This is a genomic window from Plantactinospora sp. ZYX-F-223, from assembly GCF_039649625.1.
Classification (GTDB): Bacteria; Actinomycetota; Actinomycetes; order Mycobacteriales; family Micromonosporaceae; genus Plantactinospora.
On record NZ_JBDJAV010000004.1, the window covers coordinates 57,672 to 115,342 of the forward strand.

The 57,671-nt window shown below is 74.1% G+C and carries 42 protein-coding genes (2 of these 42 cut by a window edge); 14 read left to right on the top strand and 28 right to left on the bottom strand.

What is annotated here, in order from left to right:
• From AAH979_RS05365 to AAH979_RS05375, 3 genes are all read right to left on the bottom strand, one after another.
• On the bottom strand, positions 1-1,028 hold the start of the coding sequence (locus AAH979_RS05365; protein WP_346256896.1) for an amino acid adenylation domain-containing protein. 2,170 nt of this gene lie to the left of the window's left edge; the window shows 1,028 of its 3,198 coding nt (coding positions 1-1,028); the start codon lies at positions 1,026-1,028; the stop codon falls past the left edge of the window.
• 66 nt (positions 1,029-1,094) lie between these two features.
• Complete coding sequence (locus AAH979_RS05370; protein ID WP_346256897.1) at positions 1,095-2,252, bottom strand: winged helix DNA-binding domain-containing protein; 1,158 nt, start codon at positions 2,250-2,252, stop codon at positions 1,095-1,097.
• The gene (locus AAH979_RS05375) at positions 2,249-2,464 is read right to left on the bottom strand and encodes an MbtH family NRPS accessory protein (protein WP_346256898.1); all 216 of its coding nucleotides are present in this window, start codon (positions 2,462-2,464) and stop codon (positions 2,249-2,251) included. The genes AAH979_RS05370 and AAH979_RS05375 overlap by 4 nt, the downstream gene beginning before the upstream one ends.
• Before the next feature lie 137 nt (positions 2,465-2,601).
• On the opposite strand from AAH979_RS05375, the gene AAH979_RS05380 reads away from it, so the two are divergent.
• From AAH979_RS05380 to AAH979_RS05400, 5 genes are read left to right on the top strand one after another with little or no spacing between them, the layout of a single operon-like run.
• Positions 2,602-4,374 (top strand): non-ribosomal peptide synthetase, encoded by a 1,773-nt coding sequence (locus tag AAH979_RS05380; protein ID WP_346256899.1) that lies wholly within the window; start codon positions 2,602-2,604, stop codon positions 4,372-4,374.
• Positions 4,371-5,633, top strand: coding sequence for a cytochrome P450 (locus tag AAH979_RS05385; RefSeq protein WP_346256900.1), 1,263 nt, complete (start codon positions 4,371-4,373; stop codon positions 5,631-5,633). The genes AAH979_RS05380 and AAH979_RS05385 overlap by 4 nt, the downstream gene beginning before the upstream one ends.
• Positions 5,630-6,376, top strand: coding sequence for a thioesterase domain-containing protein (locus tag AAH979_RS05390; RefSeq protein ID WP_346256901.1), 747 nt, complete (start codon positions 5,630-5,632; stop codon positions 6,374-6,376). Before AAH979_RS05385 ends, AAH979_RS05390 begins: the two co-directional genes overlap by 4 nt.
• Positions 6,373-8,205, top strand: a complete 1,833-nt coding sequence (locus AAH979_RS05395; protein ID WP_346256902.1) for an amino acid adenylation domain-containing protein — start codon at positions 6,373-6,375, stop codon at positions 8,203-8,205. Before AAH979_RS05390 ends, AAH979_RS05395 begins: the two co-directional genes overlap by 4 nt.
• Positions 8,206-8,209: 4 nt before the next feature.
• Positions 8,210-9,238: a hypothetical protein gene (locus tag AAH979_RS05400; protein ID WP_346256903.1), complete on the top strand. Its 1,029-nt coding sequence runs from the start codon at positions 8,210-8,212 to the stop codon at positions 9,236-9,238.
• Between the two features lie 57 nt (positions 9,239-9,295).
• On the opposite strand, the gene AAH979_RS05405 is transcribed toward AAH979_RS05400, so the two are convergent.
• The 8 genes from AAH979_RS05405 to AAH979_RS05440 are packed head-to-tail and all read right to left on the bottom strand — an operon-like array spanning position 9,296 to position 19,680.
• Positions 9,296-12,598 (bottom strand): condensation domain-containing protein, encoded by a 3,303-nt coding sequence (locus AAH979_RS05405; protein WP_346256904.1) that lies wholly within the window; start codon positions 12,596-12,598, stop codon positions 9,296-9,298.
• A gap of 16 nt (positions 12,599-12,614) precedes the next feature.
• Complete coding sequence (locus AAH979_RS05410; RefSeq protein ID WP_346256905.1) at positions 12,615-13,253, bottom strand: class I SAM-dependent methyltransferase; 639 nt, start codon at positions 13,251-13,253, stop codon at positions 12,615-12,617.
• The gene (locus tag AAH979_RS05415) at positions 13,250-14,560 is read right to left on the bottom strand and encodes an MFS transporter (RefSeq protein ID WP_346256906.1); all 1,311 of its coding nucleotides are present in this window, start codon (positions 14,558-14,560) and stop codon (positions 13,250-13,252) included. The genes AAH979_RS05410 and AAH979_RS05415 overlap by 4 nt, the downstream gene beginning before the upstream one ends.
• A 23-nt stretch (positions 14,561-14,583) precedes the next feature.
• Positions 14,584-15,609 carry a hypothetical protein gene (locus AAH979_RS05420; protein WP_346256907.1) on the bottom strand — a complete coding sequence of 342 codons (1,026 nt, stop codon included), beginning with the start codon at positions 15,607-15,609 and terminating at the stop codon, positions 14,584-14,586.
• Positions 15,606-16,916 (bottom strand): DegT/DnrJ/EryC1/StrS family aminotransferase, encoded by a 1,311-nt coding sequence (locus AAH979_RS05425; protein WP_346256908.1) that lies wholly within the window; start codon positions 16,914-16,916, stop codon positions 15,606-15,608. The genes AAH979_RS05420 and AAH979_RS05425 overlap by 4 nt, the downstream gene beginning before the upstream one ends.
• A 9-nt stretch (positions 16,917-16,925) precedes the next feature.
• Positions 16,926-17,696, bottom strand: coding sequence for a thioesterase domain-containing protein (locus AAH979_RS05430; protein ID WP_346256909.1), 771 nt, complete (start codon positions 17,694-17,696; stop codon positions 16,926-16,928).
• Positions 17,693-18,556, bottom strand: a complete 864-nt coding sequence (locus tag AAH979_RS05435; protein ID WP_346256910.1) for an acyl-CoA dehydrogenase family protein — start codon at positions 18,554-18,556, stop codon at positions 17,693-17,695. The genes AAH979_RS05430 and AAH979_RS05435 overlap by 4 nt, the downstream gene beginning before the upstream one ends.
• A complete protein-coding gene (locus AAH979_RS05440) occupies positions 18,553-19,680 on the bottom strand; it encodes an acyl-CoA dehydrogenase family protein (protein ID WP_346256911.1) in 1,128 nt (375 codons plus the stop codon). The genes AAH979_RS05435 and AAH979_RS05440 overlap by 4 nt, the downstream gene beginning before the upstream one ends.
• Before the next feature lie 88 nt (positions 19,681-19,768).
• Here AAH979_RS05440 and AAH979_RS05445 point away from each other — a divergent pair, with 88 nt between their 5' ends.
• Positions 19,769-21,733 (top strand): non-ribosomal peptide synthetase, encoded by a 1,965-nt coding sequence (locus AAH979_RS05445; RefSeq protein WP_346256912.1) that lies wholly within the window; start codon positions 19,769-19,771, stop codon positions 21,731-21,733.
• Positions 21,734-21,924: 191 nt separating this feature from the next.
• Here the strand turns inward: AAH979_RS05445 and AAH979_RS05450 are convergent, their stop codons facing one another.
• The 13 genes from AAH979_RS05450 to AAH979_RS05510 are packed head-to-tail and all read right to left on the bottom strand — an operon-like array spanning position 21,925 to position 34,271.
• Positions 21,925-22,968: a M20/M25/M40 family metallo-hydrolase gene (locus tag AAH979_RS05450; protein ID WP_346256913.1), complete on the bottom strand. Its 1,044-nt coding sequence runs from the start codon at positions 22,966-22,968 to the stop codon at positions 21,925-21,927.
• Positions 22,965-23,774 carry a [LysW]-aminoadipate kinase gene (locus AAH979_RS05455; RefSeq protein ID WP_346256914.1) on the bottom strand — a complete coding sequence of 270 codons (810 nt, stop codon included), beginning with the start codon at positions 23,772-23,774 and terminating at the stop codon, positions 22,965-22,967. The genes AAH979_RS05450 and AAH979_RS05455 overlap by 4 nt, the downstream gene beginning before the upstream one ends.
• Before the next feature lie 9 nt (positions 23,775-23,783).
• Positions 23,784-24,812, bottom strand: a complete 1,029-nt coding sequence (gene argC, locus AAH979_RS05460) for an N-acetyl-gamma-glutamyl-phosphate reductase (RefSeq protein WP_346256915.1) — start codon at positions 24,810-24,812, stop codon at positions 23,784-23,786.
• Positions 24,809-25,672, bottom strand: coding sequence for a RimK family alpha-L-glutamate ligase (locus AAH979_RS05465; RefSeq protein WP_346256916.1), 864 nt, complete (start codon positions 25,670-25,672; stop codon positions 24,809-24,811). The genes argC and AAH979_RS05465 overlap by 4 nt, the downstream gene beginning before the upstream one ends.
• On the bottom strand, positions 25,669-25,836 hold the full coding sequence (locus AAH979_RS05470; protein ID WP_203855675.1) for a lysine biosynthesis protein LysW: 168 nt from the start codon (positions 25,834-25,836) through the stop codon (positions 25,669-25,671). The genes AAH979_RS05465 and AAH979_RS05470 overlap by 4 nt, the downstream gene beginning before the upstream one ends.
• An 18-nt stretch (positions 25,837-25,854) precedes the next feature.
• Positions 25,855-26,832: a transketolase C-terminal domain-containing protein gene (locus AAH979_RS05475; RefSeq protein WP_346256917.1), complete on the bottom strand. Its 978-nt coding sequence runs from the start codon at positions 26,830-26,832 to the stop codon at positions 25,855-25,857.
• On the bottom strand, positions 26,829-27,707 hold the full coding sequence (locus tag AAH979_RS05480) for a transketolase (RefSeq protein ID WP_346256918.1): 879 nt from the start codon (positions 27,705-27,707) through the stop codon (positions 26,829-26,831). Before AAH979_RS05480 ends, AAH979_RS05475 begins: the two co-directional genes overlap by 4 nt.
• Positions 27,704-29,047 (bottom strand): DegT/DnrJ/EryC1/StrS family aminotransferase, encoded by a 1,344-nt coding sequence (locus AAH979_RS05485; RefSeq protein WP_346256919.1) that lies wholly within the window; start codon positions 29,045-29,047, stop codon positions 27,704-27,706. Before AAH979_RS05485 ends, AAH979_RS05480 begins: the two co-directional genes overlap by 4 nt.
• Positions 29,044-30,051, bottom strand: a complete 1,008-nt coding sequence (locus AAH979_RS05490) for a BtrH N-terminal domain-containing protein (RefSeq protein ID WP_346256920.1) — start codon at positions 30,049-30,051, stop codon at positions 29,044-29,046. The genes AAH979_RS05485 and AAH979_RS05490 overlap by 4 nt, the downstream gene beginning before the upstream one ends.
• Positions 30,048-30,620, bottom strand: a complete 573-nt coding sequence (locus AAH979_RS05495; RefSeq protein WP_346256921.1) for a hypothetical protein — start codon at positions 30,618-30,620, stop codon at positions 30,048-30,050. Before AAH979_RS05495 ends, AAH979_RS05490 begins: the two co-directional genes overlap by 4 nt.
• Positions 30,621-30,665: 45 nt before the next feature.
• Entirely contained in the window at positions 30,666-32,219 is a 1,554-nt protein-coding gene (locus AAH979_RS05500; protein WP_346256922.1) for a GMC family oxidoreductase, read from the bottom strand.
• Entirely contained in the window at positions 32,216-33,529 is a 1,314-nt protein-coding gene (locus AAH979_RS05505; RefSeq protein WP_346256923.1) for an aspartate aminotransferase family protein, read from the bottom strand. The genes AAH979_RS05500 and AAH979_RS05505 overlap by 4 nt, the downstream gene beginning before the upstream one ends.
• Positions 33,519-34,271 carry a hypothetical protein gene (locus AAH979_RS05510; protein WP_346256924.1) on the bottom strand — a complete coding sequence of 251 codons (753 nt, stop codon included), beginning with the start codon at positions 34,269-34,271 and terminating at the stop codon, positions 33,519-33,521. Before AAH979_RS05510 ends, AAH979_RS05505 begins: the two co-directional genes overlap by 11 nt.
• Positions 34,272-34,448: 177 nt before the next feature.
• On the opposite strand from AAH979_RS05510, the gene AAH979_RS05515 reads away from it, so the two are divergent.
• Positions 34,449-35,714, top strand: a complete 1,266-nt coding sequence (locus AAH979_RS05515; RefSeq protein WP_346256925.1) for a helix-turn-helix transcriptional regulator — start codon at positions 34,449-34,451, stop codon at positions 35,712-35,714.
• A 156-nt stretch (positions 35,715-35,870) separates the two neighbouring features.
• Here the strand turns inward: AAH979_RS05515 and AAH979_RS05520 are convergent, their stop codons facing one another.
• Positions 35,871-37,310, bottom strand: a complete 1,440-nt coding sequence (locus tag AAH979_RS05520; protein WP_346256926.1) for a condensation domain-containing protein — start codon at positions 37,308-37,310, stop codon at positions 35,871-35,873.
• Between the two features lie 381 nt (positions 37,311-37,691).
• Between AAH979_RS05520 and AAH979_RS05525 the strand changes: the two genes are divergently transcribed.
• From AAH979_RS05525 to AAH979_RS05540, 4 genes are read left to right on the top strand one after another with little or no spacing between them, the layout of a single operon-like run.
• On the top strand, positions 37,692-38,510 hold the full coding sequence (locus tag AAH979_RS05525; RefSeq protein ID WP_346256927.1) for a hypothetical protein: 819 nt from the start codon (positions 37,692-37,694) through the stop codon (positions 38,508-38,510).
• Positions 38,507-41,743 carry an amino acid adenylation domain-containing protein gene (locus AAH979_RS05530; RefSeq protein ID WP_346256928.1) on the top strand — a complete coding sequence of 1,079 codons (3,237 nt, stop codon included), beginning with the start codon at positions 38,507-38,509 and terminating at the stop codon, positions 41,741-41,743. The genes AAH979_RS05525 and AAH979_RS05530 overlap by 4 nt, the downstream gene beginning before the upstream one ends.
• Positions 41,740-43,791 carry an AMP-binding protein gene (locus AAH979_RS05535; RefSeq protein ID WP_346256929.1) on the top strand — a complete coding sequence of 684 codons (2,052 nt, stop codon included), beginning with the start codon at positions 41,740-41,742 and terminating at the stop codon, positions 43,789-43,791. Before AAH979_RS05530 ends, AAH979_RS05535 begins: the two co-directional genes overlap by 4 nt.
• Entirely contained in the window at positions 43,772-44,296 is a 525-nt protein-coding gene (locus AAH979_RS05540) for a phosphopantetheine-binding protein (protein WP_346256930.1), read from the top strand. The genes AAH979_RS05535 and AAH979_RS05540 overlap by 20 nt, the downstream gene beginning before the upstream one ends.
• A gap of 69 nt (positions 44,297-44,365) precedes the next feature.
• Here AAH979_RS05540 and AAH979_RS05545 read toward each other — a convergent pair whose 3' ends face one another.
• From AAH979_RS05545 to AAH979_RS05555, 3 genes are read right to left on the bottom strand one after another with little or no spacing between them, the layout of a single operon-like run.
• On the bottom strand, positions 44,366-47,788 hold the full coding sequence (locus AAH979_RS05545; protein WP_346256931.1) for an amino acid adenylation domain-containing protein: 3,423 nt from the start codon (positions 47,786-47,788) through the stop codon (positions 44,366-44,368).
• Positions 47,785-48,021 (bottom strand): acyl carrier protein, encoded by a 237-nt coding sequence (locus tag AAH979_RS05550; RefSeq protein ID WP_346256932.1) that lies wholly within the window; start codon positions 48,019-48,021, stop codon positions 47,785-47,787. Before AAH979_RS05550 ends, AAH979_RS05545 begins: the two co-directional genes overlap by 4 nt.
• Positions 48,014-53,794 carry an amino acid adenylation domain-containing protein gene (locus AAH979_RS05555; RefSeq protein WP_346256933.1) on the bottom strand — a complete coding sequence of 1,927 codons (5,781 nt, stop codon included), beginning with the start codon at positions 53,792-53,794 and terminating at the stop codon, positions 48,014-48,016. Before AAH979_RS05555 ends, AAH979_RS05550 begins: the two co-directional genes overlap by 8 nt.
• Positions 53,795-54,108: 314 nt before the next feature.
• Here AAH979_RS05555 and AAH979_RS05560 point away from each other — a divergent pair, with 314 nt between their 5' ends.
• The 3 genes from AAH979_RS05560 to AAH979_RS05570 form a co-directional block, all read left to right on the top strand.
• Positions 54,109-55,545: an AMP-binding protein gene (locus tag AAH979_RS05560; protein WP_346256934.1), complete on the top strand. Its 1,437-nt coding sequence runs from the start codon at positions 54,109-54,111 to the stop codon at positions 55,543-55,545.
• 265 nt (positions 55,546-55,810) lie between these two features.
• A complete protein-coding gene (locus tag AAH979_RS05565; RefSeq protein WP_346256935.1) occupies positions 55,811-56,986 on the top strand; it encodes an iron-containing alcohol dehydrogenase in 1,176 nt (391 codons plus the stop codon).
• Positions 56,983-57,671: the 5' portion of a glycosyltransferase gene (locus tag AAH979_RS05570; RefSeq protein ID WP_346256936.1), read on the top strand. It continues 382 nt past the right edge of the window; the window shows 689 of its 1,071 coding nt (coding positions 1-689); it begins with the start codon at positions 56,983-56,985; the stop codon falls past the right edge of the window. Before AAH979_RS05565 ends, AAH979_RS05570 begins: the two co-directional genes overlap by 4 nt.

Consider the following 57,671-nt stretch of genomic DNA (forward strand, 5'->3'; position numbering starts at 1 on the left):
GCGGCGAGTACCCGGCGGTGCTCGGCGGCGATCAGCTCGGAGACCGTCCCGGCGGCGCCGATGTCGCCGATGTCGCCGCGCACCACCAGCATGTTGAGGAAGCACCCGATCAGCCGGTCGATCTCGGGCCGGCCGCGCCCGGCGGCCGGGATGCCGATCACCACGTCGCCGGTCCCGGCGTGCCGGCCGAGCAGCACCCGGTACAGGGCGAGCAGGAGGGTGAACGGGCTGACCTTCGCGGCCCGGGCGGCGGCGTGCACCTGCGCGGCCAGGCCGGGTGGCAGTGTCGTGCGGTGGAAGGCGCCCAGCCCGGTGCGGGTGGCCGGGCGGGGCCGGTCGTGCGGCAGTTCCAGGCTGTCCGGAGCGCCCTCCAGCGCCCGCCGGGCCGCCTCGACCCGCGCCGGCAGGCGGTCGCCGCGTGCCTGCGCGTGCTGCCACAGGGCGTAGTCGGCGTACTGGACCGGCAGCTCGGGCAGCTCGGCCGGCCGGTTCGCCAGCCCGGCCGCGTACGCCTCGCGGACCTCGTCGAAGAGCAGGCCGACCGACCACGAGTCGGAGGCGATGTGGTGGACGGTGAGCACCAGCACGGCGTCGTGCGGGCCGCGCGGGATGAGGCGCACCCGCAGGGGCAGGTCGGTCGCCAGGTCGTAGCGGTACTCGGCGGCCGTTGCCGGCTCCAGGTCCGGGTCCACCGCGAAGTCCACCGTGGCCCTGGCCGCCACCACCTGCACCGGCCCGTCGGCGCCCGGCCGGTACCGCGTCCGCAGCACCTCGTGCCGGTCGACGACGGACTGGAAGGCGTCCCGGAGCCGGTCCGCGTCGACCGGGCCGCTCAGCCGCACGGCCAGCGGGACGCAGAACTGCTCCGGCCGGGCGGCCATCCGGTCGGCCAGCCAGAGACGCTGCTGCGCGAAGGACAACGGCGCCGGGGCCGCCGGGTCGCGGCGCGGTACCGGGCGGGCCTGCCGGGCGAGCAGGCGTTCGGCGAGGAGCCGGCGTCGGTCGCCGGTCAGCGTCGGTGCGGACATGGCGTCTCCCTGCGGTCGGTGGATCTGGCGCTCTGTGCGGGGCTGCGCCTGGCCGAGTTGCTGGCGCTAGGCGTCGGCCCAGACGGTGCGGGCGGTGCCGCCGAGGGCGTGGGCGAGGGACTCGGCGCGGGCGCCGAAGGCCTTGCGGGTACGGGCCGCGACCGGGCCGAAGCCCTGTAGCGACAGGGTCACCGCGGCACGGCTCTGCTCGTGCCTCCAGACCCCGCAGATGCGCCCGCGGTCGAGCAGCACCGCGGAGATCCAGCCCTGCGGCCGGTAGATCTCCTCCTTGCGCTCCGGCGGCAGGAGCGCCTCGTGGTTGCGGGGGCAGGCGGCCACCACGTACGGGTCGAAGCCGGGGAGCAGCCGGGCGTGCGGTCCGCGCGGCAGCGCGGCGGTCATCAGCTCTTCCAGGTCGACGGCCCGGACGAAGCCGCGATGCCCTGCCACGTCGACCGGGGTGAGCTCGTCGCCGAGCGCGGCCATCGCCCGTCCGGCCTGGGCCGGCTGGCAGCCCCACCAGCGGGCGAAGTCCTCCCGGGCCACCGGCCCGTACGCGGCCACGAACCGGCGGACCACCTCCGCCAGAGCGGCGTCCGGGGCGATCGAGTCCCACTCGGCGTCCACCCAGTCCCGCGGATTGACGAAGGTGACGTTGCGCCCGCGTCCGCTGCCGAAGCACAGGTCGCCGCGGTACGCGGACGGCTTGAACAGGTCACCCCATCCGGAGCGCAGCCGCTCGGCCATCTCGGGCCGGCCGATCCGGTCGGACACCGCGATGGCCAGTTCCTCGCGGGTGAGCTCGGCGCCGGACAGCGCCTCCGGGATCGCCGCCTGGATCGCGTCCAGCTCGTCCCGGGTGACGCCCTGGTAGCGCAGCCACGACGGGGTCAGGTGCCCGCGGCGCATCCGGCCGGCCGCAGTCCACAGTGGCATCTCCGCGGCCGGCAACAGGTGCAGCGTGCCGCGCATGGCCCAGGTCTTGACCAGCGCGCGGTCGGTCACCGCGGCGGCCACGTCACCCGGTCGGAGCTTGTCCGACCGGACCGTGACCGCGAGCTCGGCGCAGGAGGCGATCTGCGCGTGCAGGCCGCACAGCCGGGACGCGACGCCGGTGACGGTGTGTCCCGCATCACCGGGCTTTCCGGCGAGCAGGTGCCGCCCGAGGCGGAAGGCGAGCACCTGCTCCCAGGTGACCGAGACAGCGGGTTCGGCCCCGGTCATGCCGCCTGGTTCGCGGTCATGAACCGACGCAGGCTGGCCGGCCGCATGTCGGTCCACACCCGATCGATGTGGTCCAGGCATTCCTGGCGGGTGCCGGTGAAGCCGGTGTCGAACCATCCCGCCGGTAGCGTCCGATCGCGCCACCAGACGGAGTACTGCTCCTCCTCGTTGCGGACGACGGTGAACTGCTCGTCGTTCTCCGGGGCCGTCATGTCGTCTCCTTCCGTCGGTCCTGGGTGTTAACTAGAGTTAATTCTTGCGGCTCCATTGTCAACCCCAGTAAGCATAACTAGAGTCAACTCACTAGATGGCCGCGGTCTCGCGTGGCCCGCACCCCGGAGGAAGAGCCGTGACCCACTCTTTTCCGCCGCGCATCGTGGATCTCGTCGTCCGCCAGGTTCAGGCCCAGCCGGACGCCACTGCGGTCAGCGCCGGCGACCACTCGCTCACCTACCGCGACCTGGACCGGGCGTCCGACGCCGTCGCGTCCCGGCTGACCGCGGCCGGCACCCGTGCCGACGACGTCGTCGCGGTGCTCGCCGACCGCTCCCCCGACCTGATCGTCGCGCTGCTCGGCATCCTCAAGGCCGGCGCGGGATATCTCGTGGCCGACCCGTCCGCGCCCGCCGAGCGGCTGGCCTGGATCCTCGGCGACGCCGCGCCCGCCGCGATCCTGACCGGACCCGGGCACACCCCGCCCGGCGACCCGGCGGTGCCGGTGCTGCCCCTGACCGGCCCCGCCGCCCGACCCGCCGTCCCGGTACCGGTCGCGCCCGGCACGCTGGCCTATGTCAGCTACACCTCCGGATCCACCGGCCGCCCCAAGGGGGTCGCCGTACCGCACGACGCGGTCGTCCGGCTCGTGCACGACACCCGCTGGGCGAGCTTCGGACCGGACGACGTGTTCCTCCAGGCGTCCCCCGTCGCATTCGACGCGTCCACCCTGGAGATCTGGGCGCCGCTGACCACCGGCGGGCGGCTCGCCATGCACCCGCCCGGCCCGGTCACCGCGGCGAGCATCGCCACGACGGTCGCGGCCGAGGGTGTCACCGTGCTGTGGCTCACCGCCGGGATCTTCCATCAGCTCGCCCGCACCTCCCCCGGCGCCCTGCGCGGCGTCCGGCACCTGCTGGCCGGCGGAGACGTGGTCGCGCCACGGCAGATCGCCCAGGTCCTCGACGCGGTACCGGGGCTCACCTTCACCAACGGGTACGGCCCGACCGAGAACACCACCTTCACCACCTGCTGGACCAGCACGACCGCCCCGGCCGCCGGGACCACCCCGATCGGGCACCCGATCGACGGGACCGACGTACGGGTCCTGGACGACGAGCTGCGCCCGGTGCGGCCGGGCACCGAGGGGCGGCTGTGGGCCACCGGCCGCGGCCTCGCCCGCGGGTACCTGGGTCGTCCCGGCCTCACCGCGGAGAAGTTCCGGCCCGACCCGTGGGGCGCCCCCGGTGACCGGATGTACGACACCGGCGACCGGGTCCGGATCCGTGCCGACGGCGCGATCGAGTACCTCGGCCGGGCCGACCAGCAGGTCAAGGTCCGCGGCTTCCGGGTCGAGCCGGGCGAGATCGAGCAGACCCTGCGCCGCCGCCCGGAGGTGGCCGACGCGGCCGTGGTCGCGCAGACCGACCCGGTGACCGGGACCCGGCTGGTCGGGTACGTCGTGCTGGCCGGCGCCGCCGGGCCGGAGACCGTCGCCGCCATCCGCCGCGACCTGCGCACCGAGCTGCCCGAGTACATGATCCCGGCCGCCGTGCTGCCACTGGACCGGATGCCGCTCACCGCCAACGGCAAGGTGGACCGGTCCCGGCTGCCCGCCGCGGACCGCGCGCCCCGCGCCGTGGAGGGTGACTACCACCCGCCGTCCACGGCCACCGAGGCCGAGCTCGCCGAGGTGTGGGGCCGCGCCCTCCAGGTCGAACCGATCGGCGTGGACGACGACTTCTTCGAGCTCGGCGGGCACTCGCTGCTCGCCGCCGAACTGGTCGGCGAACTGCACCGCCGGTTCGCGGTCCGGGTCCCGGCCCGCACGCTGTACCGCGACGCGACCATCCGCCGGCTCGCGGCGGTCGTCGACGAACTCCGGGACACCCTGGCAGTGGCAGCATGACCGCGACCGCCGTACCCGCCACCGGCCGCTGCCCGTTCGGCTTCGGCGCCGCCGCGAGCCTCGATCTGATCGACCCCGGCCTGTACGCCTACCGGGACCCGCACCCGATCTGGCAGGGCCTGCGCGAGCACGATCCGGTGCACTGGCAGCAGGTCGGCCCGGATCTCGGCTTCTGGTCGGTGACCCGGTACGCCGACGTCGACCACGTGCTGCGCCGGCACGATCTGTTCACCTCCGAGGAGGGATCGCTGCTGACCCTGCTCGGACGCGGCGATCCGGCCGGTGGCCGGCAGATCGCGGTCACCGACCCGCCCCGGCACTCGCAGATGCGCGACCGACTGCAGCGCGCCATGACCAAGCGGTCGCTCCAGACCCACGACGGCATGATCCGGGCGGAGATCCGGCAGTTGCTCGGCGCGATCACCGACGACACCCCGGTCGACGTGGCCGCCCTGCTCACCGACCTGCCGATGGCCGTGACCGGCACGCTGATGGGTGTGCCGCGCGCCGACTGGCCGCGGCTGACCCGACTCACCACGATGGCGATCGCGCCGGACGATCCCGAGTACGCGCTGCCCGGCGGACCCGGCGAGACCCTGCGGGAGGCGCACCGGGAGCTGTTCGCGTACTTCCAGGACCTGCTGGACGATCGCCGCCGGGCGCCGGGCGAGGACCTGGTCAGCCGGCTCATCGCCACCGAGGTGGACGGCCGGCCGCTCGGGTCGAGCGAGATCGTCTCCAACTGCTACAGCCTGATCCTCGGCGCCAACACCACCACTCCGCACGTACCGGTCGGCGCGCTCGCCGAGCTCGACCGCAGCGGCGGCTATCGGGACTGGGCCCGCCACCCGGAGCTGCTCGCGTCCGGCATCGAGGAAGCCCTGCGCTGGGTCTCCCCGGCCAACCACTTCATGCGGCACGCCACCCGGGACACCGAGATCGCCGGGGTACGGATCCGGGCCGGCGACCCGGTGGTGGCCTGGCTCGGATCGGCCAACCGGGACGAGCACGTCTTCGACCGGCCGCACCGGTTCGACGTGCGCCGCAAGCCCAACCGGCACATCGCGTTCGGCGCCGGGCCGCACTACTGCATCGGGCACACCGTTGCCCGGGCCACCCTGGGAGCGCTGTTCGCCGAACTGTTCCACCGGATCGAGTCGTACGAGGTGGCGGGCGAGCCGCAGCGGCTGGTCTCCAACTTCATCGCCGGGTACAAGCACCTCACCATCACCGCCCGGCTGCGGGAGGTGACGCCGTGACGGGCAAGTGGCTCACCCGCGCGCCCCTGGCCGAGTCCGCGGCACTGCTGTTCTGCCTGCCCTACAGCGGGTGCGGCGCCAGCATGTACCGGTCCTGGCCCCGCTTCGTCGGCGGGATCGAGCTGTGCCCGGTGCAGCTGCCCGGCCGGGAGAACCGGATGCGGGAGCCCGTTCCGGACACGTACGAGGAACTGGCCGGGGCGGTGGCCGCCGCGCTGCGGCCGGAGCTGGACCGCCCGTACGGGTTCTTCGGGCACTGCGGGTCGGCGCTGCTCGCGTACCAGACCGCGGTGGAACTGCAGCGCACCGGCGCGCCGCGCCCCGCCCACGTCTTCGTGTCATCCCAGGTCGCGCCGGACGAGGGCCCGTACGGCCGGTTCCTCGGCATGGACCGGGACGCGCTGCGGACCGAGGTCGTCGAGCTGATGCGGCGAACCGGTCACCCGCCGTTGCCCGACCTGGTCGAGCTGTGCCTGGACGTGCTCACCACCGACGTGGCGGTGAACCGGCGCTACCGGCCGGAGACCCGGACCGTGCTGGACGCTCCGCTGACCGCGATCGCCTGGACCGGCGACGCCGAGGTCGAGCCGTGGCGCACGGAGGGCTGGGAGCGCTACGGCACCCCGAGCCGCCGGGCCGTGCTCGACGGCGGCCACCACACCTTCCTCGACGCCCCGGCGCCGTTGCTCGACCTGTTCGTCACCGGCCTCGTCGCCGACTCAGAGATGGAGAACGTCGGATGACCACCACTCAACTCCCCCGGCCCGCCCTGGCCGCCCCGGAGCCCGCCGAGCCGCCGGCCGACGGCACCACCCTGGTGCACCGCCTCATCGAGGCGCGGGCCAAGCGCACCCCGCACGCGCTGGCCGCCACCGCCGGCCGCGAACGGCTGACCTACCGCGACCTCAACGCCCGGGCCAATCGGCTGGCCCGCACCCTGCGCGCCGCCGGTGTCCGTACGGAGCAGCCGGTCGCCCTGCTGATGGAGCGCTCACTGGAGATGCTGGTCGGCTTCCTGGCCGTACTGAAGTCCGGCGGCGCCGCGGTCCTGCTCGACCCCGGACATCCCGACCAGCGGCTGCGTACCGTGGCCGCGGCGACCCGGCCGCGGCTGGTGCTCACCCTGGAGTACCTGCGCCGCCGGCTGCCCGAGTTGCCGGCCGTGCTGCTCGACACCGACCGGCCGGAGATCGACCGGCAGGCGCCCGACGACCTCAACGTGCCGGTGCACCTGGACAACCTCGCGTACCTGGTGCACACCTCGGGGTCGACCGGCGAGCCGAAGCGGGTGGGCGTGCTGCACCGCTCGGTCGCGCACAGCATCGCCACCCATCAGGCCGGGCACCGGATCACCGCCGACGACCGGGCCGCGTGGATCTCCCCGCCCGGCTCGTCGGCAGTGGTCGGCGAGATCTGGCCGTACCTGGCGGCCGGCGCCAGCGTGCACGCCGCACCCGCCGGCATCGTCGCCGACGTCGAGGACCTGCGCGACTGGCTGCTGCGGTGTGCCGTCACCAAGGCGTTCCTGCCGATGCCGCTGGCCGAGCTGATGGTCAACCTGGACTGGCCGGCCGACACCGATCTGCGGCTGGTCACCATCGGCAGTGACACCGTGCGCCGCTGGGCGTCCGCCGCGCTGCCGTTCGAGGTGGCCGTCTCGTGCGGCTCGGCCGAGGCGAACGGGGTCACCAGCAGCCTGGTCCCGTGGGACGGCCGGCTCACCAACCGCACCGCCACCGCCGCCGACCGGGCCGGGCTGCCCCCGGTCGGGCGGCCCTGGCCGGACGTGCGCCTGCACCTGCTGGACGCCGCGATGCGCACCGTCCCGGCCGGTGCGATCGGCGAGATCTGCGTCGACAGCCCGGAGTTGGCCCGCGGCTACCTCGGCGCGGCCGGCCTGACCGCGGACCGGTTCGTGCCCAACCCGTACGGGCGGCCCGGCACCCGGCTGTACCGCACCGGCGACCTCGGCCGGATGCGCCCGGACGGGCATCTGGAGCACCACGGCCGCACCGACCGGGACATCAAGATCCGCGGGTTCCGGGTGTCGCCGGCCGAGATCGAGGCCGAGTTGCTGAAGCTGCCCGGGATCCGGGACGCCGCGGTGGTCGCGGTCGAGGCCAGGACCGACGGCACCGACCGGCGGCTCGTCGCGTACGTCGTCGCGGATCCCCGGCCGGACGCGGCTCGGGTCGTCGCGTACCTCGCCGAGCGGCTCCCCGCCTACCTGGTCCCGGCGGCCGTGACCTTCCTGGACCGGATGCCGCTGACCCCGAACGGCAAGGTGGACCGCGCCGCCCTGCCGTCGCCCGACTGGGTGTCGATGGCCCGCTGCGGGGAGCACCGGGAACCGCGGGACGAGCTCGAGGCCGGGATCGCGGGCGCCTTCGGCGAGGTGCTCGGCCGCACCGGCGTGGGCGCCGAGGACAACTTCTTCCACCTCGGCGGGGACTCGCTGACCGGAGCGCGGCTGGCCCAGCGCCTGCGGGCGCTGCTCGGCGAGCGGGTGCCGCTGCGCGTGATCTTCCAGAACCCCACCCCGGCCGCCCTGGCCGGGCGCCTGCGCGCCTGACACGATGCTGTACGAGATGATGCCCGGAACGCCGGGCGCCGTGGTCGACCGGCTGGTCGGCCGGCTCCGGGCCTGCCCGGACGTCGCCGCCTGGGCGGTCGACCTGGCCGGTCGCACGTTCGTCGTGGTCAGCGGCGACGAGTCGCGGGTGCCCGCGCTCGACGCCGCCACCGCCGAGGTGGTGCTCGCCGAGCACAGCACCACCGACCGCGGGTACTGGCTCGTCGGCCGGGAGAGCCGGGTGGCGCCCGACCAGGTCCGGATCGGCCGGGCCGTGGTCGGCAACGGCGACCTGTGGTGCGCGGCCGGGCCGTGCGCCCTGGAGTCGGTGCCGGACACCCTGGAGACGGCGCACGTGCTGCGCGCCCAGGGCGCCCGGGCGCTGCGGATGGGGCTGTTCAAACCGCGCTCGAGCCCGTACCACTTCCAGGGCAAGGGGCGCGGTGGGCTGGCCGACCTGGCGGCGATCCGGGCCGAGGTGGGCCTGCCGGTGGTGACCGAGGTACTGGACCCGCGGGACGTGCAGGTCGTCGCCGAGGTCGCCGACTGCCTTCAGGTGGACACCCGCAACATGTCCAACCGGGCGCTGCTGGCCGAGCTGGGCACGATCGACCGGCCGGTGCTGCTCATGCGCGGGCTGCGCTCGTCGGTGTCGGACTGGCTGCGCGCCGCCGAGTTCGTGTTCAGCCGCGGCAACCGGGCAATCGTGCTGTGCGCCCGCGGGGTGGCGACGTTCGACGACTCGCTGGCGTTCCAGCCCGACTTCGGCGCCATCCTGGCCGTCCGGCAACGGTGCGACCTGCCGGTCGTCTTCGACCCGAGCCACAGCACCGGACGCCGGCACGCGATCGCGCCGGCCGCGCTGGCCGCCTCCGCGTTCGGCGCCGACGGCATCCTGCTGGAGTCGTTCCTGCGCCCGGAGCGGCTCTACCGCCCGGGCGACGGCGACCAGATGTACCCGCCGGGCCGGGTGGCGGAGCTGCTGGAGGCGTGCCGCCAGGTGCGGGCGGTCTTCGACCGGGTCGACGTCTGACGCACAGAATCGGGGGCGGACATCCACTGTGGATGTCCGCCCCCGTGCTGTGCGCCGTTAGCCGAGCTCGGATACCAGGGCGGCCGGGGCAGCGGCCGCGCCGACGAGGATCCGCTCCAGCGTGGCGAGCTGGGCATCGATCGACTCGGCGTGCCAGAGCGCGGTGTTGTACTCAGCGCCCAGCTCCAGCTCGTCCCCGCGCTGCATGGCGGTGTACGAGATGTCGTAGCGGGACGCGCCGGTGGAGACGTACCGCCAGGTCGACGCGCAGCCCGGCAGGTCCAGGTTGATGTCGTCGCCGTCCTGCCAGGCCACGGTGACCTGGACCAGCGGCAGCCGGTTCGCCGCGCGCCGCGCGCCGATCAGCCGGACCACCTCCGGCAGCGGCAGGCCCTGGTTGTCGTACGCGTCGATGGTCACCTCCCGGACCCCGGCGACGACCTCCGCGAACGTGGCCCCGGACGGAACCCGGACCCGCAGCGCCAGCACGTTGACCGAGCACCCGACGAGGTCGTGCGCGTCGGCGCGCTGCCGGTTCTCGGCCGGCGCCCCGACCACGAACTCCTGCTGCCCGGACTCGCGCGACAGCAGCACCGCGCACGCCGCGGCGAACACCACGAACGGCGTGGCCGACAGCTCCGCGCCGAGCGTCCTGACCGCACTCATCAGCGGCACCGACGGCACCCGGTCGTAGTGGCCACCGGCGAAGCTCAGGCCCTCCGGCGCCACCAGGTCGGTGCGCAGCCGCAGCTCCGGCACGCCGCGTAGCGCAGCGGCCCAGTAGTCGCGCTGGCGGTCCCCGGCCGGGCCGGCCAGCCAGTCGCGCTCCCACCGGGCGTACTCGGTCCAGGCCAGCGCGGGCGCCGGCAGCGCCGCTGGGAGGCCGTCCCGGGCCGCCCGGTACGCCGCCACCAGATCCCGCCGGAACGTGTACAGGCCGACCTCGTCCACGCCGATGTGGTGGAACACCACCAGCAGCCGGGCCCGGGTCGGCCCGGCCACCACGAGCTGGGCCCGGACCGGGGGGTCGGTGCGCAGGTCGAACCCGGACGCCGCCTGCTCGCGGGCCATCCGGTCGGCGGCCGCCAAGGCCCGCTGCTCGCCGAGGCCGGTGAGGTCATGCACCTCCAACTCCGGTCCGGCGCCGGGCACGACCTGCTGCACGGGGCCGTCCGCGGTCCACTCGTACCGGCACCGCAGCGCGTCGTGCCGGGCGATCACCGCAGCGAACGCCGCCGCGAGCGCTTCCGGATCGAGCGTGCCGGTCAGGTCGAATTCCAGCGGGATGTTGTACGTCGGAGCGCCGGGGGCGAGCTGCTCCATCACCCAGATCTGCCGCTGCGCCCCGGTCAGTGGGGCCGGGCCGGGATCGGCGGCGGCCGGTTCGGCGGCGGTCGGCAGCAGGGCGTCCAGCTCGTCGCCGCTCAGCCCGGCCAGCAGTTGCAGGGTCTGTACGGCGTCCGGCTGCTCCCGGCAGATCAGCCGGGCCAGACCGTCCACGGTGGGGTGTTCGAAGATCGCCCGGATCGGCGCTTCGAGGCCCAGTTCGTCCCGGGCCAACAGGGCCAGCCGGGCCACCATCATCGAGTGGCCGCCGTGCTCGAACACGTCGTCGTGCGGGCCGTACCCGGGGTTGCCGAGCTCCCGGCGCCACAGTGCGAGCAGTGCCGGCCGGACGGTGTCGAGGCCGGGCGGGTCGCCGACGTCCGGCTCGCCGCCCGACTGCCGGACGGCGGCGGAGGCGTACCGCGGGACGGCGTCCGGCGGCAGCGCGGCCACCTCGTCCAGCGGCACGGTGATGCCGCCGATGACCGGGAACCGGTCCGCCGGGCCCAGGTCGACCACGACACCGCCCGGCCGCCGGTACCCGACCCGGCCGGTGTCCGGGCCCGGCGGGACGAGCACGTCGTCGATGCGCCCGCCCGGTCCGGCGCGGTGCAGCCGACCCAGCGCGAAGTCGGGGGCCACGCAGTCGCCGATCAGCACCTCCCGCTCCGAGCAGGACCGCTCCCCCGCACCCAGCATCGGCAACCGGCCCAGTTCGAGCTCCGGTTCCGCGCACCCGGCACGTAGCACCGCTTCCAGGTGCCGGATCAGGGTACGTACGTACGCCGCCTCGAACAGCGCGTCGTCGTACTCCACCCACAGGGTCACGTCGCCCGGGCCAACCTCGGCCTCGATCAGCAGGTCGAAGCGGGCGCGGCCGCGCGGAATCTGCTCCTCGGTGGCCCGCACCGGGCCGAACGGCACGCCGTGGGCCACCTTCGGCGACTGGGTGACCATCACCTGCACCAGCGGCGGGATGCTCGGGTCCCGGCCGGTCAGGCCCTCCACCATGCTGGTGAACGGCACCTCCTCGAACTCCAGCGCGTCCAGCACCGCGTCCGTGGTCTCGGCGAGCAGGCCGCGGAACGACGAGGCCGGGCGGGGACGCAGTCGCAGCGGCAGGGTGTTGGCGAAGAATCCGACCACGTCGTCGAAGCCGCCCGGGCTTCGTCCCGCGCCGGCGGTGCCGATGATCAGGTCGTCGTCCCCGGTGTGCCGGTGCGCCACCGCCGCGAACGCCGCGATCAGCACGCAGGCCGGGGTGCTGCTCTCCCGCATCGCGAAGTCGAGCAGCCCGCGGGCGGACGCCGGATCCAGGTCGAACCGCGCACGCTCGCCGTGCTCGGACTTCACCGCCGGCCGGAGCCGTCCCTTGTGCAGGTCGAGCAGCACGGGGGCGCCGGCCAGTCGATCCCGCCAGTACGCCTGCCCCTCGCTGCGCTCCCCGCCGGCCAGCGCCGCCCGCTGCCGCGCCACATGGTCGGCGAACCGGGCGGCCGGCGGCGGCAGCGCCGGCGGCCGGCCGGTCAGCTCGGCCGTCATCAGCTCGTCCAGCTCGGTACGGATCAGCGTCAACGACTGCCCGTCGGCGACCAGGTGGTGGCACCCGATGAGAAGCAGGTGCTCGCGCGGGCCGAGGCGCAGCAGCATGCTGCGGGTCAGCGGCCCGGCGGCAATGTCGTACGGGCGGTCGGCGAACTCGCGGGCGATCCGCTCGGCCGCCGGCCGGCGCTGGTCCTCCGGCAGGTGGCCCAGATCGTGCGCCGGGCCGGTGGCCAGCGACAGGGATGTCAGGTACCGGCACACCGGCGCGCCGTTCTCGGTCGGGAACGTGGCACGCAGCGACTCGTGCCGCTCCGCCACCGCGTCCAGCGCCCGGCCGAGCAGGCCGACGTCGAGGTCGCCGTCCAGCCGCAGCTGCCACAGCTCGTTGTACAGCCGCGCCGCCGGGGACAGGTTCTCGATGAACCAGAGCTGCTCCTGGGCGTACGAGAGGGGCACCGGCCCGGCGGCGACCGTCGGAGAGTCGAGCATGACGTCCTCCTCGTCCTCACCGTGGCCGGGCGGCCAGGATCTTGGTGACCGAATGCGTGTGCGGCTCCGGCACGTCCGCGTGCGACGAGATGATGGTGATGTCCTCGACCCGCAACAGCTCCCAGCCGGTGTACATGCGCAGGTACTCGTGGTGCGCGGGCAGCAGCCGGGGCGGATTGACGTGCCGATCCAACTGCTGCGCGCGGTCGTTGAACGAGCAGAGCACATGCACCCCGCCCGGCCGGGTCGCCGCCTGGAGGTTCCGGACGGTTCGCCGGGCCTGGTCCAGGCTGGAGTTCCAGTGCAGCACGCTGTCGCAGACCACGACGTCGTACCCGCCGCTCGGGACGGCCAGCGAGACGTCCGCCGTCCCCCAGGTGATCCGCGGCTCGTCCGGCCAGAGCTGGCGGGCGTGCTCCAGGGCCAGCTCGGAGATGTCGACCGCGTCCACGGTCGCACCGGCACGGGCCAGGAAGACCGTGTTGCGGCCCTCGCCGCAGCCGGCGTCGAGCGCGCGGGCGCCGTCCAGCGTGACGTGCGCCTCCAGCGCTGCGACGTACGGCTCCGGCTCGACACCCCACAGGCACGGGGTCAGGGCGTACCCGTGGTCACAGCCTCCGGCGTTGGCGGTCGGGTCGCTGATCGCGGCGGTCATCGGTTCTCCTCGGGGGTGATCTCGTCCAGGGTGCGGACCTTGGGCACGGGCGAGAAGATCAGCCACAGCAGCGCCAGCGGCGTGCCGATGGCCGAGACGTACAGGGCGTTGTGCAGGCCGATCCAGTCGCCGAGCAGGCCGGCGCCGACCGCGCCGATCGGGATGACGCCGATGGTGACGAACCGGAAGCTGGCGTTGACCCGGCCGCGCAACCGGCTCGGCGTGATGGTCTGGCGCATCGTGATGCTGGTGATCGCCGAGACCACGATGCCGAGCCCGACGATCAGGTAGACCGCGCTGAAGAGCACGGCCTGCACCGGCTTCGGCCCGCTGATGAACGGCAGGGCCACCATCGGGGCGATGGTCAGCGCGGTCGACCAGACCAGCGCCGGGCCGACCCCGATCCGGTCCACCAGCTTGCCGGTGATCAGGGCGCCGAGGGTGCCGCCGACGCTGCCGACGGCGAAGACGACGCCGATGACACCGGCGCTGAGGCCGACGTCGCGGCTGGCGTACACCAGGAACAGCACCATGACGATCTGGGAGAACAGGTTGAACGTCGCGGCCTCGGCGGCCAGGGCGCGCAGGTGCGGGTTCCCGAACGTGGCGACCAGGCCCTCCTTGATGTCCCGGAAGACGCCGCGGACCCCGCCGGTCCCGCCGCGGATCAGGTCGTCCTCGGATTCGCGGTGCCGCATCGCGCTGAGGCTGAGCGCGGACACCAGGAAGCTCAGCGCGTCCACGGCGATCGCGAACGGGGCGCGCAGCACCTGCACCAGAATGCCGCCGAGACCGGGGCCGACGATGCCGGAGATCTGCTGGGTGCCCTCCAGCTTGCTGTTCGCGTTGATCAGCCGGTCGTTGTCCAGCAGGGACCCCACGAATGCCGGGTACGCCAGGTTGAACACGACGGTCAGGCAGCCGACCACGAAGGCGGCGACGTACAGGATCGGCATCGAGAGGATGCCGCCGAGCGCCAGTAGCGGGATGATGCCGAGCGCGAGGAAACGGCCCAGGTCGGCCGCGATCATCAGGCGGCGGCGGCGCACCCGGTCGACCAGGACCCCGGCGAACAGGGTCAGCACCAGCCCGGCCAGGTCCTTCAGACCGCTGAGGATGCCGATCTCGGTGGCCGACGCCCCCAGGAAGACCAGGGCGGTGAACGGCAGCGCGATCTCGGTGATCTCACTGCCGATCGTGGACACGCCCTGCCCGAACCAGAGCAGCCGGAAGTCGCGCTTGGAGTGGTCGCGCGGCGGGGCCGGATCGGGAGGCGGAACGGTCGTGGGTGCGAGTTCGGTGATCATCGGTGAACCTCCTGGCGAACTGATCAGGCCGCTGCCGCGGTGGCACCGGCAGGCACGCCGGCGCAGCGGCGCAACTTGTCGAGGGCACGGCCGGGGTCGTCGGCGACGACGGTGAGCCGCGAGGTGGCGAAGACGCCGCCCGCCGGGTCGCAGACCGGGTCGCCCCGGTACGGGATCTCGGCGGCGTGGCCGGTGGCGGCGACGTCGCCGCTGAGCGTGTGGTCGTCGTACAGCGCGAAGATCGGCAGTCCGGTGGCCATCGCGGCCAGCCGCATGGTGCCGGAGACGCGCGGGTTGATCTCCAGGACCCGGGGCACGCCGTCGGCGGTGACCAGGTACTCGATCTCGATCAGGCCGACCGCGTCGGCGGAGACGGCGAGCGCCCGCGCATCGTCGCGCAGCCGGCGTTCCAGGGCCGGGTCGATCGGCTCGTACGGGCACAGCCGCAACCGGCGCCAGGGCGGCACCAGCTCGGTCGAGGTCGGCCCCTTCCAGATCGGCGGCAAGGTCACCACCCGCTCGCCGTCCCGGAAGACGACCATCGAGTACTCGACGCCGTCGGCGTACAGCTCGGCGATCTCGTCGGGGGCCGGAGCGCGGGCGCTCAGCCGGGCCAGTACGGTCCCGCGGCTCTGCGTGCCGTGCCGGGCCTTGATGACGACGAGCGGGTCACCGGTGACCCCCGGCAGCCGCTCGCCGGTCGTCCAGGGCAGGCCCGGACAGCCGCAGGCGTCGAAGAACTCCTTCATCAGCCGCTTGTCCAGCCCGATCCGGGTGGCTCGGGCGGACTGCGCGATCGGCCGGAACCCGGATCGGGCGAGTGCCTGCGCCAGCGTCCGGTCGCGGCAGAGCGTGTCGTGCCCGGAGTGCAGCACCACCCGGCGCGAGCCGATCCGGAACAGGGCGTCGCGGACCGCGCCGACGTCGACGGCGGGCGCCTCGCCGAGCACCACGGTGCGGTCCGCGCCGGAGCCGAGGAAATGCGGAAACCAGACGCCGACGCTCGCCGGCATGACCAGGTGCGCGGCCGGTGCGGTGGAACGGATCATCGGACTCCTCCCGCGGCCGCACGAGTTCCCGGTACGACCGCTGTGGCAGCGGCCGGGACCAGCGGGCGGGCCGGGGCCAGCCGGTCGAGGGCGGCGCGGATCGCGGCCCGGTACGGCTCGACCAGCGCTCCGGCGGTGTCGTTGAAGTACGGGCCGGGCAGGCTGACCCAGCTGTCGTGCAGCGCCTCGGCGACCGGCAGGTCGCCACGACGGTGCCGGAAGTGCCGGGCCAGCACGTCCGGCGGGTACGGGCGCCGGTGCCCGGGCTCGGCGCCGGTGAAGATGCTGCTCAGATGCAGCGGCCGGGTGCTCGGCACGTCGGCCTTGACACCCTGTCGGCGCAGCGCGGCCACCAGGTCGTCCCGGCTGAACCCGGCCCGCTCGGGGTCGACGGTGACGACGATGTCGTACCAGCCGCCCATCGTCACGTGCGGGGCGATCACCGGACCGGTCAGCCCGGGGTGCGCGACCAGCGGCTCCAGCAGCCGGTGCACGTTGGCGCGTTTCGCGGCCACCAGCTCCTCGATCCGGTCCAGGTGGCTCTGCGCCAGCACCGCCGCGGGCGGGCTGATCCGCAGGTTGCCGCCGAGCCCGACGTCGGCCAGCCGGCGCAGCCGCGGATCGTGCACGGTGCGCTCGCTGCGCTGTTTGAAGGCGGTCAGCAGGCAGGCCAGGTCGTAGTGCCGGGAGTCGCGGGCGAGCAGCACCCCGCCCATCCCGCCGGAGACGAGTTTGAGCCCGCCGATGCTGAAGACGGCGAGGTCGCCGAAGGTGCCGACGGGCCGGCCCCGGTACGTGGACCCGTGCGCATGCGAGCAGTCCTCGACGAGGGCGAGCCCGCGCCGCCGGCACAGGGCGGTGATCTCGTCCATCGGTGCCGGGTGCCCGAACAGGTGGGTCACCGCCACCGCCCGGGTCCGCGGCGTGACCGCCCGCTCGATGCTCGCCGCGCTCACCGTGCCGTCCGGGCCCTCGCTGTCCGCCAGCACCGGCACGGCGCCGAGCAGGAACAGCGGCGAGGCGGTGGCGAGGAAGGTGAACGTCGGCACGATCACCTCGTCGCCGGGGCCGAGCCCCAGCGCGAAGTACGCGGCCAGCAGGGCGCTGGTCCCGGAGTTCAGGGTGAGCGCGTACCGCCCGGCGTGCCGCCGGGAGAACGCCGCCTCCAGGCCGGCGATCTCCGGCCCGTGGTCGTAGTCGAAGGAGCGGCCGCGCCGGATCAGCTCGGCGGCCCGGTCGGCCGCCGCGCGGTCGTAGACCGGCCAGCGCGGCGGGTGCGGGATGACGACGGGATCGTCGGTGCCCATGACGGCCTCCTAGGCGGCGACGGCTGCCGGCGCGGCCACGGGGCGCGCCGGGACCGGGACGAGACCGGCCCGGACCCGCGCGAGCAGCCCGGCCGGGTCGGCGTGGACGAAGAAGTGACCGGCGTCGAAGGTGTCGAGGACGAAGTCGCCGCGCGTCTCCACGCCCCAGGCGGCCATCCGGTCCGGTGACGCCTCCGGGTCGGTGCGCCCGGCGAAGGCGTGCACCGGGCAGGACAGCGGCGGGCCGGCCGGGCGGGCCGCGGTTTCCACCACGGCCAGGTCGGCACGGACCGCGGGCAGCACCAGCCGGCGCAGCTCGGCGCTGTCCAGCACCTCGTCCGGGGTGCCGCCGAGCCGGCGCAGGTGGGCGACCAGATCGGGTTCGCTCAGGTGATGCGCGGCCGGGCCGGGCGGCGCGGCCGGGCCCGGCGAGGCGGCGACGAACAGCCGTTCCGGCGGCCGACCCACTGCGGAGAGGACGTGCGCGGCGTGGTGGGCCACCCGCGCGCCCATGCTGTAGCCGAACAGCGCGTACGGCCGGTCCAGCTCGGCCCGCATCGCCCGGGTGAGCCGATCGACCAGGGTGGACATGGTGGCCACCGGCGGTTCGCCGATCCGGTTCTCCCGCCCCGGCAACTGCACCGCGACGACCTCGGCGACACCGGTCAGGCCGGCACCCCAGCCGCGGTAGAGGGAGGCGCTGCCACCGGCGTACGGCAGGCAGTACAGCCGCATCGGCGCCTCGGGGTCTCGCTGGTGGATCCGGAACCAGGGGTTCATCGCTCGCCCTTCCCCGCGGCGGCAAGGACCGCGGTCGTGTGTTCGGTGTCGGGGCCGGCCGCCAGGCGCCGGTGTCCGGCGGCCCGCCACAGCGCGGCCGGCCGGCCCCAGCTCGTCGCCTCGGTCCCGGCCAGCCGGTAGTAGTGCTGGATCGCGGCGTCGCCGGTGAGTCCGTACGTGCCGTGCAGGTGCAGCGCGCGCCGGGTGACGCCGGTGGCCGCCTCGGCGGCGGCGGCGAGGGCCTGGATCGCGGCCAGCTCCGGTTCGCCGTCGGCCGGCGGCCAGGCGCGCGGCTCGTCTTCCGCGGAGTCCGGGATGCCGGCGGTGTCCCGGTCGGCCAGCCAGGCGGCGTACGCGGTGAGCAACCGGGCCTCCTCGATCCGGACCACGTCGGCGGCGAGGGTGAAGCCGGTGACCTGGAAGGCGGCGATCGGTCGGCCGAACTGGCATCGCTCACCGCTGCGCCGGACCGCCAGTTCGTGCGCGCCGGCCGCGAGACCGACGAGGTAGCCGGCCTGACGGATCCGCGCGCGGACCAGCGCGCCGCCGGCCGGGGGCGGTGCCACGGCCGGTGGGCGCGCGCCCGCGGCGACGTCGGCTGCGGCGGCCGGGCCGGTCTCCGCGGCCAGGCACCCGGACCGGTACGTGTCGCACGCCGCAACCCGTCCGAGTTCCTCGGTCACCACGACGCCGTAGCTCAGCCCGAGCCCGAGCCCACCGGCAGCCGGTGCGATCTCCAGGCCGTGCAGGCCGAGCCGGCCGAGCAGGTCGTGCACGTCGCCGCGCGGCGGTACGTCGCGCAGCGCCCGGCGCAGCGCCGTACGCAGTTCGTCCTGCAGGGCGTCGGGCAGTGGCCTCATCGCGCGCTCCCGGACAGGGACCCGGCGATCAGTTCGAGCATCACCTCGGAAACGCCGGCCGAGATGGTCAGGCCGGGCGCCTCCCGCCAGGCCGATTCGAGGCAGCGGGCGCGGGCGGTCGCCGGGGCGGCGGCCGCGCCGTGCAGCGCGGCACCCCACTCGGCCACCGCAGCGGCGGACTCGCTGGTGTGCAGCTTGGCCATCGCCGCGAACACCGGGTCGAAGCGGTCCTCCTCCAGCCGGGCCAGCGCGGCCCAGGCGAGCAGCCGCGCGGCGTCGGCACGGGCGCCGTGCCGGCCCAGGTCGGCCAGGCTGTCGGCGGCGTCGCCGGGGGTCAGGGCGGCGCGGGCGGTGTCGTACCAGCGGGCCGCCTTGAGCGCGTAGTCGAGCCCGGTGCGTTCCATCGCCAGCGCCGTGGTGAGCGCGGCCCAGCCGGCGCCGGGTTCACCGAGCACATCGGACTCCGGGACGAACACCGCGTCCAGGTCGACCCGATGGAAATGCTCATCGGCGAGGCTGGGTATCCGCGCCACGCGGACGCCGGGCGCGTGCAGGTCGATCAGGACCAGGGTGATGCCGTCGTAGCGGGATCCGGGGGCGCCGGTGCGCACCGCGGCGAGCGCCACGTCACAGAGGGCGGCCTTGAGGCTGTAGATCTTCGTGCCGCTCACCAGGTATCCACCCGGCGCCGGCTCGGCCCGGGTGGTCAGCGCGGCCAGGTCGGACCCGGCCTCCGGCTCGGTGTAGAGCACGCAGGCAAACCGCTCCCCGGCCGCGAACCGGGGCAGCCAGCGCTGCTGCTGGTCCGCCGTGCCGATGGCGCGCAGCACCGACCCGACGATCTGGACGGTGTTGATGTGCAGGGTGTCCGGGACACCGGCCCGGGACAGCTCCTCGGCGACCACGGCGACGCTCATCGGCCCGCCGCCGAGGCCGCCGACCTCGGCCGGCCAGTCGGGGGCGAGGACGCCGGTGGCGCCGATCGCCCGGTAGAGCGGGCGTTCGTCGGGTTCGCCGGTGCCCGCCGCGAGGTCGTCGATGGCGCGGCGGACGCCGGGCGTCGCCAGTACGGCGCGAACCCGGGCGCGCAGCCGGCTCTGGTGCGAGTCGAATCCGAAGTCCACGGCCGCCTCCTTTCTCTAGTGAATCGGAGATTACTCCAGTAAAGTTCGGCCTGTCACTCCCGTAAACCCAAATTCCTGAGGAGGAGCGGTGACTGTTGACAGCGAGCTGCTGCGCCGGCTCAGCCGCATCCCGGCCGACCGGCGGACGAGCTTCCTCACCGGACTGCGGGCGGCCACCGCGCCGCCGGCACCGCCACCGGACGACATCGAGACCCTGATGCGCGAGTGGGCACCCGACGAGGTCCCGCGCTCGCCCCGCACCATCACCGAGGTGTTCACCGAGACGGCCGCCCGGCATCCCGGCCGGGTCGCGGTCGTCGACAGCGCCGGCCGCCGGACGTACGCCGAGCTGGCCACCGAGGTCGAGCAGCTGGCGGCCGCCCTGCGCGCCCGCGGCGTGGACGCGGAGCACCCGGTCGCGGTACTCACCGGACGCGGCGACGCACGGGCGGTCATCGGGATCCTGGCCGTGCTGCGGGCCGGCGGGTACTGGGTGCCGATCGACCCGGGCAATCCGGCCGAGCGCATCGCCGGCGTGCTGCGCGACGCCGATCCGATCCTGGTCCTGGCCGACGCCGGCACCGAGCCGGTGCTGCCACCGGACGGTCCGCCCGTGTTCCGCCTGGACCGGCCGTGGCCCGCCGCGCCCCCGCTCGCCGCCTCGCCCGGGCACCCGCACCGGCTGGCCTACGCGATCTACACCTCCGGCAGCACCGGCGTGCCCAAGGCGGTGCAGCTCGGGCACGCCGGCGCGGTGCACTTCATCGAGACCGTCCAGCGGATGTTCAGGCTCACCCCCGAGGACCGGCTCATCCAGTACGCGTCGCTGGGCTTCGACGTGTCGGTGTTCGAGATCTTCGCCGCCCTGCTGACCGGCGCCGCGCTGTACCTGCCGGGCGACGACGAGCGGCTGTCGGTGACCGCCCTGTCGGCCGCGCTGCGCCGGGAGCGGATCACCGTCGTGGACCTGCCACCGGCCATCCTGAACCTGCTCGACCCGGCCGGGTTCCCGGACCTGCGGGTGGCCTTCGTCGGCGGCGAGGCGTTCACCGGCGAGCTGACCACCCGATGGGCGCGGCACTGCCGATTCGTCAACGGGTACGGCCCGACCGAGTGCACGGTGACCGTGGTGGCCAAGGAGTGCACCGGCGAGTGGACCACGTCGCCACCGATCGGGCGGGCGATGGACAACCACGTCGCGTACGCCCTCGACGAACGGCTCCGCCCGGTGCCGGTGGGTGAGCCGGGCGAACTCTGCATCGGCGGTCCCGGCCTGGCCCGCGGGTACGCCGGCCGGCCCGGCCTGACTGCCGACCGGTTCGTCCCGGACCCCTGGGCCCGCCACCCGGGCGACCGGCTGTACCGCACCGGTGACCTGTGCCGCTGGACCGCCGACGGCGACCTGGTCTTCCTCGGCCGCAACGACCGGCAGGTGCAGGTCCACGGGCACCGGGTGGAGCTGGGCGACGTCGAGTCGGCCCTGGTCCGCGCCGACGGGGTACGGCAGGCCGTGGCCACCACAGAGGACGGCGGCCAGCTCGTCGCCTACATCGTGCCGGTCACCGCACCGGCCGACCTGGCCGCGATCCGCGCCCGGGCGGCCGAGCTGGTCCCCCGGCACATGGTCCCGGCCCTGCTCATCGAGGTGGACGCGATCCCGCTGACGGTGAACGGCAAGACCGACCTGGCCGCGCTGCGCCGGATCCGGCCGGTCGGCGGCGACGACGGCGCGGCCGAGCTGACCCCGGCCCAGCGGCGGTTGCGCGACGCATGCCTGGTGCCGGTGCTCGGAACGGTCGCCGCCGGCCCGGACGACGACTTCTTCGAGCTGGGCGGGGACAGCATCCAGGCGATCCGGCTGCTGTCCCGGGTGCGCGAGGAGTTCGGCGCCGAGATCCCGCTGAGCGACTTCCTCCGCGAGCCGACGCTGGCCTGGCTCGCCGGCACGGTCGAAACGGCCGCGACGGCCGGACCGGGCAGCGACCTGGATGCCATCCTCGCCGGACTGGCGGAACTGTCCGACGACGAGGTCGAGGCGATGCTCGCCGAGTGAGCGCGGAACGGTGACGGGCGGCGGATCCCGGATCGGGGTCCGTCGCCCGTTGTGCCGGGACGGCTCAGAGTGCGTTGTGCCGGGACGGCTCAGAGTGCGTTGTGCCGGGACGGCTCAGAGTGCGTTGTGCCGGGACGGCTCAGAGTGCCGTTGTGCCGGGACGGCTCAGAGTGCCGTTGTGCCGGGACGGCTCAGAACGAGAGCGAGGTGAGGGCGCGCTCGACGACGGCGACGCCGCGCAGGAAGTCGTCGATGCGGATGTGCTCGTCGTCGGAGTGGTCGAGCCGGCTGTCTCCCGGGCCGTACGTGGCCATCGGCACCGACCATACCTCGCGCAATGTGTTCATGTCCGAGGTGGCGGTCTTCACCTTGGCACCCGGCTCCCCGCCCTCGGCCCGGATCGCACCGCTGAGCGCGCGCACCACCGGGTCTGTGCGCCGCACCCGGCAGGCGCGTACCGTGTTGAGCACCGTCACGGTGACCGCTGGGACCCGGGCGCGCACGGCGGCGACGCAGGCGTACACGTCGAAGCCCGGCGGGGTCCGGACGCTCATCTCGGCCTCGGCGTGCTCCGGGTCGCCGCGCAGCAGAGTCAGCGTCGCCGCCGGGTCGGCGAAGTTCCGGTGCGCCGACGCCGGGTCGGCCGGGTCGGCGCCGATCTCGTCCAGCAACACCGCCCAGGCCCGGGCGGTCAGTTCCACCGCCCGCGGGTACGGGGCGCTCGGGTGTGCCCCCGGGCAGTCGGCGCGGACCCGCAGGTCGAGCTTGCCCTTGTACCCCAGCACCACATCGGACCACCCGCTCGGCTCGCCGACGATCACGGCGTCCGGGCGGGGCAGGGTGTCCCGGACCGCCATCGCACCACGGGATCCCGGCGTTTCCTCCTCCACCGCACCGACCACGGTCAGCCGCCCCCGGAAGCCGGTGGCCCGGGCCGCCCCGCAGGTGAGCGCCGCCATCGGCCCCTTGGCGTCCACCGCGCCCCGGCCGTGCACCGCGTCGGCGGTGACCCGCAGGGACGGCCCGCCCGGCACCGTGTCGATGTGCCCGAGCAGCAGCACGGACGGCCCGGGACCGCGGTCCAGGACGCCGACCGCGTTGCCGGCCGCGTCCAGGTGCGCGGCGAACCCCAGCCGGTGCATGTGGCCGACCAGGCAGGCGGCGACCTCGTGCTCGGCGTACGACGGCGAGGGGATCGCGACCAGGTCGGTCAGCAGGTCGACGGGCGAGGTCACCGGGCACCGACCAGGGTGCCGCCGCCGGCCAGCGCCGCACGTACCGGCTCGGGACCGGATCCGGCGGCGACCACCACCCGCGGCACTCCGCCAGCCAGCGCCTCGCGCGCGGCGACCAGCTTCAGGGCCATGCCGCCGGCCGCGTACGCCGGCAAGGTGTCGCCGACGGTCACCGCGGGGAGTACCGAGCCCGGGTCGTCCGGGTCGGTCTGCACGCCGGGCGCGCCGGTGAGCAGCACCAGCGCGCGGGCCCCGAGAGTCGCCGCGATCGCCGCCGCCGCGCGGTCGGCATCCACGTTGACCGGTGCGCCGTCCTCGTCCGCGGCCGGCGGGGACACCACCGGCACCACACCGGCGCCCAGCATCGCGAGCAGGACGGCCGGATCGGCGCGGTCGAGGCGACCGGCGTGCTGGTCGTGGACCACCACCCGGCGCCCGCCGGACACCGCCCGGACCGCACGCTTGCGCCGGGCCCGCAGCAGACCGGCGTCCAGGCCGGTCAGCCCGGCCGCCGGCACCCCGTGCCGGGCCAGGCCGGCGACCAGCCGCGGCTTCACGATTCCGGCCAGGGCCAGGTGGACGACCTCCAGCGTCGCCGCGTCGGTGTAGCGGGTGGTCACGCCGTCCGGCGAGACCAGTTCCCGGCGCGGCACGCCCAGCCGGCCGGCGAGCCGGTCGATCTCCGCCGAACCGCCGTGCACGAGCACCACCGGGGTGCCCGCGGCGTGCAGCGCGGCGACGTCGGCGCAGACCGCAGCCGCGTCCACCGCGGCGTTGCCGCCACACTTGACCACCACGACGTCCATACCCGCCTCCTAGATCGGATGCAGTCCGGTGAAGCCGAGGCCGAGCTCCTCCGGCCAGCCCATCCGGATGTTCAGGCACTGCACGGCATTGCCGGCGCCACCCTTGACCAGGTTGTCCAGGGCGCCGACGGCGGTGACCCGCCCGTCGCCGCCGTCCACCACCGGGCCGACGTCGCAGAAGTTCGAGCCGGCCAGGATCTTCGGGTCGGGCAGCCGGAACGTGCCGCGGCGCTGCGCCACGATCCGGACGAACGGCTCGGCCGCGTACGTCCGCCGGTAGGCGTCGCGCACCTCCCGTGGCCCGGCACCGTCGCGCAGCCGGGCCTGGCACAGCACCTGGACCCCGCGTACCGCCTCGACCCCGGTCGCGGTCATCCGGCACGGATGTCCGGTGGCCTGCGTGATCTCGGCCTGGTGCCGGTGCCGCAGCGGCGCGAACACGCGCATCGCGCCACTGCGCTCGGCGTGCGCATCGCCCGGCCCGCCGCGGGCGCCGGACCCGCTGGAGCCGGTCCGGGCGTCCACCGCGACCTCGCCGTCGATCAGCCCGTCAGCGGCCAGCGGATGCACGGCGAGGATCGCCGCCGTGGCCATGCAGCCGGGCACGCTGATCCGGTCGGCGCCGGTCAGCCGGTCGCGATGCAGCTCGGGGATCCCGGGCGTGAACGACTCCAGTAGCTCCGGCGCCGTGTGCTCGACGCCGTAGTGCTCCCGGTACAGCAGCGGGTCGCGCAGCCGGAAGTCGCCGGAGAGGTCGAGCAGCACCTTGCCCCGGTCCAGCAGCCGGGGCAGCAGAGCCATCGTCTCGGTGTGCGGCGCGGCCACGAAGAGTACGTCCGCGCCGCTCAGCGCCGCCGGATCGGTGAACGTCAGCCGGGTGCGGCCACGCAGGTTGGGATGGGCCGTGTCGACCGGCCGCCCGGCCAGCCGGGCCGACGTCACGGTGCTGAGCTCGATCTCCGGGTGGCCGAGCAGCAGCCGGACCAGTTCGCCGCCGATGTACCCGGAGCCGCCGATCACCGCCGCGGTCGTGGTCACGACGCACCTCCGGCGATCCGGTCCACGATGGTCCCGGCGATGTCGAGCCCGTCGTGCGCCCGCTGCAGCCCGGCGAACTCGACCCGGTGGTTGACCTCGAGCACCAGCACCGCGCCGGCCCGGTCCTCGGCCAGGTCGACGCCGGCGATGTCGGCGCCGGTGGCCTCGGCGGCCCGAACGGCCAGCTTCTCGGTGTCCGGGTCGAGCACGCACGGCTCGCTGCGACCGCCACGGGAGACGTTGGTACGCCAGTCGTCGGCGTACCGGCGCATCGCCGCGACCACCTCGCCCCGGACCACCAGCGCGCGCAGGTCGTGACCGGGCTTGTCCACGTACTCCTGCAGATAGACGACCTGGGCCTGTGGCGATGGCTGGGCCGCGACGTGCTCCAGCACGGTGGCCGCCTCCTCGGCGTCGCGGACCCGGGTGACGAGCCGTCCCCAGGACCCGATGAGCGGCTTGAGGACCACCGGGAAGCCCAGCTCCGCGGCTGCCTCGCCGGCCGCGGCCGGCGAGGCAGCCAGCACGGTACGCGGCGCCGGCAGACCCGCCCGGGCCAGCGCCAGGCTGGTCAGCCACTTGTCGCCACAGGTCTGCACGGCGGCGGCCGAGTTGACCACGGTCATCCCGGCGGCCTCCAGCATGGTGGCCGCGTAGCGGGCCCGGACCTGGCCGATCTCCCGGTTGAGCACGAGCCCGCCCGGGCCGGCCGGGCCGGACGCCGCGCGGTGCAGCGCGTTGGTGTCCAGCACCTCCGCCGCGTGCCCGCCCCGCCGCAGGGCGGTCAGCAGGCACTTCTCGTCCGGCCCGACCCGGGAGGCCAGCACCAGCACCGGGTCGCGGCCAACGCGGGCGCTCACTCTCCCCAGTCCTCGGCGACCTCGGGCGCGAGGGCCACCAGCAGCGGTGCGGTGCTGACCACCTCGAGCTCGCCGCGACACTCGGCGCACTCGAGGATCTCGTGCAGCACCGGCTCGGCCGGCGCGGTCACGGTCTCGAAGCATTCGGGGCAGGTGGTCGTCACTTCGGTCCTCCTCAGCGGTCAGAACTTTGCGAACAGTGGCGAGTCGAGCCCGGGCCGCAGCGCCGAGCGGGCGGCGCGGGCGATCCCGGCCGCCGTGATCCCGAGCGCGTCGAGCAGTTCCTCCTGGCTGCCGACCGCCGAGACGTACATGTCACCGACGCCCATCCGGACCAGCCGCGGGCCCGGTCCGGAGGCCAGGAATCCGGCCACCGCCGAGCCGAGGCCGCCCTCGCGCCAGTGCTCCTCGACGGTCACGACCGCCGCGCATCCCCGGACGGCGCCCGCGATCGCCGCGTCGTCCAGCGGTTTCAGCGTGTGCACCTGGACCACGCGCGCGCTCACCCCGTCGGCCGCGGCCAGTACCTTGGCGGCGGCCAGCACCCGTAGCGTCGGCAGCGGACCGCAGGCCAGCAGGCACACCTCGGTCCCGTCGCGCCGCACCTGCGGTACGCCGATCCGGGGTGGTGGCGCCGGCGGGAGATCCGGAGTCGGCTTGCGGCCGAGCCGTAGATAGACCGGACCCTCGCGATCGTGCGCCTGGTCGAGCAGGGCGACGGCGTCGGCCGCGTCGCCGGGGACCAGGACCGTCATCGACGGCATCGCGCGCATGACGGCCAGGTCCTCCAGCGCGTGGTGGGTCGGTCCGAGATGCCCGGCAGCCAGGCCGCCGTGGGTCGCGGCGATCCGGACCGGGAGGCGGTTGTACGCGATGTCGATCTTCACCGCCTCGGCGGCGCGGCTCGCGGCGAACGCGGCCATCGTGTTCACGTACGGCAGCCATCCGTCGTGGGCCAGTCCGGCCGCCACCCCGAACAGGTTCTGCTCGGCGATGCCCAGGTCCAGGTAACGGTCTGCGGCGGGACCGAAGTCGGCGCCGGTGAACAGGCCGGTGTCGGAGTCCAGGCAGATCACCCGGGGGTCGTCCCGCATCCGGGCGATCAGCCAGTCGCGGTACGCGTGCCGGGTGGCGACCGGCGCCGCGACCGGGGCGGTCACGACGCCTTCCGGAGGCTGAGGTCCCGATGGGCGCGGGCGGCGACCCGGGCCGGCAGGGCGGTGTAGTGAGCGTTGATCCGGTTCTCCGCGGCCGGTACCCCGTTGCCCTTCACCGTCCGGGCGATCACCACGCCGGGGCGGCCCGCGGTCCACGGCGCGGTGCCCAGTGCCGCGCGCAGCTCGCCGTGGTCGTGCCCGTCCACCTCCCGGACGTCCCAGCCGAAGCTGCGGAAGCGCTCGCCCAGCGGCTCCATCGGGCAGATCCGCTCGGTCGGTGACCCGAGTTGCAGGCCGTTGCGGTCGACCACCGCGACCAGGTGGTCCGCCCGGGTCGAGGCAGCCGCCATCACCGACTCCCAGCACGAGCCCTCCTGCAGCTCGCCGTCGCCGAGCAGGACGTAGGTGCGCCGCCGCGGCCCGAACCGCCGGCCCGCCTCGCGCAGCCGCGCGGACAGGGCCAGGCCCAGGCCGAGGGCGAGCCCGTGGCCCAGGGATCCGGTCGGCAGCTCCACGCCCGGGACCGCCCGGGTCGGATGGCCGAGCAGGCGGCTGCCCCGCCGGCCGTACCCGGCCAGCTCCGCGGGGTCCAGGAAACCGCGCTCGGCCAGCGTGGCGTACAGGGCGATGGCCGCGTGCCCCTTGCTCAACAGGAAGATGTCCCGTCCGGGGTCGTGCGGCTGCTCCGGGTCGACCCGCAGGACGTCGAAGTACAGCACGCTCAGGATGTCCACGCAGGACAGCGAGCCGCCGAGATGGCCGCCCTCGTCACCGGCGCACATGTCGACGACGTGATGCCGGATCCGGGCGGCGGCCGCCTCGGCCTCGGTCGCGGTGGCGATGGTGCGGCCGGTGGCTGGTACGGCGAGGACGGTCATCGTGCCCTCGCCATGCTCGCCACGGTCGGCAGGTTCGCCCAGACCTTCTCGAACGCGTCCGCGTACCGCTCCAGCGCCGGTCCGGCATCCGGGTGCAGGTGCCGCTTCTGCAGGGTCAGCGAGTCGTCGATCACCGCACTGGTGACCGGGGTGGGCGGTGCGGGCGCCGGCGCGGCGTACGACCAGGGCACGCCACCGCCGAAGCCGACCCGGTCGGTGAAGACGGGCTGCTCGGGGAGCGGCCGGATCTGGTATCGCGACATGGGGACTCCCTCGGCGTGCAGCAGGCGGTGAACGGTCCGGCGCAGGGCACCGGGGGTGACGTCGGGCAGGCCGGCGGCGTCCGGGTCGAGCCGGAACCGCAGGATGTGCCAGGCGTGGGTGCTGCCGGGCACGACGCTCGGCGGTGTCAGCCCGGGCAGCGACCGCAACCGGTCGAGGAAGGCGGCCACGTGGCGCTGCCGGGCCGCCTCGTACGCCGGGAACCGGTCGAGCTGGGACAGCGTGAACGCGGCCTGGACGGAGCTCATCTTGTGGTTCCAGCCGAGCCGGTGGGACAGGTAGTCACGGTCGCGGCCGGGCTCGATCACCTCACCGAACTGCCGGACGGTGCGGGCCCGCGCGCCCACCCCGGCGTCGGTGAAGGTGACCAGGCCACCCTCGCCGCAGGTGGGCAGGTTCTTTGTCGCCTGCAGGCTGAACGAGCCGGCGTCGCCCAACTGCCCGACCGGCCGGCCGCGCCAGGTGGCGGCGTGGGCCTGCGCGGCGTCCTCCACCACGGCGAGGCCGTGCCGGGCGGCCAGCGCGCCCAGCCGGTCCATGTCGGCCGGCTGGCCGTGCAGGTGTACCGGCAGGATCGCGGCGGTCCGCGGGGTGATCGCCGCCGCGACGGAGTCCGGGTCCAGCGTGAAGCTGACCGGGTCGATGTCGGCGAAGACCGGCACCGCGAGCTGGTGCAGCGGCGCGAGGGCGGACGCGACGAAGCTGAGCGCCGGCACCACCACCTCGTCGCCCGGCCCGATGCCGAGCGCGGCCAGGGCGAGGGACAGCGCGGTGGTGCCGTTCGACACGGCGACACAGGCGGGCGTGCCGCAGAGTTCGGCCCAGCGGTTCTCCAGCCGGCTGACCGCGGTCTCGCCGTCCGCGTTGGACACCAGATGGTCGTCCAGCACGGCGGTGACGGCGGCCCGGTCGGCGTCGGTGATCACCGGCCAGGGCAGGTTGCGCAGCGCCCGGGGCACGGCCGGGGCGCCCCCGAAGGCGGCGAGCACGTCCGCGGCACGCCGGCGGGCCGGAACGGACAGGGCGGTCACGGTGGTCTCCTTCACGGTCGTGGTCATCGGAGGTCGGCGGCGGCCCGGCCGAGGGCGGCGTGCGCCTCCTGGTACGCCCGCCGCAGGCGGCCGAGGTGGTCCCGCAGCGGGCCGGCGCAGCCGGCCGGGTCGTCGCGGCCGTGCGCGGCCGTCACGCGGACCGCGGTCCAGCGGTGCGCCACCTGCTCGACCCGGCGGCCGGCCTCGGCCAGGGCGGGCCGGTCCCAGCGGGCGCCGAGGGTACGCAGCAGCTCGCCGTGCAGGGACGCCTGGGCCTGCATGCCCCAGCCGAACGTGTACGCCTCGGCGAGCAGCTCCGGCGTGGCCGCCGTGCCCAGCTGCGTGCAGTACCGGCGGAGCCCGTCGGCGCCGGTCCAGGCGTCGTCGGACGGCGCGGCGAACCCGGCGGCGTTGGCGTCCAGGGCGAGTCCCAGGCGACCCGGGTCGAGGGCCGGGATCGCGGCCGGCAGGCGGACGTCGAGCCAGCGGCCGCCGCTGGTGACCGGGCCGCTGAAGAAGACGTCCTGCTCGTCGTCCACCCCGGCGGCGCCACAGCTGCGCAGCAGCACCTCGGCGGGTAACGGGCCGGCGAAGTCCGGGGGCATGGCGTCGGACACCGCCACGGTGCCGGCCGTCTCGTCCACGTCGTACACCACCAGGAGGTGGGCGGCGTGCACGTCGTGGTACGCGGGCCGGAACGGCAGGTGGTAGTTGTCGACCGCGACCACCGGCAGCCGCCCCCCGGCGAGCGCGTCACGCCACGCACCGAGCGGGTCGGCCGGGTCGATCGCCCGCCAGCGCGAGGTGACGTCGTGCAGCGGCAGCAGGCTCCCGGCCAGGTCGCCGGGGCGGCGGCAGGGCCAGTAGTACTCCTCCGGCCGCACGTCGCCGGGGTGGTACCGGAACTCCCAGCTCAGCCCCAGCACCTCCAGTGGGTCGTGGCCCGCTTCCAGCAGCAGGGTGGCCAGGGTGGACTGCAGGCAGCTGACCGGGTCGCGGTACCACTGGGTAACGCCCCGAACGCAGGTCATACCGCCTTCACCTCCTCCCGGGACGGGCACAGGGTGACCGCGAAGACGTGCAGCGCGACGTTGTGCGGCAGGCGCAGCCGGCGCAGCTCGGCCCGGCGGGTCACCGGCACGCGCTGGCACCAGATGTGCGCGGTGACCCCGGGCTGGACGTGCTGCGGGTAGTGCATGACCGAGGTGGCGACGGCCTCCTCCTCGCCGAACACGGCCGAGGCGGCCCAGAAGTCGGAGACGCGCACCGCCTCGAAGTCCACGCTGCCGTCGGCGAAGTGCAGGGCCACCTCGTCCTCGACCCGCCGCTCCCCTGCGGCGAGCAGGCAGCACCAGTCGTACCGGCCGGGCGGGACCGTCACGAGCTGCCCCTCGCAGCGCACGTTGTCGGGCCGGCCGGGCCCGGCGGCGGGGAACGCGAAACGGACGCCGCCGGCGGTGACCGGGCGGCCCAGTGGCAACTCCTCGCCGGGCAGCGAGTTGCGCCAGACGTTGAACCGGCCGCGGCCGGTGTCGCTGGCCGGGGTGATGCCCGCGTTGTTGAGGTGTGCCGCCAGCTCGATCGGGACCTGCTCCCGCATCGGAGGTGCTCCTTTCCGCGTCGTGGCGTCGTGGCGTCGTGACAGTCAGGCGGCCAGGCCCAGTGACGGTTCCCGGACGGCGGTGGCCGCGCCGGCCAGCCGGGCCGCGATCACCTCGGCCACCGCGACGACCGGCAGGTTGGTGTTGCCGCGTGGCGACACCGGGATGACCGAGGCGTCCGCGACGTGCACGTTGTCCAGGCCGCGGACCAGCCCGTCCGGACCGGTCACCGACATCGGGTCGGCGTCGGGGAGCATCGCGGCGGTCCCGGTGGGGTGCCAGTAGCCGCGGACCGTGGCCTCGACGTGCTCGACCAGCTCGTCCCGGTCGGTCGCGTCCGCGCCGGGCAGCAGCTCGGCGGCCAGCAGCTTGGCCAACTCCGGGGTCGCGGCCAGCTCCCGGGCCCGCTCCAGCCCGTCCAGGATCACCGCGAGGTCGTGGCCCTCCGGGTCGGTCAGGAACCGCGGGTCGATCTCGGCCGGCGTCTGCGGGTCGCGGCTGCGCAGCCGGACCCGGCCGCGGGAGCGCGGGGTCATACAGAACGCCTGCACCTGGACGTGGTACGCGGCGCGGCCGGGACGTGCCGGGTCGTACTGCGGGATCGGCAGGATGAACTCGTCCCAGCCGCCCGGGTCGCAGTGCGGGCTGCGTGCCTTCCACAGCACCTGGCTGGGGAAGAAGTCCTGGTCGGCGGCGAAGGCGCCGGTGGCCGCGATCAGGTCGTCGGAGGCGGCGAAGGTGAGCCCGGAACCGACATGGTCGGCCAGGTTGGCGCCGACGCCGGGCAGGATCTGGACCGGCGGGATCCCGTGCCGGGCCAGTTCGTCGGCCGGTCCGACGCCGCTGCGCAGCAGGGCCGCCGGGGTGCCGTACGCGCCCGCGGTCAGCACGACCCGGTCGGCCGCCACCGTGACCGGCACACCGTGGCGGTGGCCGAGCACGCCGGTCGCCCGGGCGCCGGTGAAGAGCAGCCGGTCGACCGGTAGATCGGCCTCGATGGTGAGACCGGGCAGCCCGCGCAGGCCGTCCAGGTACGCGAAGGCGGAATTCCAGCGCACCGACTCGTGGATGTTGACCGGCGGCAGCCCGACTCCGTCGATCGCCGTGGCGTCGTTGACGTCGCCCAGCATCGCCACGCCGAGCCGGTCCGCGCCGGCCAGTGCGGCGCGGGCCACCGGGGTGAGGACGTCCGCCCGCACCCGCTGCGGGGCCAGCACCGCCTCGGCGCGGGCGACGGCCGCCCCGACCTCGGCCGGGGTCCAGTCCCCACCGCTGCCGGCCAGCCATTCGGCGACGTCGAGCGGGGTGGGCCGGACGCACCAGCAGCCGTTGTGCGCCGAACATCCGCCCAGCACCCGGGCCCGGGACGTGGTGATCTCCCCGTGCACGTCCCAGTCGTGCGAGGTGGGCAGGATTCGCGGGTCGAGCAGGTCGGCGGGCCACCGACCGGCGCCGAGCGGGCCGTAGTCCGGCCCCGCCTCGATCAGGCACACCGAGGCGCCCGCCGTCACCATCCGGGCCGCGACGGCCGCGCCGGCGCTGCCGCCGCCCACCACCGCCACGTCGAAGTGCCGGGACGCCTTCCCCGCGCCGCTCACCAGCCCGCCTCCGCCCCGCTCAGGGCGCGGCTGAACCGCGCGCAGATCTCGTCGCACTCGGCCGCGGTCACGATCAGCGGCGGCATCAGGTCGACGACGTTGTTGCCGGTGTGGATCAGCAGCCCGTGCTCCTCGCAGGCGAAGCGGAGCGATTCGCACCGGGCGGCCGGCCACGGCACCCCGCCGGTGGCCAGTTCGATGCCGAGCATCAGGCCGCGCCCACGGATGTCCACGATCGACGGGTGCCGGTCGCGCAGCGTCTCCAGCCGGTCCCGCAGGTACGCGCCGACGACCGCGACGTGGTCCAGCAGGCCGGCGTCGAAGACGTCGAGCACCGCCATCCCGGCCGCGGCGCCGAGCGGGTACCCGTCGCTGGTCGAGCCGTGCGGGAAGCCCTCCCGCGTGGGGCTGCCGAGCAGCCGGGCGGCCAGTGCGGAGCCGACCAGCATGGCCGACATCGGCAGGTAGCCGCCGGTGATGCCCTTGCCGAGCAGCAGCAGGTCGGCGTGCACCCCGTCGGCCACCGAGCGGGACAGCGCCCCGGTGCGGCCAAAGCCGGTGGTGATCTCGTCCACGACGAGCAGCGCGCCCCGGCGCCGGCAGAGCGCGGCCAGGTCGGCCAGGTAGCCGTCCGGTAGCGGCCGCACGTTGGTGCCGAGAACCGGTTCGACGATCACCCCGGCGACGCGGTCCGGGCCGAGCCGGTCGAACTCCGCGGCGACGGCGGCGACCCCGGCGCCGGTGTCGTCCGGGGCCGGCGGGTCGACGTGACTGACCCCGGCCATCAGTGGCCCGCAGGCGCCGTGCACGTGCGGCTCGCCGGTGACCGCGCCGGCCGCCACGCCGGCGCCGTGCCAGCTGCTGTTCAGCGCGATGATCCGGTCCCGGCCGGGCGTCCCCTCGATCCGGCTCAGGTACCGGCTGAGCAGCACCGCGCCCTCGACCGCCTGGGCGCCGGACTGGTACAGCTTCACCGTGGCGTAGTCACCGCCGACCCGGTCCAGCAGCCGCTCCGCGTAGTCCATGGTGATCTGCGGCGGCTGTTCGAAGCGGATGGTGACGCCGGCCGGGAGGGTCCGCAGTTGCGCGGTGACGGCGTCGATCACCGTGGGGTGACGGTAGCCGAGAGCCACGTTCCACATCCCGGCCCGGGCGTCCAGGAACGTGCGGCCGGCCCGGTCGGTCACCCAGACGCCGGCGCCGCTGACCTGCTGGGCGTCCTCGTCGAGCAGTTCGGCAGACACGGCGAGCGGGGTGATCCCGTGCCACAGGCCGATACGGCCGGGCGGGGCTTCGATCTCAACGGACACTGCTGTTCCTCTCGATGGCGATCCGCCGGTCCCGCAGCCGCTGGTAGAACGGCCGGTGATGGGCGTCGAAGGCGGCGAGTACGGAATGGTTGGCCACGGTGTCCGGATATTCGGCCGGTACCGGGCGGAAGCCGTCGGTGGCGCCGGTGCGCACGTGCCACCGGCTGGTGCGCTGCCACTGCGGCAGCAGACCCGGTGACCAGGACAGCGCCTCCGGCCGGAAGTCCCAGCCGACGGCGGCGCAGACCGCCGCGACGGTGGCCGGCGGATCGGTGACGAGGTCGTCGGAGTCGACCACCACGGCCGCGCCGCCCGCGGCCGTGACCGCGTCGTGGATCTCGGCCAGTCGCTCGAACCCGACCTCCGGGCTGGTCAGCCGCGGGTTGAGGGCGAAGTGCGAGGCGATGGCGGCCGCCGGGTCACGGATCAGGAAGACGTGACTGACCCGGCGCAGGAAACCGCGGTCGGCCAGCAGGCCCGGGTAGCGGAAGTCGGTGGTGTCCTTGAAGAAGACGGGCCCGTCCGCCGCCAGCCGTTCGATCCGCGCGATCAACCCGGCCTCACTGTGCACGGTCTGCCCGGCCACGACGTACGCCCCGAAATCGGTGAGCTGCGAGAACGGCTCGTGCAACACCATGTGGTCGCCGCGCTCGGCGATCATGCGCAGGAAGGCGGTCGATCGTGACCGCGGCGCGCTCCACAGCGCCACCACGGATGGACCGTTCCCGGTGCTCCCGGACATCCCCACCACCTCCTCAACTCCAGTAAAGCTATGATGACTCTAGTAATCTCTTGCCGTCAACACCTAGATCTCGTCGAGGACGGGCGATTCGGGTACCTCAACAGAGCGGGGTAGCGATACAGTGGTAAACATCGGACTTAGTGACTGGAGTCGACAACACCGATGAAAGAGCTCGTGGTGGGTCAACCGGAGTTTGGTAACCGTCTGCGCAACCGCCGCATCGAGATGGGCCTGTCCCAGAAGGCCCTGGCCGGCGACAACATGACGCCGAGCTACATCTCGCTGCTGGAGAACGGCAGCCGGGTGCCCAGCCTTGAGGTCGTGATCCGGCTGGCCCGGCTGCTCGACAGCACCCCACAGGAACTGCTCGGTTACGAAGTGGAGGGCCTCAGCGGCGGCCGTGGCCGGGAGCCGTCCGAACTCGTCGCCCAGGTCGAGATGCGCCGTCTCGCCGAGATGGGCGACCTCGCCGGTGCCCGCAAGCTGATCGAGGAGAAACTCGCCGGCGCGCGCCTCACCGGCAACGACGAGGCAGGTCTGGCGTACGGCATCGAACTGCTCAAGGTCCTGACCGATGCCGGCGACCAGGAGAAACGACTCGCCCTGGTCGACGAGCTGCGGCGGATCCCCAGCGTGGACCGCTCCCCTGCCATCCAGGTCGTGCTGGCCGCGCACAACGCGTCGATCCTGCGCGAGATGGGCCGGTTGGCCAGCGCGCAGAAGGCCGCCCAGGAGGCCGTGGAGCTGGTCAGCGAGGGTGAGTTGAGCGGCAGCAGCGAGCACGTCCAACTGCTCGGCATCCTCGCCTCGATCGAGGTCGAGACCAACGCCTTCGACGCCGCCGAACGCACGATCGAGGAGATGATCCGGCTGGCGAACGACGGCGGGTACGCTGGCGTCCTCGGCCGGACACACTGGATCGCCAGCATGGCCTACTCCCGGATGGGCCGTCCGGCTCCGGCGTACGAGCACCTCCTGGCGGCGCACCGGACCCTGGTCTTCGGCACCATGACCCTGCACGACTGGCTCCGGTTCTCCCGGTTCACCGCGTCGGTCCTGCTGGAGGGCGGGCACGACCTCGAAAAGGCCCGCGACTGGATCGACTCGGCCGAGCTGAACGCGCGCCTGGCCGGGCTCGAGTCGGACCGGTTGGCGGCGCAACGCGAGCGGGCGCACTACGAGCTCACCGCCGGCAACCCGGCCGAGGCGGCCAGGCTCTACACCGAGCTGCTCGAACGGCCGCAGCAGGTCAACGGCAGCGAGACGGTGATGGCGCTCGCCGGGCTGAGCGACGCGCTGCAGCGGATCGGCCGCATCGACGAAGCCATCGAGTGGCAGCGCAAAGCGGCGGAGCGCTACGAGGCGGACGGCAACTACCGGCGGGCCGCCGAGTCCTGGCGCAAGATCGACGCCTTGCGCCAGCAGGCCGCTGCCCGGAACTGAGCGGCAGACGTACGGCCGGGTGAACCCCGACCTCCTCCGACGCCGGGTCATCCGCGCCGAATGGCACTCCGGCGCATGGCACCACGCCGGCGCTGCCGACCCACTTGCCCTGCTCAGTTATGTCCCGGGTCGGCGTCCCGGCCGGCCCGGCGTCGGTCAGGAGATCTTCAGGTCTGAGATGCGCTGGTTCGGGTCACGCAGCAGTTCCGCCAGCACGACCCGGTACCCCCGGACCGCGCCGACGACCGCGTCCCGGTCGTAACACGTCGGGTTGTAGTTCAGCTCCGCGCTCCGCCGGTCGTCGCTGACCGTCATACCCGGCTCGCCCCGCTTGGCCCACAGCGCCCGCCGGTCGGGTCCGACCTCCGCCCCGGCCGGCAATCTCCCCCGCGACCGCTGTTCCCGGACCTCGTCCCCGGCCTCGGCCCGGCCGCCCGGGGCGCCACCGGCCGGCGGTGCCGACTGGAACCACGAGTGGTACAGCAGCAGGAACGGCCAGGGCCGGGCCTCCGCGAAGCCCGGGTTCACCGCCTGGGCGATCTCCTTGAACGACGCCACCTGCCGCATCGCCGCGAAGGTGCTGGTCCGGACCTCGGCGACGGCGTCCGCCAGGGTGGTCCGCAACGGGATCGTGGTCGCCACGTAGATGTTGTGGGTGAACTGGCCGACCAGCTCGGTCGTCCCCGGCTCGTCCCGGCCGGAGGTGGCCGTCCCGAGTACCAGCCGGGGCCAGCCGGTCATCGCGCCCAGCAGCACCCGGTAGGCCGCGAGGGAGAGCACGAACGGCGTCATCCGGTGCTGCCGGGCGTACCCGTGCAGCCGGCGGGCCAGGTCGGCGGGGAGTCCGATCGTCACCTTTGCCGTGGCGGTCACGTCCAGCCCGGCGTACCGGCCGGTGTCGGCGCCCGGACCGTCCGCGCCGCCCGACCATCCCCCCGCACCCTCGCCGACTCCGGGAAACGGCAACGCCTCCGGCAACGGTGTGAGCTGCCGCTGCCAGAACTCCGTCCGGCGCCGCCGCTCCGCGGCGCTCCACCTCGGCACGGCCGTCGCGTCGGCGTACCGGAGGGGCAGTTCGGGCAGCGGGCCGCCCTGACCGGTCCGGGCCGCCAACGCGGCGGCCAGGTCGCGCAGAAAGACCCCGGTCGACCAACCGTCCGCGATCATGTGGAACATGCTCACCGCGACCGTGTAGTCGGTCCGGGACGAACGGACCAGCGTCACGCTCCACAACGGACCCTGGCGGAGATCGAAGGCGCGACCGCTCTCGTAGCCGAGTACGCTGCCCCGCCGCGCCGCGACCCGACCGGTGGGCTCGCCGGAGAGGTCGACGAAGGTCACGATCGGTTCGACCTCGTCCTCGATCCGGATCAGCGGGTCGTCGGCGATCGTCTCGAAGACGATCCGCAGTGCGTCGTGCCGTCGCGCCACGTCCCGCACCGCGGCCCGGAACACCGCCAGGTCCACCGGCCCGGCCAGCGGCATGGTGCCGAAGACGTTGTAGCCGAGGCACCCCGGGTCGTCCGGCGCGAAGCAGCGGACGAACTCCCAGAGCGTTTCCTGACTGCGAGCCAGCGCGGTGACCGTCGGCGGCATGGGCTCAGAGCCTGCTATCCGGCATTCAGGTCTGTCAAGGACGGACGCCTCCGGCAGCCGGGCACCGGAGATCGTCAGTCCCGGACCCCGGCCAGGCCCCGATCGGGAGGTCGGCCAGTAGATCGGCCGGACATCTCCGGAAGTGATCCGGAAAACTTCCCGCACGCTCGATCCACGATCGGTCGGGCCGGCCGACGGTACGACGGCCCGATCACCATGCTGAGCTGCTGATCGATGCCCACGTGCGAGGCGTGAACCGGCCGAAAAATATCCGGGACCTCGACGGACGTGGATGATCGCACTAGGGTGACGGCCAGCGGGTGCCTCGACGGGGAAGGGGCCGGACGGTGGGTCACGCCGCCGGTTCCGGGAGGGGAAGGTATGTCATCCGAAGGCTGGCGATTGCTGCGCCCCGGAGCCGGGCCCGGTCTGCTCGCCGTCGACTTCACCCCGGCACAGGCCCGGGCCGGAGCCGGGTTCACCGACCTGGCCCGGCTGCTGCCCGAGCCGTACCCGGTGTGGGGCACCGAGGAGGCCGGCTGGCGACACGTCGTCGCGGCGTCGGTCGACTCCCCAGCCGGTGGGCTGGACGTCTGGTTGGACCGGGACCTGCCGGTCACGGGCGGGACGGCGGGCATCCTCGGATACTGCGCCGGCGGGACGCTCGCCTGCGCCCTGGCCCGACGGCTGGCGGACCGCTACGGGGTCGCCCCGCCGGTCGTCCTCTTCGACCCGGTCGAGGTGACGGCGGAGACGCTGTACGACCAGTTCGGGACCGCGCTGGACGGTCTCGCCGCCGCGCTGCCCGCCGCCGAGGTACGGGCCGCCCGGGAGGCCGCCCGGGCGGAGGTACGCACCCGGCCCGAGCTGAGCCGGCTGGCCGGGCGACTCTCCGAGCGGTACGCGGCACTGGCCCGGCCAGCCTGCGCCGGGCAGGGCGTTCCGCCGTCCATCGCGGACCAGCTCTGCGCCCGGATCGACACCTACCTGCGGTACCTGCTGCTGTCGGCGGCAGCGCCACCCGACAGCCCGGGTCCGGCGCTGGTCGTCCTCTCCGCCGGTCACGAACCACCACCGATCCCCGGCGCCGACCGGCAGGTCCGGCTGGACGTCCCGCAGTCGGACCTGCTCGCCGACGTACGCGCCGCCGACCTCGCCGGGCGGGCGCTCGTCGGCGAGCCGCTGGCCGGCCGGTCATGACCCAGTCGACCCGGCAACGGCCGGGCGACCACGACCAGACCGACTCCGAAGCGCTGAGCCGCAAGGAGGAGGCGCTCTGGCTCTTCCAACGGTTGGCGCCCGCCGTGGCGGTGGACAACCTGCCGTTCGCGATCAGCACGTCGGAGCCGATCGATCCGGCGGTGCTGTCCGCCGCGGTGCACGAGCTGACCCGACGCCACCCGGTGCTGCGTACCGTCTTCCCGGCCCGGGACGGTGTCCCGTACCGGCGGGTGCGCGACCCCGACCTGCCGCCGCCACCGGTGCGGAGTCTCCGCACCACCCGGGCCGGTCTCGCCGACACGCTCGCTGAGCTGGCCGGGCAGCCGTTCGCGCTGGCCACCGAGCCGCCGCTGCGGGTGGCCCGGGTCGAGTTCTCCGACGGTCCGGGCAGCGTGCTGTGCCTGGTCGTCCACCACATCGCCTTCGACGGCCGGTCCGCCGGCATCGCCCTGCCGGAACTCGCCACGATCTACCTGGAGCTGGCCGGCACCGGTCCGGCGCCGGACCAACCGGCCGGGAACGCCGGCCAGCCGGCCGACGAGGTCGTCCCGCCGGCCCACACCGGCCACCGGGAGCCCCCGCCCCGGGCGACCAGCCTGCGGTACTGGACCGAGCGGCTGGCCGGAATCGACCCGAAGACCTTCCCGCTGGGTCGGGCCCGGATCGAACCGCCGGAGCCCCGCTTCACCGGTGCCCGACTCGAACGGGTGCTCTCCGCCGAGGGCCGGGCGGCGTTGGACTCGCTGCGCCGTCGGCTCCGGGTCACCGACAACATGGTGCTGCTCGCCACGTACCTGTTGCTGTTGGCCCGGCACGGCGCCGGCCCGGACCTGGTGGTCGCGGTGCCGGTCGACACCCGGGGCGGCGCGGCGGCCGGCCGGGTCGGGTACCACGTCAACACGCTGCCGCTCCGGGTCGCGGTGCGGCCGCGGGACAGCTTCCGGCACCTCGTCGCGGAGGTCCGCGCGCATCTGGTGGCGGGCCTGGAGCACGCCGACGTGTCGTTCGAGAACCTGCTCGGCGGGCTGGGCCTGGACGCCATGAACTGGCGCGCGCCGCTGTTCCGGCACATGTTCAACTTCCTGCCCGCCTCGACCGTGGTGCCCCCGGGCCCGTTGCCGGACTCCGCCTGGGTCACCGTCGACTCCCGGATGAGCCGGTACGACCTGCAGTTCGTGGTACTCCGCTGGCCGGAACGGATCGCCCTGGAGGCGGTCTACAGCACGGAGATCCACGACGAATCCTATGTACTGGCGCTGGTCAGCCGGTACGAGTTGCTGCTCCGGGCCGCTGCCGCCGACCCGGACCGGCCGCTGGCCGACCTGGAGATGTGGCATCCCGACGAGCGGACGGCCCTGGAGCGGGTGAACCGATCCCCGGCCCCGGTGAGCCGGTTGGTGCCGCACCTGGTCGCCGAGCGGATCCGGCAGAGTCGACGGGAGTGCGCCCTGGTCGAGCCCGAGGGGCAGGCCCGCGACCGTGGTTGGCTGGCCGACCGGGCCGCCGTCATCCAGGCACATCTCGCGGCGGCCGGCGTCGGCCCCGGCGCCGTCGTCGGGCTCGCCCTGCCCCGCGGCGGCGACCTGGCCGCGGCCGTCCTCGCCACCTGGTCGCTACGTGCCGGCTACCTGCCGGTGGACCCGGCCCAGCCAGTCGCCCGGCTGCGGGTACGGCTCGACGCGGCGGACGTCCGGGCGGTGCTCACCGGCGCCGGTCCCCCGCCGGCGTGGGCGGCGGACCGACACGTGCTCCGGCTCGACCACCTCGACCCGGTCGCCCGGTCGGACGCCCCGGCGGTGCCGACCGGGCTCGGCGTCGTCCGGGACGACGACCTGGCGTACGTCATCTTCACCTCCGGCTCGACCGGAACGCCCAAGGGTGTGGAGGTCACCCACGGCAACCTGGCCAACCTCGTCGGATTCTTCGCCGACCGTCTCGCCGTGTCCGATCGGGACCGGACGCTCTGGTTGACCTCGTTCGGCTTCGACATCTCCGCCCTCGAACTCCTCCTCGCGCTCGGCCATGGCGGCGCCGCGGTGGTGGCGCCGGACTCGGCCCAGGTCCGCCCGGATCTGCTGCTCGACCTGGTCACCCGGCACGACGTCGGAGTGGTGCAGAGCACGCCGACGATCTGGCGCCTGGTGGCGGGACGGCTGACCGACGAGTTGGCCGGGCGCCGGGTGCTCTGCGGCGGCGAGCCGCTGACCGCCGCGCTGGCCCACCGGCTGCTCCGCTCGGGCTGCCGGCTGTTCAACGTGTACGGCCCGACCGAGACGACGATCTGGTCGACGGTGGCCGAGATCCACCCCGGGGTACCGGACCCGGTCGGCATCGGCGGTCCGATCTGGCACACCACCCTGCACGTGCTCGACGACGACGGCCGGGAACTCCCACCCGGGGTGGTCGGTGAACTGTGGATCGGCGGTGCCGGGGTGGCCCGGGGTTATCTGGGCCAGCCGGCGCTGACCGCCGAACGGTTCACCGACGGACCCGGGCCAGCCCGCCGCTACCGGACCGGCGACCTCGGCACCTGGCGGCCAGACGGCACGATCGAGCTGCTCGGGCGGGCCGATCGGCAGGTCAAGCTGCGCGGCCGGCGGATCGAACTGGGTGAGATCGAGTCGACGCTGGAGCGGCACCGGTCGGTCGCGGCGGCGGCCGTGGTGGTGCACGGCGACCCGCAGGGCGACGGCCGGCTGGTCGGCTACGTCCAGCCGGTCGATCCGTCCACCGACGACGGGTTCCTGACCGAGCTGGCCCGGCACGCCGGGGCGGTGCTGCCGCACTACCTGGTCCCCGCTGACCTGGTCCGCCTCGACGTGTTACCCCGGAACCCGAGTGGCAAGGTCGACCATTCCGCCCTGCCGGAGGTCGCGCCGCCGGACACCCGAACCGGGCCGTCCGGCTCGGCACCGACGGCGCTCGACCCGCTGCTGCGGTCGCTGGTCGAGCTCTGGGTGGACCTGCTCGGCCGCCCGGACGTCGACGAGCGGAGCAACTTCTTCGCCAGCGGCGGCCAGTCCCTGCTCGCGGCGGTCCTGGCCACCCGGATCGCCGACCGGACGGGCCGCGAGGTGACCCTCCAGGACGTCTTCAACGCGCCGACGCCGTACGAGCTGGCCGAGATCGTCCGGGGCGGCTCCCGGCATCTTCCGGACGGCTCCCGGGGCGGGCCGGGTGAGCCAGATGAGCGGGGTGAGCTGGCCGAATGACCAGACTGGAGGGGGCCGAGATGTCGGCGCAGACCCGCACCGGGGGCACCCGGTACGGCGACTCGGGCGGTCCCCGGGTCGTACCCGATCTGCTCCGCCGCAGCGCGCGGCTGGTACCCGGACGGCCGGCGATCGTGGTCGACGGTCGACCGGTGCTGACCTTCGCCGAGATCGAGGCACGGTCGAACGCGCTCGCCCGAGGGCTGCGGGACCGTGGCGTGGTCCGGGGCGACAAGCTGGCCCTGGTGTTCGCCGGTCCGGCCTGGCCGGAGTTCGTCGTGGCGTACTTCGGCGCGCTGAAGGTCGGGGCCGCCGCGCTGCTGCTCGGCGAGCGCTTCACCGGCGAGGACATCCGGCGGCTGGTCGCCCGGCACCGGGTAGCCGGGATCGTCACCGCGCCCGGCACCGTCAGCGCGCCCGGGCCCGTCGGGTCCGGCCACCGCCCGTCCGGCGCGGACGATCGCCTCGTCGGGGCTGCGCCGGCGGAGCCGGGCCAGGGCGCGCCGGGGACCGGCGGAACCGGCCCGGAAAGGTCCGGGACGGCGGTCGCCGGAGTCGGTTGCTGGGCCGCCGACACCGCCGAACTGACCGCCGGACAGGACGACTCGGCGGTACCGATCGAGGCCACCCCGCTGGACATCGCCGATGTGGTCTTCACCTCCGGCACCACCGCGCTGCCCCGGGGTGTCGTCGCGACCCACGCGAACGTGGTCCGGGCCCAGCCCACCTGGCCCACCGGTGTCCGGGCCAACCAGCCTGGCCTGCACGCCCTGCCGCTGGGGTCGGTCGCCGGACAGATCCACCTGGTCAACAGCGTCGGCGGCCAGCAGACCTTGGTGATCATGCCCGAATTCACCGTCCCCGACTTCCGGCGGCTGACCGAGCAGTGGCAGGTCAGCTCGGTCTTTCTGGTGCCGGCGATGGGACACTGGCTGGTCCGGGCCGGGACGGGCCAGGCACCGAAGCTCTCCTCCGTACGCGGCGTGCACTTCTCCGGCGCGGCCCTGCCGGTCGGCATCATGCCGGACCTGCCGGCGGTGTTCCCGAATGCCACCTTCTACAACTTCTACAGCTCGACCGAGGCGTTTCCGGCCCGGGTGGCGACCCAGTTCGACCCCGACCGGCCGGATTCCGTAGGCCGGCCTGTCGGCGCGAACCAGGTACGCATCACCGCCGAGGACGGCAGCCTGCTGGGCGCCGGTGCGGTGGGCGTGGTCTGGCTGCGGTCCGCGGTCGCCCCGTCCCGCGGGTTCCTGGACGCCGACAGCTCCGACAGTTCCGACGGCTCCGGCCCGCCCGAGGTCGGTACGGCCGGGACCGGCGGCTCCGGCACCGCGGCGGCCGGTACGGCTGGGTTCCAGGACGGCTGGACCCGGACCGGGGATCTCGGCTACCTGGACGCCGAGGGTTACCTGTTCCTCGCCGGCCGGACCGACGACGTGGTGAACGTGGGCGGGTTCAACGTGTCGACGTACCGGGTCGAGGAGGTGCTCGGCCGGCACGAGGCGGTGGCCGAGGCGGCTGTCTTCCCCGTCGACCATCCGGTGCTCGGCGAGGTGATCGCCGCGTTCGTGGTACTGCGGGCCGAGGCCAGCACGCGGGAGATCCGTCAGCACGCGGCCCGGCAGTTGAGCCGCCGGGAGTTGCCGGCGGTCATCCGGCTCGTCGAGGAGATTCCCCGGAATGCGGCCGGCAAGGTGCCGAAACGACACCTGCCGGAGCTGCTCGACGGCACCGGCCCGGCCTCGTTCACCGCACCCCGTACCGAGGTCGAGGAGCGGGTGGCGCAGACCTGGGCGGAGTTGCTCGACGTCGGTTCGGTGGGCGTACACGACAACTTCTTCGAGATCGGCGGCGACTCGCTGCTGGCGGTCGAGGTCGCCGCGCAGCTACGGGTACGGCTCGGGGTCGAACTGGACGCCGTCACGATCTTCGAACTGGCCACCGTCGCGGAACTCGCCCGGTACGTGACCGAGGAGCAGGCGCGGGCGGCCGAGGACCAGGAAGGCAACCCGGGAGAGGAATCCGATGAGCACTTCGTCCACTGAATCCGAGGTCATCGAATCGCTACTCGGCCAGCACCCGGACGTCGCCGAGTTCGCGGTCGTCCGGGCCAGGGCGCGGCGGATCGTCGCGGTCACCCCACGGCTGTACTGCACCGCGGTGGACATCCGCGACGACATCTGGGAATCGGTGCCGGCCGAGCAGCTCCCGGACCTCGTCGTGGTGCTGCCGAAACTGCCCCGGGACGCCGAGAGTCGGGTACTGCCCGACCAGATCGCGCACGAGGCGGTCGACGAACCCGGTGCGTGTGGCTTCCACCCGCCCCGGACCCCGACCGAGGTGGAGCTCGCCGGCATCTGGCGGGAGATCCTCGGCCGCCGCCGGGTCGCCGCGGACGACAACTTCCTCGACCTGGGCGGCGACTCGATGACCGCCACGCTGCTGCTGGACTCGACCAACGAGCGGTTCGGCGTCGCGCTCTCCTTCGACGAACTGCTGTCGATGCCGTCGCTGCGGGCGGTCGCCGAGGCGATCGACCAGCGCCGGTAGGGACCGTCCCGCACCGATCCCAACGGGGGCGAGCACGCCCGGCCCGGGATCGTACCCCGGGCGGGCCGGTCAGCCGTCCGGTGACCGCGTCGCCACGTCGTCGATGGCCAGCAGGTTCGCCACCTCGTCCTCGTCGAGCTGCTCGATCTCGGCGAGCAGCAGGTCCTCGACCGCCTCCGCCAGCTCGGCGACGGTGCTGCGCCGGAAGATCGTGTGCAGCGGTACGGCGACCCCGACGACGCCCCGCAGTCGCGCCGCCATCCGGGTGGCCAGCAGCGAATGGCCGCCCAGCTCGAAGAAGTCGTCGTGGATGCCGACCCGCTCGACGCCGAGCACCTCGACCCAGACCTGCCCGACCAGACGCTCGGCGTCGGTCCGGGGCGCCACCGGCGTACCGCCCGGGGCCGGGGCGACCGAGGTCGGGGCGGGCAGGGCCTTCCGGTCGACCTTGCCGTTCGCGGTCAGCGGCAGGGCGGCCAGCACCCCGTACGCGTCCGGGTGCAGGTGCGGTGGGAGCAGTTCGGACAGGTGTGCCCGGAGCTGGGCCGGCGAGGGCGCGGCGGTGCCCGGCTCGGGAACCAGGTGGGCGACGAGTCGGGCGTCACCGTCGGCCGTGACGACCGCGTGCCGGACGTCCGGGTGGGCGACGATCGCCGCCTCCACCTCGCCCGGCTCCACCCGGTGGCCCCGCACCTTGAGCTGGTCGTCGAGGCGGCCGAGGAACTCCAGCGCACCGTCGAGCCGCCACCGCACCCGGTCACCGGTGCGGTACCGTCGCTCGCCGTCGTACTCGACGAACCGTTGCGCGGTCAGCTCCGGCCGCCCGAGGTAGCCCCGGGCCAGCCCGGCACCGCCGAGCAGCAACTCCCCGGGCACGCCGACCGGCACCGGTCCACCGCCGGGCCGGTGCACGTGCGCGGTGGTGCCGGCGAGCGGGCGTCCGATCGGCGGTCGCCCGGTGGCGTCGGCCGGAGTCAACCGGGCCGCCGTCGCGATGATCGTCGCCTCGGTCGGCCCGTACGTGTTGAACACCTCGACCCGGTCGCCGAACGCCTCGAACCAGCGGCCGACCGCGTCGGGCCGGACCTGCTCGCCGCCGAGGATCAGCAGCCGCAACCGAGCCGGCCAGGCGATCCCGGCCAGATCCGCGACCAGTTCGTGCCAGTACGCCGTCGGCAGGTCGAGTACGGTCAGCTCCTGCCCGGCCGGGGTGGCCAGGAAGTCGGGCAGTTCGGCCCGGGCCGGCGGCACGACCAGCGTGGCACCGCCGACCAGGGTGGGGTACACCTCCTCGCCGAAGGTGTCGAAGCTGGCCGAGGAGAACTGCAACACCCGGTCCCCCGGGCCGATCCGGTACGCCTCGACCATCCACCGCAGCCGGGCGGCGAGCGCCGACCGAGGCACACCCACCGCCTTCGGCTGCCCGGTCGACCCGGACGTGTAGATGGCGTACGCCAACGGGTCCGACCCGGAGTCAGGCCGGGCCCGGGCGGGCAGTTCACCATCGGGCCACTCGACATCGGCCGGTTCTGTATCCGACAGCTCGGCATCGGCCGGCTCGGCCGACGGCTCGTCGTCCCAGCGCATCCGGTCCAGGTCGACGACCTCGCACCCGGTCGGATCCAGCCGGTCCCGCAGGCCGCTCGTGGTGACCAGGAGCCCGGCCCCGGCGTCGGCGAGCAGGTACCCCAGCCGGCGGCGCGGATGTCCCGGATCCAGCGGAAGGTACGCAGCCCCGGCGGTGAGCACGGCGAGCAGTGCGACGACGAGATCCGGGCCCGGTTCCAGGCAGACCGCGACGAGGCGGTCCCGCCGGGCGCCGTACCGACGCAGCAACCGGGCCAGCCGCACGGCGCGGCGATGCAGCTCGGCGTAGCTCAGCGCGCCGTCGACGCCGCTGACCGCGATGGTGTTCGGGTACGCCGTGGCGGCGGTGGCGAGCAGCTCCACCAGGTCGGCCGGGGGCTGCGACTCGACACGGGCGTGCTCGGCGGGCGCCGGTCCGGCGGGGCCGGCCGGCGGGTCGGACTCGTCACCGGCCAGCCGCTCGTACAGTGCGGAGAGCGGCTCGTCCGGGGCCTGCGCCGCGTGCCGCAGCAGCCCCTCGAAGCGGCGCAGCAGCAGCGTGACGGTGGCCGGCTCGAACAGCTCAGGGCGGTAGTTGGCCTGGAGCCGCCAGCCGTCGTCCCCGGTGTGCACCTCGACCAGCAGGTCGAACTTGGCCTGCTGATGTCCCGGATCGAACGCTCCGGCGACCAGGCCGGACAGCCGCAGCTCACCGGCCTGGGTGCCGTGCACCAGGAACATGGTGTCGAAGAGCGGATTGCGGTCCGGATCCCGGCGGAGCGCCAGGTGTGAGATCAGCTCCTCGAACGGCGTGTCGAGGTGGCCGTACGCGCCGACGGCCGTCGCCCTGACCCGGGCCAGCAGTTCCCGGAACGACGGGTCGCCGGAGAGGTCGCCGCGCAGCACCACGGTGGTCAGGAAGAACCCGATCAGCGGTTCCAGCTCGGCCCGGTCCCGGCTGCTGACCGGTGAGCCGACCCGGATCTGCGACTGGCCGGTGTAGAGCCCGAGCAGCGCGAGGTACCCGGCGAGCATCGTCATGAACGGCGTCGTCCGGCCGACCCGGCACAATCCGCGCACGTCCTCGGCCACGCCCGGCGGCAACCGGTGCCCGACGAAGGCTCCGGCCGTCGTCATGGTCGGCGGGCGGGGCGCGTCGGTGACCAGATCCAGCGGTTCGGCACCGGCCAACTCGGCGCTCCAGTACCGCCAGCTCGCCTCCCGGCCGGCGGCGAGGCGCTGCTGCTCGGCGCGGGCATGGTCGAGGTACTGCATCGGCAGCGGGGGCAGCTCGGCGGGCACCCCGGCCAGCCGGGCGGCATAGCCGGCCGACAGCTCCCGAAACAGCACGCCCAGCGACCAGTCGTCGGCGAGCAGGTGGTGCAGCACGACGCAGAGGACGTGGTCGTCCGGCCCGAGTCGCAGCACGCTGGCCCGTACCGGCGGGTTCACGGTGATCTCGAACGGCGTGTTGACCCGGTCGGCCACCACCGCCGAGGCGTACGCCAGCCGCGCCGGCTCGTCGAGGTCGGCATCGTCGATGGCAGCCGGCGCGGTCTCGGCAACACCGTCCAGTTCGGCCAGCTCGGCCAGCTCGGCGGCACCGTCAAGCTCGTCCAACTCGACCAGCTCGACCGGCAACCGCCAGCCGTCGAGCACCTCCTGCACCGGCTCCCCGTCGGCGTCCACCAAAAACCGGGTACGCAGGATGCCGTGCCGGCGTACGACGTCGTGCAGGGCGCCGGTCAGCGCGGCCACGTCCAGCGGCCCGCGCAGCCGGGTCACCTGCGGCATGTGGTACTCGCTGGACCCCGGGTTGAGCTGGGTCAGGAACCACAGGCGCCGCTGCCCCAGGGTGAGCGGCCCCCGGGTGGCCCCCGGGGGCGGATCGTCGTCGGCCCGCTGGCCGGTCGTCGCGCCGGTCATCGCGGACGCGCGGCGGCCACGACCGCCACCAGATCGGCGACGGTCGCCGCGTCGAAGTACGCCGACAGCGGCAGCTCGGCGTCGAGACGCTCCCGGACCCGGGCCGCGGTCTTCACGATCGCCAGCGAGGTGAACCCGAGGTCGAACAGGTCGTCCTCGGGTCGTACCGGGTCGACGTCGAGCACCTCCCGGACGATCTCCAGCACCTCGGCCTCGGTCTCGCCGTCAGTCACCGGTACCCCCGTTCGTGGTCTGCGCGGCGGCCAGCGCCCGCTGCCGCTCCTCCCGGGCCCGCACCCCGAACAGGTCGTCCGGGGGCGCCTGCGGTACCGCCGTGTCGAACCGGGCCAGGATGCCCACCCGCAGGCAGGTCAGCGCGAGCGCCGCCATGGCGAGCCCGCAGAGCAGGTACATCAGGCCGATGCCCCGGCCGGGTCCGACCCCGATCAGTTGGCCCACCGTGCCGGCGAGCGCCCCGCCCTCGGCCAGCAGCGGGTCGAACAGGCGCGGGCCGAACGGGACGATCACCGCGAAGCCGAACGGCAGGGTCGACCAGGCCACGATCGTGTTCAGCGCGAAGACCCGGCCGTGGAACCGCTGCGGCACGGTCACCTGGACGATGGTCGCGTAGATCGCGTTGACCAGGGTCAGCGTGAACATCATCCCGAACACACCGGCCGCGACCGGTGCGGTGGCCGGCCGCACACCGACGGCCAGGGCACAGAGCGCCAGCACGGCCGTACCGAGCAGCATGCCGCGCATCCGGCGCCGGGCCGGTCCACCCCAGACGGTCATGGTCAGCCCGCCGAGCACCACCCCGAGGGCGCCGCCGAACGCCACCTGACCGACCTGTGGCAGCTCGGCGAAGGAGAGCACGAGCGGCGAGACGAGCAGGATCAGCGGACCGAGGAAGATGTTGAGCGCGGCGAAGAAGAGCAGCATCGCGCGGATCCCAGGGTGGTTGAGGGTGTACGCCAGGCCGCCCTTGATCTCGGCCAGCAACGACTCGCGCCGCTGGTGGGCCATGGTGGCCGGGAACCGGAGCACCAGCAGCAGACCGATCACCACCGTGTAGCTGAGCACGTCGATCGCGAGGATCCCGCCGAGCCCGATGCTCGCCATCAGCCCCACCGCGACCAGCGGTACGACGAACTGGGCGATCCCGGCCGCCGTCTGGGCGAACCCGTTGGCGTGCCCGAGGTAGCGCTTGGGCACCAGCTGCGGCACCGCCGAGGTGAAGGCGAGCCGCTGGAAGGTCAGCGCGCAGGAGAGCGCGGCGAGCAGCGGATAGATGTGCCAGACGTGCAGGTTGTCGGTCCAGAGCAGGAGCCCGAAGAGCAGTTGTACGCTGCCGGCCGCGATGTCGCCGCCGAGCATCACCCGGCGCCGGTCGTACCGGTCGACGATGGCCCCGGCCAGTGGCGCGATCAGCATGCCGGGGACCAACCCCACCACGAAGAAGATGGCGAACCTGGCCAGCGAACCGGTCTCCGTGTAGATCCAGATCGGCACCGCGAACTCGGTCAGCGCCGAGCCGGTCATCGAGGCCAGTTGCCCGACGACGACCGCGAGGAACCGGCCCATGCTGGGCGCTGGCGCGGCCCGTACCGCAGCGGCCTGCCCGACCCCGGCGGCGCGCCGGTCGCCCGTCCTCGGGGCGGCGGCGCGGGAGGGTGCCGCCGGTTCCTCCTCGCCGTCGCGCTCCGGGTAGCGGTCCAGCCACCAGCCGGGGGCCGGACCTCGGGCCGGGGCGGTCAGCGACCGGGCCCCGGCCGGGCCGGCGGCCAGCGCGGTGTGCGTACCGGTGACGATCTCCGCCAGCTCGTCCGCCCGGTACTTCAGGAAGTAGTGCCCGGCCTCGTCGATCACCACCAGCGCGGTCTCGGCGCCGAGGAAGTCCCACTCCCGGTAACGCTCCTGGGCGTAGTCGGTACTCGGGTCGCGGTCGCCGACCACCGAGATGACCGGCGCGCGGAGCCGGGGCACGCCGCTGTCGAGCAGGCCGGTGAAGTACTCCTCGGCCGCCCGGAAGTCGTGCCGCATGTTCTGCACGATCCGCCTGGCCTGCTCCGGGCCCAACTCGTCGACGTCCACGCCCATCGACTTCAACCAGTTCACCTGGTGCCGGTAGCTGGCCAGCCGGTCCTGCCGGAGCAGCGGGCCGAGCCGGCCGAGCACCTTGCCGGTCGGCTTCGCGAACGGGAACACCGCGCCGATGTAGACGGCCTCCAGGTCCCGCCCGGCCGCGTCCAGCCGGCGGGCGATCTCCACGATCAGCGCACTGCCGAGTCCGCAGTGACCGTAGAGCACCAGTGGGCCCGGTATCCGCTCCTGGATCTCGGCGACGCACCGGCCGGCGACCTCGGCCAGCGGCAGTGAATCCTCGGTCAGCCCGAGATCGTGGCCGGGCACCGAGACCGAGTAGAGCGAGTGGCCGGCCGGCAACGCGTCGGCCAGCGGCTGGTACACCACCGCGCTGCCGCCGCCGTACGGGACGCAGACCAGGGTGCGGACCCGCTGGCCGGCCGGGACGGTGGGGGTCAGCTCGTGCAGCAGTCGACGGGGCCCGCGCCGGTCCGCCGGGGTGTCCAGCAGTTCCGCCAGTCCGGCGACGGTGGGGTGGGTGAACAGGTCCATCACGCTGACCGGTGCGCCACCGGCCGGCACCACCGTACGCAGCCGGGTGACCACCTGGACGCCGAGCAACGAGTGCCCGCCCAGGTCGAAGAAGTCGTCCAGTACGCCGACCCTGGGCAGCCCGAGCACGGTACGCCAGACCGCCGCGACCGCCTCCTCGGTGGGTGTGCGGGGCGCGACGAAGTCGGTGTCCACGGCGCGGTCCTGTCGCGGGGCTGGCAACGCGGCCCGGTCCAGCTTGCCGTTCGGGCTCACCGGCAGCGCGTCGAGGATGACGAACGCCGACGGGACCATGTAGTCGGGCAGCGACTCCTTGAGCGCCGTACGCAACCGCGCCGGTTGCGGCCCGGCACCGTCGCGGGCTTCCGCGCCGGCACCGTCGCCCGGTTCCGCGCCGGCAGCCGGGGCGGGCACCAGGTAGGCGACCAGCCGCTGGTCGCCCGGCACGTCCTCGCGGGCGACGACCGCCACCTCCGCCACCCCCGGCTGGTCGCGCAGCGCCACCTCGATCTCGCCCAGCTCGATCCGCAGGCCGCGCAGTTTCACCTGGTTGTCGATCCGGCCGAGGAACTCGATCGTACCGTCGGCGCGCCGCCGCACCAGGTCACCGGTGGCGTACATCCGGTCTCCCGGCGGCCCGTACGGGTTCGGCCGGAACCGCTCGGCGGTCAGGCCCGGCCGCCCGAGGTAGCCACGGGCCAGTCCGACCCCGGCGATGTACAGCTCACCGGGCGCGCCGACGGGGACCAGGTTGAGGTGCCGGTCCAGCACGTGTAGCCGGATGTTCTGGATCGGGTGGCCGATCGGCACCGGGGATCGGCCGTCGAGGGTCTCGGGGCGGCAGTGCCAGGAGCTGACGTCGATCGCCGCCTCGGTCGGCCCGTACAGGTTGTGCAGTTCCACTCCGGGCAGCGCCCGGACCGCGTCGGCGGCCAGCCCCGGGGCGAGTGCCTCGCCGCTACAGATCACCCGGCGCAGCGACCGGCAGGTGCTGACGTCCTCGGCCAGGAACACCGACAGCATCGACGGGACGAAGTGGGTGGTGGTCACCGACTCGGCGACGATCAGGTCACGCAGGTACGCGGCGTCCTTCTGCCCGCCCGGCCGGGCCAGTACCAGCCGCGCCCCGGTGGCCAGCGGCCAGAAGAACTCCCAGACCGAGACGTCGAAGCCGGCCGGCGTCTTCTGCAACACCACGTCGTCGGCGCCGAGCCGGTACGCCCGCTGCATCCAGTCCAGCCGGTTGACCACCGCCCGGTGGGTGACGAGCACGCCCTTGGGCCGGCCGGTCGACCCGGAGGTGTAGATGACGTACGCCAGGTCGTCCGGTCCGGCCAGCGGCGGCGGGTCGTGCCGGGACTGGTCCGCCCAGGTCGCCGGGTCGTCCAGCAGCAGCGTGCGGACCGCCGGGTCGGCCGAAAGGTTCAGTCTCCGCTGCCGCAGCAGCACCCGGGCGGCGCTGTCGGCGAGCATGAACGACAGTCGCTTGGCGGGATAGTCCGGGTCCAGCGGCAGATAGGCGGCGCCGGCCTTGAGGATGCCGAGCAGCGCCACCACCAGCTCGACGGAGCGCTCGGCGCAGACCGCCACCACGTCGTCGCGGCCCACCCCGGCGGCCCGGAGCCGGTGCGCCACCCGGTTGGCCCGGGCGTTCAGCTCCGCGTAGTCGCACCGCTCGCCCTCGAAGCGCACCGCCACGGCGTCCGGAGTGGCCCGGACCTGTGCCTCGACCAGCTCCACCAGGGTGGCCGGTCCGGTGACCGGCACGGCGGTGTCGTTCCAGCGCCGCAGCGCGTCCCGCTCGCCCGGGGTCAGCGGGTCCAGTGCGGACAGCCGGCGGTCCGGTGCCTCGACCACGTCCCGCAGCAGCCGCTGCCATCCGGCGACCAGCCGGGCACAGGTCTGCGGGTCGAACAGGTCCCGGTGGTGGACGAAGGTGCAGTGCAGCCCACCCCCGGCATCCGGCGCGACGTACAGCTCCAGGTCGAAGCGGGTGGCCGGGTGGGCGAAGCCGAACGCCTCGATCCGGGGCCCGGCGAGCTCGTCCGCGGCCGGCCGCACCGCCTCGGTGCGGACGCCCCGGCCGCCGTAACTCTGCAGCGCGAAGAGCACTTGGAACAGCGGCGGCCGGCGTACGTCCCGGACCAGCTTGAGCCGGCTGACCAGCCGCTCGAACGGCAGCTCCTGATGGGCGTACGCGTCCAGCGCCGCGTCCCTGGTCCGGCCGAGCAGCTCGGCGAAGGTGGGATCGCCGGCCAGTTCGGCGCGCATGGTCAGCATGTTCAGGAACAGCCCGACCATCGGGTCGAGCTCGGGCAGTGGGCGCCCGGCCACCGGTGAGCCCACCGCGAAGTCCCGCTGCCCGGAATACCGGGCGAGCAGCACCTGGAACGCGGCCAGCAGCGTCATGTAGAGCGTGGCGTTGTGCCGGCGCCCCAGCGCCACCAGCCGCTCGGCCAGCTCGGGCTCGACCGTGCAGGTCCGGGTCGCGCCGACGTACGTCTGGCGGTCCGGGCGGGGCCGGTCGGTCGGCAGTTCCAGTGGCGGCAGTCCGGCCAGCCGGGGCAGCCAGTAGTCCAGGTCGGCGGAGTAGCCGCCCGAGTCGGCCCTGCCGCGCTGCCACGCCGCGTAGTCCGCGTACCGGACCGGCAGGTCGGGCAGGACCGGCGCGAGCCCGCGCGCCTCGGCGGTCAACTGCTCGCGGATCTCCCCGACCAGTACCTCGGCCGACCAACCGTCGCAGACGATGTGGTGGATGGCGAGCAGCAGGACGTGGTCCTCGGCACCGAGCCGGAACAGCGTGGCCCGCAGCAGTGGCGGTGCCGCCAGGTCGAACGGCCGGGCCAGCTCGGCGGCGATCAGCTCCCGGGCCGCCTCCTCCACCGGGGACGATCCGGACCCGTCGGCGTCGGCGACCTCGGCGGAGCCGCCCGCCGCCCCCGGCTCGACGGGTCCGCCCCGGTCCACGGGTACCTCGGCCAGCGGCACCGGCGCGGGGGCGACGACGTACGTGCCGGCGGTGCCGTCCGGGCCGGCGGCGAAGCCGGTACGCAGGCTGTCGTGTCGGGCCACGCAGCGGTCGAGTGCCCGGCGTACGGCCGCCGGGTCCACCGGGCCGCGCAGCCGCAGCACGACCGGGACCACGTACGCGGCGGTGCCGGGGGCGAACTGCTCCATGAACCACAGCCGCTCCTGGGCCCAGGAGAGTTCCGGGTCGGCCGTCTCGGGCCGACGCGGCACGGTGACCGCCGGACCCGTGCTGGCGGCGCCGAGCCGGCGGGCCAGCATCGCCCGCTTGGCCTCCGACAGCCGGGCGACCCGCTCGACCCGGCTCTCCGGCGTGGTGCGGTCGCGGTCCAATGTGGACAAGGCGACTCCCCGTTCGGCTGCTGACCGGCCAGGCCGGCGGTCATCATCGGAGCCATGTACCGAAGATGTTCCGGAAGCCGGTGCGGATGATCAGCGTCGATCACAACATAGCAGCCGGCTTCGATATCGAACATGGGCAACCGCCGGCGGATGGCCCGCCACCGCAGCTCCGCCCCGATCCAACCGGGCCCGCACGCCACAACCGACGGTCGGCCCCGCCGGTCGGAAGCGGCCGGTCCCGCGGGCGGACGGCCCTCGATCGACGGGCGGGCGGGGCCTGGCCACATCCGAAAGTACCGGGTACTTTTCGGTCGATGATCCCGCTGCCGGCACCGGGCGCGCGGCTGATCGACGCGGCCACCGGTGAGACGCTGACCGGAGCCCGACTCGACGCCGCGCTCGACGCCGTGGTGCGGGCCCTCGACCCGATTCCACCGGGCGCCGTGGTCTGTGTGCTGCCGAACGAACTCCGCCCGGTGCTGCGCTATCTGGGCGTGTTGCGGGCCCAGCGGCCGGCCGTCGTCTGGGGGGCGGGCATCGGCGCCGGCTCGGTACGGGACCTGGTCGACCGGTTCGCCCCGGCCGCCGTACTCGGGCTGGACGCGCTGGCGGCACCCGGCGTAGCCGGACCGGCCGGCACCGGCTCGGCCGCCGGCCCGCCACCGGGCTACCGGATGGTGGAGCCGGCCGGTCTCGGGCCGAGCTGGGTCCGGCGGGGCGGACCGGAGGTCCCGCCGCACGACCAGCTCGGCCTGCTGCTCGGTACCTCGGGATCGACCGGCCGGCCTCGGCTGGTCCGGCTGTCGACGGCCGGGGTACTGGCCAACACCCGGTCGATCGGCACCGCCCTCGGGATCGGCCCGGACGACGTCGCCGTCACCACCCTGCCGTTGTTCTACTCCTACGGGCTCAGCGTGCTGCACAGCCACCTGCTCGCCGGCGCGACGGTGGTGCTGGACCGGCGGGGCGTACTCGACCAGGGGTTCTGGCAGGACGTCGACCGGTACGACGTCACCTCGCTGGCCGGCGTGCCGCACACCTACGAACTGCTGGTCCGTAAGCCGTGGAGCCCGGAACGCCACCCGACCGTCCGGGTGCTCAGCGCCGCCGGCGGTCGGCTCTGCACCGAACTGGTCACCCGGTTCTCCACCGCGATGGCGGCACACGGCGGCCGGCTGTACGTGATGTACGGCCAGACCGAGGCCGGGCCGCGGATCTGCGTACTGCCACCGGAGCAGTTGCCGGCCAAGATCGGTTCGGTCGGCCCGCCGCTGCCGGGGACCCGGCTGTCGATCGAGCCGGATCCCGCCGGGCTGGGCGATCCGGGCAGCGGCGAGGTGCTGGTGCACGGGCCGGGCGTGATGCTGGGGTACGCCGAAACCGCCGAGGATCTCGGCCGGGGCGACGACCTGGGCGGCACACTGCGCACCGGCGACACCGGTCGGCTCGATGACGACGGCTACCTGTGGCTCTCCGGTCGGCTGGGTCGGATCGGCAAGGCGTTCGGGGTCCGGGTGAACCTCGACGCCGTCGAGCACCTGGTCGCGGAGATCGTCCCCGCCGCCGCCGTACCGGCCGGGGACCGGATCCAGATCTTCTGCGAGGAGGCCGACCGGGAGCGGCTGGCGGCGGTGGTCAGCACGGTGACCGGGCGGCTCGGGCTGCACCGGCTGGGCGTGCTGGCCACGGCGATCGACCGGCTGCCACGACGCCCGAACGGAAAGATCGACTACCGGTCGCTGGTCGAATGACCACCGATCCTGAAAGCCCCGTCGGTCGTTGCGAATACTTTCCGGAAGGGTTGCTGATCGATCTTTGCTGATCTAATCTGACGCCGACGGTCCTGAGGCCACCCCTTCCGGCTGGTTGTGGTGGCATTTCACCCGGGGAGGGCCCGACCTTGACCTTGCCCAACCAGATCGCGACAGATACCCTCCGGCCGATACGAAAGCGGCTACCGGCCGGCCATCTTTCCGGAAATTCTCGGTCACTGAGTGTCAAAAAGACCGGTGCCCGATGGAGCTGACCGAGCGCGATCTGGTCTTCGGCGACATCCGGGTCCCCTACCGGTACGGCGCCGACTGCCTACCGGACCTGGTCGACACGGTGGCAGCCCGGCTCGCCGACGCCGACGCGGTGCTGGTGGTCGCCGACCGGCAGGTCAAGGACCACGCGGGCCGGCTGACCGCCCCGCTCGCCCGGCATCTGCGGGTGGAGACGTTCACCCTGGACGCGGTCGAGGCACACAAGACGCTCTTCTCGGTGCAGGCCATCCTGGAGTACGCCACCGAACGGAAACTCACCCGGCGCTCGGCGATCCTGGCGATGGGCGGCGGGACCGTCGGCAACGTCGCCGGACTCGCCGCCGCGCTGCTCTACCGGGGCACCCGGCTGGTGCACGCCCCGACCACCCCGGTCGCGGCGTTCGACGCGGTGATCTCGCTCAAGCAGGGGGTCAACCTGCCGGCCGGCAAGAACCTCTGCGGTGCCTACTTCCCGCCCTCGCTGATCGCCTGCGACCTGCGCTGGCTGAGCACCGTGCCGCAGGGCAACCTGCACACCGGCCTCGCCGAGATGGCGAAGAACATCCTGGTCGCGGTGCCCAATCAGCGGGCGCGGTTCGTCCGGGCCATGGCCGACCTGCGGCACCGGCCCATGGCCGCGCTGCGCGACCTGCTGGAGATCGGGATCGAGGCCAAGCAGCCGTACCTGACCGGCGATCCGCACGAGCGGGGCCCGGCCGTGGTCTTCGAGTACGGCCACACCGTCGGGCACGCCGTCGAGTTCGCCTCGGCCGGCGCGATCGGGCACGGCGAGGCGGTCGCCTGGGGGATGCTGGTCGCGGCCGAACTGGGCCGCCGGATCCACGGGCTGGACCGGGACACCGTGCAGGAGCACCACCGGCTGACGGCACTGCTCGGGCTGCCGGAGGCCGGCGACCGGTTCCGCCGGCTCGACCGGGCGGCCGTGCTGCGCGCGCTGACCGCCGACAACAAACGCGGGTACGCCGACTGCGCGCCGGACGAGGTGCTGATGGTGCTGCTCGACGGCCCGGGCCGACCGGTCCGGGGCGAGGACGGGCGCCCACTGGTGCCCGTACCCGTGGCAGAGGTGATGGACGCCCTGGACACGGTGATCCGGAGCATGGGGGCCGGGGCGGCCTCCGGCCAGCGAAGTGGGGTGCCGAGGTGACGGAACGCGGTCTATCGGTCGTCGTACCGGTCAAGGGGCGGGTCCTCCAGACCCGGGCACTGCTGGCCAGCCTGCGCGAGGCCGTCGCGTACTGCCCGGAGCCGGTGCAGGTCCTGCTGGTGGACGACTCGACCCCCGCAGACGCCCGACTGCACCGGGCACACTGCACGGAACACGGTGCGACGTACGTCCTCGGGCCCCGGTACGTCGGCGCGAAGCGCAACCTGGGGGTACGGCTGGCAAGGTACGACCTGGTGCTCTTCATCGACTCGGACTGCCTGGCCACCCCGGATCTGTTGCAGCGGCACCTGAAGACCCTGCGGACCGCCCCGCCGGAAGTCGGCGCGGTCGCCGGACCGACCTACCTGCAGGGAGCGGACACCACCGTCTTCCGGGTGATGCGCCGCTCCCGGCTGCTCAACGCCGCGTTCGAGTGGCCCGGACAGTGCCGTCGGGTCGCCTGGGCCACGACCTGCAACCTGGCGGTGCGCAAGAGCGCGTTCCAGTCCGTCGGCGGCTTCGCCGAACGCCCGTTGACCGTCGTCGGCGGCGAGGACGTCGACCTGGGAATCCGACTCACCGAAGCGGGCTGGACGATCGCCTGCGACCCGGCGGCGGTGGTCGTACACGACAAGGGCAGCACCGACTCGCTCGGCGCGGTGAGCCGGCGACTGGTCACCTACGG

Excerpts from the sequence above, each read along its gene's own strand:
- AAH979_RS05370 (WP_346256897.1), bottom strand. The coding sequence starts at position 2,252 with ATGACCGGGGCCGAACCCGCTGTCTCGGTCACCTGGGAGCAGGTGCTC.
- AAH979_RS05375 (WP_346256898.1), bottom strand. The coding sequence starts at position 2,464 with ATGACGGCCCCGGAGAACGACGAGCAGTTCACCGTCGTCCGCAACGAG.
- AAH979_RS05385 (WP_346256900.1), top strand. The coding sequence starts at position 4,371 with ATGACCGCGACCGCCGTACCCGCCACCGGCCGCTGCCCGTTCGGCTTC.
- AAH979_RS05395 (WP_346256902.1), top strand. The coding sequence starts at position 6,373 with ATGACCACCACTCAACTCCCCCGGCCCGCCCTGGCCGCCCCGGAGCCC.
- AAH979_RS05400 (WP_346256903.1), top strand. The coding sequence starts at position 8,210 with ATGCTGTACGAGATGATGCCCGGAACGCCGGGCGCCGTGGTCGACCGG.
- AAH979_RS05405 (WP_346256904.1), bottom strand. The coding sequence starts at position 12,598 with ATGCTCGACTCTCCGACGGTCGCCGCCGGGCCGGTGCCCCTCTCGTAC.
- AAH979_RS05410 (WP_346256905.1), bottom strand. The coding sequence starts at position 13,253 with ATGACCGCCGCGATCAGCGACCCGACCGCCAACGCCGGAGGCTGTGAC.
- AAH979_RS05415 (WP_346256906.1), bottom strand. The coding sequence starts at position 14,560 with ATGATCACCGAACTCGCACCCACGACCGTTCCGCCTCCCGATCCGGCC.
- AAH979_RS05420 (WP_346256907.1), bottom strand. The coding sequence starts at position 15,609 with ATGATCCGTTCCACCGCACCGGCCGCGCACCTGGTCATGCCGGCGAGC.
- AAH979_RS05425 (WP_346256908.1), bottom strand. The coding sequence starts at position 16,916 with ATGGGCACCGACGATCCCGTCGTCATCCCGCACCCGCCGCGCTGGCCG.
- AAH979_RS05430 (WP_346256909.1), bottom strand. The coding sequence starts at position 17,696 with ATGAACCCCTGGTTCCGGATCCACCAGCGAGACCCCGAGGCGCCGATG.
- AAH979_RS05435 (WP_346256910.1), bottom strand. The coding sequence starts at position 18,556 with ATGAGGCCACTGCCCGACGCCCTGCAGGACGAACTGCGTACGGCGCTG.
- AAH979_RS05455 (WP_346256914.1), bottom strand. The coding sequence starts at position 23,774 with ATGGACGTCGTGGTGGTCAAGTGTGGCGGCAACGCCGCGGTGGACGCG.
- AAH979_RS05480 (WP_346256918.1), bottom strand. The coding sequence starts at position 27,707 with ATGACCGTCCTCGCCGTACCAGCCACCGGCCGCACCATCGCCACCGCG.
- AAH979_RS05485 (WP_346256919.1), bottom strand. The coding sequence starts at position 29,047 with ATGACCACGACCGTGAAGGAGACCACCGTGACCGCCCTGTCCGTTCCG.
- AAH979_RS05490 (WP_346256920.1), bottom strand. The coding sequence starts at position 30,051 with ATGACCTGCGTTCGGGGCGTTACCCAGTGGTACCGCGACCCGGTCAGC.
- AAH979_RS05495 (WP_346256921.1), bottom strand. The coding sequence starts at position 30,620 with ATGCGGGAGCAGGTCCCGATCGAGCTGGCGGCACACCTCAACAACGCG.
- AAH979_RS05510 (WP_346256924.1), bottom strand. The coding sequence starts at position 34,271 with ATGTCCGGGAGCACCGGGAACGGTCCATCCGTGGTGGCGCTGTGGAGC.
- AAH979_RS05520 (WP_346256926.1), bottom strand. The coding sequence starts at position 37,310 with ATGCCGCCGACGGTCACCGCGCTGGCTCGCAGTCAGGAAACGCTCTGG.
- AAH979_RS05525 (WP_346256927.1), top strand. The coding sequence starts at position 37,692 with ATGTCATCCGAAGGCTGGCGATTGCTGCGCCCCGGAGCCGGGCCCGGT.
- AAH979_RS05530 (WP_346256928.1), top strand. The coding sequence starts at position 38,507 with ATGACCCAGTCGACCCGGCAACGGCCGGGCGACCACGACCAGACCGAC.
- AAH979_RS05535 (WP_346256929.1), top strand. The coding sequence starts at position 41,740 with ATGACCAGACTGGAGGGGGCCGAGATGTCGGCGCAGACCCGCACCGGG.
- AAH979_RS05540 (WP_346256930.1), top strand. The coding sequence starts at position 43,772 with ATGAGCACTTCGTCCACTGAATCCGAGGTCATCGAATCGCTACTCGGC.
- AAH979_RS05545 (WP_346256931.1), bottom strand. The coding sequence starts at position 47,788 with ATGACCGGCGCGACGACCGGCCAGCGGGCCGACGACGATCCGCCCCCG.
- AAH979_RS05560 (WP_346256934.1), top strand. The coding sequence starts at position 54,109 with ATGATCCCGCTGCCGGCACCGGGCGCGCGGCTGATCGACGCGGCCACC.
- AAH979_RS05565 (WP_346256935.1), top strand. The coding sequence starts at position 55,811 with ATGGAGCTGACCGAGCGCGATCTGGTCTTCGGCGACATCCGGGTCCCC.